We start from the raw sequence: 57,671 nt of genomic DNA on the forward strand, positions 1-57,671 counted from the left end.
GCGCCGTACAGCTGCTGAATCATCCGGACGCGCTCCACCGCCTGTTCCGGATAGTGCCGCTGCCCGCCCGGGCTGCGGTCCGAGGGAAGCAGCCGCTGCTCCTCGTAGTACCGCAGCGCCCGTACGCTCACGCCGGTCCTCTTGGCGAGCTCACCGATCCGCACAGCACCCCCGGGTGATCCGGGCCGCACGGGCCCTTCCGAACTTTCCCCTGACGTCAACGTCAGGTTTCAGCGTAGTCGACGCACGCCCCGGCCGGGACACCGCCGTGGCGCCGCCTGCCGGTCCCGCGCTACAGCAGTTCGCGCAGCCGGGCCGCCAGCAGGTCCCAGCGCCACTTCTCCTCCACCCACGCCCGGCCCCGCTCCCCCATCGTCCGCCGCAGCTCGGGATCCTGGAGCAGGGGGACGAGCCGGTCCGCCGTCTCCCGCACCGCCGCCCCGCGCGGAGCGCCCCGTACCACCCAGCCCGTCTCGCCCGGGAGCACCGCGTCCGGCGCGCCGCCGGAGTCGCCCGCCACCACCGGGAGGCCCGTGGCCGAGGCTTCGAGGTAGACGATCCCGAGGCCCTCCACGTCGAGACCGCCCCGGCGGGTGCGGCAGGGCATGGCGAAGACGTCGCCCGCGCCGTAGTGCGCGGGGAGTTCGGACCAGGGCACGGCGCCGGTGAAGCGGACGGCGTCCGCGACACCCGTCTCGCGGGCCAGCCGGCGCAGGTCCTTCTCGTACGGTCCGCCGCCGACGATCAGCAGCACCGCGTCCGGCACGTGCGCCAGGATCGCGGGCAGCGCCAGGATCAGCGTGTCCTGGCCCTTGCGCGGGACCAGCCGGGAGACGCAGACGACGACCGGGCGTCCCGTCAGGCCCAGGCGCTCCCGGATCTCCGTGCCCCCCGAACCCGGGTGGAAGGTCTTCTCGTCGACGCCCGGCGGCAGTTGCACCATGCGCGCGGCGGCCTCGGGCGTCAGCGCGGGCGCGATGCGCGAGCGGGTGTACTCACCCAGATAGGTGATCGTGTCGGTCCCCTCACCGATGCGCCGCAGCAGTTGCCGGGAGCCGGGCAGCTGGGCCCAGCCGGCCTCGTGGCCATGGGTGGTGGCGACCAGGCGCCGCGCGCCCGCCGCCCGCAGCGCGGGCCCCATCAGGCCGAGCGGCGCCGCCGCGCCGAACCAGACCGACTCGCAGCCGTGCTCCCGCAGCAGTCGGCTCGCCCGCCGGGTGACGCGCGGGGTCGGCAGCAGCATCGTCGTGGGGTCGCGCACGACGGTGAAGGGCTGCTCGGCGTCGAACGCGGCGGTCGCCTCGGCGCCCTCCCGGCCACGCTTCCAGGTGGACGCGTACACGACGAGCCGCTCGGGCTCCAGCCGCAGCGCGATGTTGTGCAGGAACGCCTGGATGCCCCCGGGCCTGGGCGGAAAGTCATTGGTCACGATCAATGTCTTGCGCATCGCCGCCGACAGTAGCCGAACCCGGCCGGAGCAGCCCGGCGGCCCCGCCTCGTGGCTCTCGCACGGGCACACCCGGCATCATGACCCCCGCGATCACGCACGGACAAAAAAGAATGAAAACGACGAACGGGTATGGGCGAGCGCCCGAGGGCGCGGATCGGACGAGGTGGTCATGGCGCGGGCGCACGGCACCGTATTCGCGGTCGCGGCTTGGGGCCTCACGAGGGCGGTGCTGCTGCTCTGCGTGTTCCGGGTCGTCGTCCCGCCGGGCCCCGACGTCACCGCCGACGTGTCGGTGATCTACCACGGCTGGTACGAGGTGCTGAGGTCCGGCAGCTATCCGCTGACCGATGTGACCTGGCAGTACCCGCCCGCGGCCGCGCTCGCGATCGCGTCCCCGGCCGTGCTGCCCTTCCTCGGGTACGCCACCGCGTTCTTCGTGCTGGTGTTCCTGTGCGACGCGGTCGTCCTCACGCTGCTGCTCCACGCGGCCCGGGACCGGAGCGAGGGCCAGGACCAGGACCCGAGCCCGGACCAGGGCCGGAGCCCCGACCCGGGCGGCGGCCGGTCGGTGCGCGGGGCGTGGGCCTGGGTGGCCGGAGTGCCGCTGCTCGGACCGACCGCGTACGCGCGCTACGACCTGATGGTGACGGCGGTGGCCGTCGCCGCGCTGCTCCACGCGGGCAGGCCCCGCCTGATGGGCGCGCTCGCCGCGTTCGGCGCGCTGCTGAAGGTCTGGCCGGCGCTGCTGCTGGTGGGCACCGAGCGCGGTACGCCGACCCGCCGGGCGTGGGGCACGGCGGCCGTCACGGCCGCGGGGATCGTCGTGCTCTGTCTGCTGGCGCTGCCGGGGTCGCTGGCCTTCCTCACCTTCCAGCGGGACCGCGGCACGGAGATCGAGTCGCTGGGCGCCCTGGTCTTCCAGGTGGCGCGGCACACCGGCTGGGACGGCGGGGTGCTGCTCAGCTACGGCTCGGTCGAGTTCGCCGGACCGTACGTCCCGCTGGTCAGCGGTGCCGCGCTGGGACTGACCGTGCTCGCGCTGTGCTGGCTGCTGCTGTGGCGGCTGCGGGCGCGCGCGTTCACCGCGCGCACCCCGGCCGAGGCGGCGTTCGCCGCGGTCCTGCTGTTCACGACGACAAGCCGGGTGATCAGCCCGCAGTACATGCTGTGGCTGGTCGGACTGGCCGCCGTCTGCCTGGTCGCGCGGACGAGCCGGATGGCGCTGCCGGCCTGGCTGGTGCTGGTCGCGACGGCGGTGACGCAGCTGGAGTTCCCGCTGTTCTTCGACCTGGTGGTGACCGGCGATCCGGCCGGTGTCGCGCTGCTGGCGGTACGGAACGGGCTGCTGGTCACCGCGACCGTGCTCGCCTGCCGCCGACTGTGGCGGGCCACGGTACCGGGCCGGGGCGCCGGGCCGGCGGCCCCGGTCAGCCCAGCCGACGGCGCGCAAACGCGCGCCAGCGCGCGGTGAGGTCGTCGGCACTCGTGGCCAGTACGTCGCGCGCGGCGCGCGCCACGGCGCCTTCGCGCCGTTCCTGGCCGCCGACCGCGCGGTAGAAGTCGGTGAGCCGCCGCTCGCCCCAGCGCTCCGCGATCAGCTCGCAGGCCAGCCAGGCGCCCTCGTACGCCCGGGCCAGCCGGTCGGCGTCACCGCCGAAGGCGAAGTCGGCGTCGGACGGCAGCCCGCCGGGCAGCTCGCCCCGGCGCACGGCGCGCTGGAGTTCCGGCGCGATCCGGCTCGCGGCCCGGCCCGTGCGCCGGTAGGCGACCCAGTCCGCGAAGCCCTCGGAGAGCCAGGTGGGCGTGGCGGCGGAGGTGGCGGTACGGGTGGCCACGTGCGTGGTCTCGTGGGTGAGGACGACCTGCCGGCCGAAGCCGGTGAGGGAGCCGTACGCCTCGGGGTTCACCACGATCCGGTCGGCGGGCGCGGCGGGGGCGGCGCCCGCTCGTCCGTTCTGGCCGGCCTGACCGGTGGTGACGGCGGCGATGCCCCGGTAGCCGTCGGCCGGCCCGCCCAGCAGAGCGGCCATGGCCGCCGCCGAGCCGGGCACGAGCAGCACCGTCCTCCGGGCCCAGGAGTCCGGCCAGGCGTCCGTCACGGCGGGTACGGCCCGGTCGGCCGCCGCCGCGAGAGCGCGCAGCGTGGCGTCCTCCTGCCCGACGCCCAGGACGAGGGCGCGGGCGCCGTGTACGGCCCGTACCGTGCCCTGCTGCCACAGCTGCGGCGCGCCGCCCCCGGCCGGCCGGTCGGCGGTGACGTACCACCGCCCGGCCCGCTCGCCGAGTTCCAGGAGGCGGGGCGTGGCGACCGGCGCGCTGTCGTGACCGGTGAGCCGGTAGCGCAGATCGGCGTGCACGGTGGCCCGCGCGCCGGAGCGTGCGACGTCCGTGATCCGGTACTCCCATGCGCCCATCGGCACCTCCGCGAGGTCGCGGAACGCCCGGCGCTCGGCGGTGCGCAGGTCCTGGGCGCCGGGTGCGAGGGCGTCGAGGTACGCCCGCTCGTCGCGGGCGAGGACGGCCGCCGCCCGCCGGGCCAGCGTCCGCCGGATCCCCGCCTCGGCGTCCCGCGACGGATCGGCGGCCCGGGGCGCGGCCGGGCGGCCGCAGCCGGACACGGCGGGCGCGATCAGCGCCGCGGCCAGCCCGGAGACGGCCGTACGCCGGCGCACTCCGCCGGACGTCCCCGCCGTCGTACGCTCCTGACCCGCCACGCGCCGATCGTACGGGGTCGACGGCGGACCGTTCGGTGCCGCGGTGCGACGCGGTCGGGCCGGGGCGGCCGCGACCGCCCTGTCCGGCGGAGTCGGTGCGGCGGAGTCAGACGCGGGTCACCGAGGACACCGGCAGCATGCCGACCGGGTCGTAGCGCACGGCGGCTCCCGGGTACGGCGCGTGGATCACCTGGCCGTTGCCCACGTACAGCCCGATGTGGCTCGCGTCGTCGCGGTAGGCCACGAGGTCCCCCGGCCGCGCCTCCGCGAGCGAGACCTGGCGTCCCGCGTACCGCTGGGCCTGCGAGGTGCGCGGCAGGCCCACACCCGCCTGCGCGTACGACCACTGGGTGAGGCCGGAACAGTCGAAGCCCGTGGGGCCGTTGGCGCCCCACACGTAGGGCAGCCCGACCGCGCGCCGTGCCGCCCGGACGGCCGCCGCCGCGCGTTCCGAGGCGGGCGCGCCACCGGAGAGCGTGGGCAGTCCGTCGCGGTCGGAGCGGGAGGCACGGTCGTAGGCGTCGCGCTCGGCGGTGGGCAGGGAGGCCAGCAGCCGCCGGGCCTGGGCGAGTTTGCGCTCGACGCTCCGCTTGTGGCGGGCGACGGCGGCCCGGCTGCGCTCCAGCTCCTTGAGGTCGTGAGCGGCTTCCATGCGGACCTGTCCCAACCGCCGCCGCGCCTCTTTCAGTTCCCGCAGGACGCCGGACTGCCGGGCGCCCGCCCGTGCCAGGTCGCTCGCCTTCTCCAGATAGCTGTCGGGGTCGGAGGAGAGCAGCAGGGCCAGTTCGGGGTCGAGCCCGCCGGAGCGGTACTGGGCGCCGGCGACCGCGCCGAGCACGCCCCGCATCCGGTTGACGCGTTCCTGTCCCCGGGCGGCGCCGTCCTGCGCCCGGTCCACCGACCTCCGCAACTGGTCCACCTGTTCGTCCGCCTTGTTGTAGCGCTCGGTCGCCTTCTCGGCCTCCTCGTACAGCCGGTCGACCTTCGCCCGCACCGCCTCCGGGGTCCGCCGCGGGTCGGCGTCCGCGTGCGAGGCGCCGAGGGCCGCGGCCGCCGTCGCCGCCGCGGCGGACACGACGGTCACCCGGGCACCGACACCGAGGACGGGTTGTGAGGGCCGGCGATGGGACACCACAGGAAGCCGCGCTCCCTTCCGCTTCCGCTGTACACACAGGCGCGGCTCCTGCCGCCCGACGGGCGGAGCGATGGCCGGGGCCGCACGCAGCAGACAGTAGCGGGGTGATCACGGAGCGACCAACGACCGTAGGGGGCACGCACAGTGACGCCCCGCCGTGGACCACAGGTCACCGGCGGGGCGGGGTCAGCGGACGTCCGCGCAATTCGCTCGATCGGGCGGTGTGGGCGCCGTAGGGTGCGGACAGCGGACCGGGCCCGCGCGTCGCGTACATACGTCCGTGACGACGGGCGAGGGGCCCGGACGGGGCACGGTCAGACGCGGACGCCGAACTGGAACGGCATGTTGTTGATGGACTCGTAGCGCACCTGGGCGCCCGGCTTCGGCGCGTGCAGCACCTGGCCGTTGCCCGCGTACAGGCCGACGTGGTGCAGGTCGCCGTAGAACAGGACCAGGTCGCCCTGCTTGAGCTCGCCCTGCGACAGGCGCGCGCCGGCCCCGGCCTGCGCCTCGGAGGTACGGGGTATGGAGACACCGGCCTGGGCGTAGGCCCAGGAGGTGAGGCCCGAGCAGTCGAACGAGCTGGGGCCGCTGGCGCCGTAGACGTACGGGGTGCCGATCTTGCTCTGCGCGGCGGCGAACGCGGCGGCGGCCCGGTTCGAACCGGGCGGAGCGTCGCCCAGGTCGGTACGGGCGGAGCTGCCGCCGCCACTGCCGCTGCCCCGGCTGGCGCGCTCCTCGTCCTCCTTCTGGAGCGCGGCGCGCTCCTGTTCGGTGAGCGTGTTCAGGAGTTCCTGCGCGGCGGCGTACTTGGCCTGGGCTTCCTTCTTCTTCTTGGCGAACTCCTTGCGGGTCTCCGCGAGGTCCTTGACCTTGTCCTGGGCCTCCTTGCGCTGCTGCGCGAGAGAGCGCTGCTTGGCCTGGATGTCCTGGATCTGGTCCGCCTGCTTGGCACTGACCTGGTCGAGCGCGGACGCCTGTTCCAGGTACGTGTCGGGGTCCGAGGAGAGGAAGAGCTGCACCGAGGGGTCGATGCCGCCGTTGCGGTACTGGGAGCTGGCGATCGCACCGAGCGCGGTGCGCATCTGGTTGAGCTCGCCCTGGCCCCGCGCGACCTTGTCCTGAAGCGCGCCGACCTGCTCCTCGAGCTTGTCCTGCGCCTCCTTGGCCCCGTTGTACTTCTCGGTGGCCGCCTCCGCGTCCTCGTAGAGCTTGTCGACCTTCTCCTTGACCTCCGCCTTGCTCGGCTTCGGGTCGGCCTGGGCGGCCTGGGAGGACATGGCGACAGCGGCGGCCGCGGTCGCGGTGAGCACGGTCACACGGGCGCGGCTCGGCTGCTTGGGACGACGGTGGGACGCCACGGAGGCGAGCTCCTTCTTCCTCAGCCGCCTACCGGGCCAGGAGGACGGACCGGGCCCCGGCTCCTCGCGTCCGACACCCCCGCGAGCAGGGCTGGACTGCGAGAAATCGGCGGTGCCTTCGCTGTCACCCCGGGTGGGTGATCAACCGCGCGAAGGTTCGAGCCATGACCTTAGTGACCGCCCCGTGATCAGTTCAAATCCTTCCCGAAAAAATCTCGGTCAGAGAGCGCATTATTTACCGACACCGAGCATGCAGTAATGGCCATTTGACGCCACGTTCCCCCACCGTACGACCAATTCGGTCATTACCGGAGAGAATTGACGGAAACCGACTGAACGCGACGGAGCGAGCGGAGAGTGCGAGGGCGACGAACGCGAGGAAGCGGCGAGAACAGGCGGAACCGAGCACGGTCAGACGCGGGAGAGCCGCTTCAACAACAAGGCGGACGCCACCGGCCTGGCCCCCGCCTTCGCCACCCCGTCCGCGACCTCTCTGTCGGTGGAGACCACCACCACGGGCCGGCCCGGCGGCTCCGCCCGTACGAGCTGCCGGATCAGCTCGTCCGCCGTCACCCCCGGCTTGGAGAACAGCACCCGTACCCCGCGCGGTGGTGCCAGCAACACCGGCGCGGCCAGCTCCGCGCCGTCGAAGACACAGGTCATCTCGGCGCCCGTCTGCGCCGCCAGCATCGCGAGACCGCCCAGCAGCCGCAACCGCTGCTTCTCCAACGGCATCGTCGGATAACCGGTCTTGGTGACGTTGTAGCCGTCCACCACCAGATGCGCCTGCGGCAGCGCGAGCAACTGGTCGAGCAGCGCGGGGTCGGTCTCGGACAGCGCGCGGGCCGCCACGTCCTTCGGGGACATCCGGCCCGGTTCCACCGCGTCCACCAGATCGGCCGGGCGGACGGCGGCGGGCGGCAGCGCCAGTTCCCGCCGCAGCCCCTGGGCCGAATCCAGCAGGGTGTCCAGCAGCAACCGCAGCCGCATGTCCTCGACGGAACGCCCCTCGCGCGCGGCCCTGCGGCTCGCCTCGACCGCCGACTCCGCCTCCCCGAGCCGCGCCTTGGCCCGGCGGGTCTCGCTCTCCGCGGCCGACACCTGCGCGGCGGCCTCGGCCCTGACCGCCTCGGTCTCCGCGGCGAGGCGGCGCAGCGCGGCCTCGCCGCGCCGCACGTCGCTCTGGGCGCTGCGCAGCTTGCGGTGCAGTGACTCGGCCTCCTTGCGGACGCTCTCCAGCTCCGCCCGGAGCCGGTCCGACTCGCTCTTCGCCCGCTCCCTGGCCCCGGCCAGCTCGGCCCGCAGCCGGTCCAGCTCGCGCCGGGTCTCCTCGTCGGCCCGCTCGGCGTCGGCCCGCTGGGCCTCCTCGCCCGCGGCGGCCACCAACTTCACCCATCCGGGGGGCCTGAGAACGTAGGCGGCCGCGGCCACGTCGACCGGATCGGCGGCGGCCGGCGGCGAACCGGCCTCCAGGGCGGCCGTCAGCTCCGGCTGGGCCACGCCCAGCCGCTCACCGATCCGCTGCCGGAACAGCGGGTCGCTCTCCAGGGCGGCGGCCATCGCGTTCCCCGCGAACTTCGCCCGTCGGCTCGGGGTGAAGCGGGCGTACTGCCGCAACTGCACCGGGAGTTCGGTGACGGTCAGCCCGCCGAAGGCGTCCGAGACCAGCGCCACGACCCGGCGCCGTACCCCGTCCGGGAGCGGGCGGTCGAGCTCCTCCACGGCGTCGCCGCCGGCCGCGTCGGCCGGCTCAGCACCGCTCGAGGACTGCTCCACGATCCGTCACCCCATCTACCCCTTTCGGGCGGCTCCCTCAGGAACCCGATCCCGGCCTGTCCACCAGCTCGATCTGATCCACCGCGTTGCACCAACGGCAGCGCACCGACTCGATGGTCTCACTGACCACCTCGCGCTCCTCGACCTTCGGTTCTCCCGCCAGGTCCAGATGGACGTACTCCACGGCCCTGGAGGACCGGGTCACGTCGAACCTCGTGAGATTGCCGCACAGCGTGCAGCGCCACCGGGTGGTGGCTGTCGGCTGGGGAACCGTCGTCATCGTCTGCCGCCCTCTTTCCCTCGTCCTTGATGCGGTTGCCCCGCGGTGCGCCGTTGAACTGCGGATGAATCTCCTTCCGCAACCCTACGGCCTCACGGGTACCCGACGGGAGCGGCGAGGCACTCTGTGCCACTGACTCCCGATACGCCATGCTCTGTCCCGTGATGACGCGGCGAACGGCATGAGGTGGCGGTCGGACATGGAGCGGCGGGGGCGGGACGGGGCGGCCGGAACGCCGGTGATCACGTACGGGCTGATCGTCCTGTGCTGCCTGGCCTTCCTGTTCAGCCCCGGTTCCGGGCTCGATCCCGGGTACGGGGAGGGTGACGCGCTCCTCGCCGCACAGAGCGCCTATTTCGAACGGTGGGGGGTCGTTCCGAACCAGCTGACGAACCTCTCGTCGCACACGTCGCACGCCCTGCACACCCTGCTGGCGCCGCTGACCGCGCTCTTCGTACACGGCAGCTGGCTGCATCTGCTCGGAAACATGCTGTTCCTGTACGTTTTCGGCGCGATGACGGAGGAACGGCTCGGCCGGACGCGCTTCACGCTCTTCTATCTCGCCACCGGCTATGTCGCGCTGGTCGGCTACGCGGCGGCGAACGCCGCCTCCGACCAGACGCTGGTGGGCGCGTCGGGGTCGATCTCCGGGGTGCTGGGCGCCTTCCTCCACCTCTTCCCCCGGGCCCGGGTGACCAGCGTCTTCCCGTTCCTGCTGTTCCTGCCGCTGCGCTTCCCCGCCTGGCTCGTGCTGATCTTCTGGTTCGTGCTCCAGTGGCTGGCGGCCCGTGGCGCGGGATCCGGCCCCGGGGTGGCCTACCTCGCCCATCTGGTGGGCTTCGTGGTGGGGTTCCTGTACGCGTGGGCACTCCGCCGGCGTACGGATAGAGTGAAAAGCCCTACCGCGGCCACCGAGGGAGAACACCAGCCGTGATCACCGCGATCGTGCTCATCAAGACCAGCGTGGACCGGATCCCCGAGATCGCGGAGTCGATCGCCGCGCTGGACAGCGTCAGCGAGGTCTTCTCGGTGACCGGTACGTACGACCTGATCGCGATGGTCCGGGTCGCACGCCACGACGATCTGGCCGAGGTGATCCCGGGCCGGATCAGCAAGATCCAGGGCGTGGAGGCGACGGACACGCACGTGGCGTTCCGTACGTACTCGCAGCACGACCTGGAGGCGGCGTTCGCGATCGGCCTCGACGCGTAGCGCCTCCCGGCGGGGGCCGCGGAACGTCGGGTTCCGGCGTCCGGCGCGACGGGCCGGCCCCGCGTACGCGAGCCCACCGGCCCCCGCCTCGGGAGCCGGTGCGACAGGGCCGTGCGGGACGGCCCGTACTCCATCGCCCGCGTCACGCGACGGCCGTGGTCTCCCGGTCGGGAACGCAGCGGCCGTCCTCCGTCCGATAGTTCCACCGGGCGCCCTCGCTCACCAGTTCCCGCACCGCCCGCACGAACCTCTCCACGTGCTCGTCCGGGGTGCCGGCACCGAAGCTGACGCGGATCGCGTTGAGCGACCGCTCACCGGGGCCGGCCTCCGGGGCGCCGCACTCCCCCGGCTCCTGGGGGCCGCTGCCGAGCAGGGTCCGCAGCAGCGGATGCGCGCAGAAGAGGCCGTCCCGCACCCCGATGCCGTACTCGGCGGAGAGCGCGGCGGCGAAGTGCGAGCTGTTCCAGCCCTCCACCACGAACGACAGGACGCCCACGCGCGGCGCGTCGTCACCGAACAGCGAGAGCACCCGCACCTCGGGCACCTCGGCCAGCCCCTCCCGCACCCGGCGGATCAGCCGCCGCTCCCGTGCGGCGAGGGCGTCGAAGCCCGCCTCGGTGAGCGCCGTGCAGGCGGAGGCGATCGCGTAGGCCCCGATGACATTGGGCGAACCGGCCTCGTGGCGGGCCGCCGTCGTGTGCCAGTCGACGTCCACCCCACCGTCGGCACGCCGTGCCACCCGACGGCTGGCGCCGCCGCCCGCGAGGTAGGGCTCCCCGGCCCGGAGCCAGTCCGCGCGCCCGGCGAGCACACCGGAACCGAACGGCGCGTACAGCTTGTGCCCGGAGAAGGCCACCCAGTCGACGTCGAGCCCGGTGATGTCCACGGCGTGGTGCGGCGCGAGCTGCGCGGCGTCCAGCACGATACGGGCCCCCCGCGCATGCGCGGCGGCGGCGAGTTCCCGTACGGGCCACAGCTCACCCGTCACGTTGGACGCCCCGGTCACACAGACCAGCGCCGGCCCCCGCCCCGCACGGACGTCGAGCGCGCGCTCCAGCGTGGAGACGGCCTCGGCCGGGGAACGGGGGGCGTTCAGATACGTCACCTGGGCGTCGCGCCACGGCAGCAGCGAGGCGTGGTGCTCGGTCTCGAAGACGAACACCTGGCAGTCGGCGGGCGCCACGGCGGCCAGCAGGTTGAGCGAGTCGGTGGTGGAGCGGGTGAAGACGACCTGGTCGTCGGGGCGGCAGCCGAGGAACTCGGCGACGGTGCGGCGGCTGTTCTCGAACAGGTCGGTGGACAGCTGCGAGAGGTACCCGGCGCCGCGGTGGACACTGCCGTAGTACGGGGCGTAGGCGGCGACGTCGTCCCAGACGCGCTGGAGGGCGGGCGCGCTGGCGGCGTAGTCGAGGGCGGCGTACGTGACCTCGCCACCGGTGACGAGCGGCACGGTGACGTCGCGGCCGAGCACGGGGAGCGGCTCCGCGGTGGCGGCGGCGGTGAGGGTGTCGGCGGTGTTCGGGCATGCGGACATGGCGGTATCTCCCGGTGGCACAAGTCGGAACGGCTTCAAGAGCCCACGCGGACGCGGCGGAGGGACACACGGCGCCGAACGGCGTGGGGGTGGGAAAGGGCGGTGGCGCCCTAGCGCATTCGCTTGCTCACGAGACTGCTCCCTTGAGGACCAGGACCCCATGGGTTGCAGGGGTCCGCGCTTGCCGCGGACCTCGCTGCCCACGGCCTGGTCTTCACCCGGGGCACCCCGCCACGGACGGAGGGTTGCCGGACAGCGGGCCGGGGCCGTAGTCGCTGTCACTCATGACCTGGAGCGAGAGTATGGCACAGGGGGCGGCGGGACTGAACGGGTGTCCGCGATTCGGGACGCGGGGTGGTGCGCGCGGGTGACGCCTGCGGCGGGCTGCTCCCCCACCCGCCCCTTCCCACCACCGGGGCGGGGACCCGGACCACCGTTACGGGGGCTCCGCCCCCGAGCCCCCTGGCGCCGGCTGCGCGGCGCGGGGCGGGCCGAGGCCCCGGCCCCGGGCCCACGACCGGGCACGGCACCGTCCCCGCCGGAGGCGACTACGCGTGGCTCGCCCTCACCCAGGCCTCCAGCACCCGCCCCGCCGCCCCCGAGTCGATCGACTCCGCCGCCCGCGCGATCCCCGCCGACAGCTGGAGCTCCAGCGAGTCGCCCGTCGGGTCCAGCGCGACCAGCGCCGCCGCCGCGTTCAGCAGAACCGCGTCGCGGACCGGGCCCTGTTCGCCGGCCAGGAGGCGGCGGGCCACGTTCGCGTTGTACGCCGCGTCCGCGCCGCGCAGGGCGTCGACCGGGACCAGGTCCAGGCCCACCTGGCGCGGATCGAAGGGCTCCTCGGAGGCCTTGCCGTCCCGTACCACCCACACCCGCGACGTCGCCGTCGTCGTCAGCTCGTCCAGGCCGTCGTCGCCGCGGAAGACCAGCGCGGTCGAGCCCCGCTCCGCGAGCACGCCCGCGACGATCGGGGCCATCCGCGCGTCCGCGACCCCCGTCGCCTGCGCGCGGACCCGCGCCGGGTTGGTCAGCGGGCCCAGGAAGTTGAAGGTCGTCCGGATGCCCAGTTCCTTGCGGGCGGGAGCCACGTGCCGCAGGGCGGGGTGGAACTTGACGGCGAAGCAGAAGGTGATGCCCGCCTCCTGGGCCACCTCCGCGACCCGCCGGGGGGACAGTTCCAGGTTGACGCCGAGCTGTTCGAGGACGTCGGACGCCCCGCTCGCCGAGGACGCGGCGCGGTTGCCGTGCTTGACGACCTTCGCGCCGGTGCCCGCCACCACGATGGAGGACATGGTCGAGATGTTGACCGTCTTGGCGCCGTCCCCGCCCGTGCCGACGATGTCCACGCTGCGGCCCGGTACGTCGATCAGGTTGGCGTGCGCGTACATGGCGCGGACGAGACCGTTGATCTCCGCGACGGTCTCGCCCTTGGCCCGCAGGGCCACCGCGAAGCCGGCGATCTGCGCGTCGGTGGCCTCGCCGCTCATGATGCGGTCCATCGCCCAGGCGGTGGCGTCCGCGCTCAGGTCCGTGCCGGCGAGCAGCGCGTCCAGGATGCCGGGCCAGGAGTACGCCGCCACGGTGTCGCCTCCGGCGGGGGTAACAGCGCTCATGCTCGCTCCTGGGTTACTGGGATGAGGTGACGGGGGTGGATCCGTGATCCGGCCACGGGGCCCCGTACGGCCTGTGACGACCGGCCGGCGGGGACTGCCGTAAGCCTATCGGCGCGTACCCCCGGTACCCGACCCGTTGCCCGTACTGCGGACAGCCCGTGTCTCGGCGGACGGGCGAACCGCGCGGCCGGGGACCGCCCGCCACGGCCGAGGGCCCCGGCCGGTCCCCTCTCGGGAGACCGGGCCGGGGCCCTCGGTGGTGGCGACGTGTGGTGACCGCGCGGCCGGGGCCGACCGCGCGGTCGGGGATCAGTGGTGGCCGTGGCCGCTGGTGATCTCCTTGTACTCCTCGGCGGTCGGCTTCGGGATCTGGTTCCCCTCGCCGTAGTAGCCCTTGCTCAGCTTCGCGCGGAGCTTCTCGGAGCGCTTGACCTTGCGCCGTACGCCGTTCTCGTCGACCTCTGGGCCGATCTCGGCGGGCGTGTACTGCTCGTGCGCGGTCAGCTTGTGCAGGTCCGCCTGGTCGAGCGGGGCGTGCACCTCGACGAACTCACCGTGCGGCAGCCGCTTGATGACGCCGGACTCGCGTCCGTGCAGCACCTTCTCGGCGTCGCGGCGCTGGAGGCCCAGGCAGATCCGCTTGGTGATGATGAAGGCGATGACCGGTCCCACGAAGAAGGCGATCCGGACGAACCAGGTGATCGCGTTGATCGACAGGTGGAAGTGGGTCGCCCAGAGGTCGTTACCGCCACCGACGAGCAGCACGAAGTACCAGGTCAGCCAGGCCACGCCGAACGCGGTACGGGTCGGCGCGTTGCGCGGGCGGTCCAGCAGGTGGTGCTCGCGCTTGTCACCGGTGACCCAGGACTCGATGAACGGGTAGACCGCGATCGCGACCAGGACCAGCGGGAAGATCATCAGCGGCACGAACACGCCGAGCACCAGCGTGTGGCCCGCGAAGTTGATCTCCCAGCCGGGCATCACCCGGATCAGGCCCTCGGAGAAGCCCATGTACCAGTCGGGCTGGGCGCCGGTGGAGACCTGGTCGGGCCGGTACGGGCCGAGCGCCCAGATCGGGTTGATCGAGGCGATGGCCGCGACGATCGTGATCAGACCGAAGACCAGGAAGAAGAAGCCTCCGGCCTTGGCCATGTAGACCGGCAGCAGCGGCATGCCCACGACGTTGCTGTTCGTCCGGCCCGGACCCGCGAACTGGGTGTGCTTGTGGTAGAAGACCAGGATCAGGTGGGCCACGACCAGACCGAGCATGATGCCCGGCAGCAGCAGGATGTGGATCGAGTAGAACCGGGCCACGAAGTCCCCGCCCGGGAACTCGCCGCCGAACAGGAACATCGACAGGTAGGTGCCGACGACCGGCATCGACAGGACCGCGCCCTGCATGAAGCGGACACCGGTGCCGGAGAGCAGGTCGTCCGGGAGCGAGTAACCGGTGAAGCCGGTGAACATGCCGAGGACGAGCAGCAGGAAGCCGAAGACCCAGTTGACCTCACGGGGCTTGCGGAACGCACCCGTGAAGAACACCCGCATCATGTGGACGAGCATGGCCGCGACGAAGATCAGGGCGGCCCAGTGGTGGATCTGCCGGATCAGCAGACCACCGCGGACGTCGAAGCTGATGTCGAGCGTCGAGGCGTACGCCTCGGACATCAGCACGCCCTGGAGCGGCACGTAACTGCCGTGGTACTCCACCTCGTTCATCGACGGGTGGAAGAACAGTGTCAGGTACACACCCGTGAGGATGAGGATGATGAAGCTGTAGAGGCAGATCTCACCGAGCATGAAGGACCAGTGGTCCGGGAAGATCTTGCGCATGTTGGCCTTGGCCAGGGAGTAGATCCCCAGCCGGCCGTCCGCCCAGTCGGCGACCCGCTCGCCGGCGGGTGCCTGGCGCTTCGTTTTCTCGGTGGCAGTCGTGGTACTCATCCGCGCTCCCAGAAGGCAGGACCGACGGGCTCGTCGAAGTCGCCGAGCGCTTCGAGGTTGCCCTCGGCGTTCACGCCGATCCGCAGCTGCGGGAGGGCGTGACCGGCCGGGCCGAAGATGACGCGGGCGCCGTCGGAGAGGTCGAAGGTGGACTGGTGGCACGGGCACAGCACGTGGTGCGTCTGCTGCTCGTAGAGGCTGATCGGGCAGCCGACGTGGGTGCAGATCTTGGAGAACGCCACGATGCCCTGGTGCGACCAGTCGAGCTCGCGCGGGTCCTTGATCTCGTTCGGCTGGATCCGGACGATCATCAGGGCCGCCTTGGCGATCTCCTTCTGGAAGTCCTCGTCGTGCTCGCTGAGCCCCTCGGGCATGGCGAAGGTCAGCGAGCCCACGGCGACGTCCTCGGGACGCAGCGGCTGGTGGGTGTTCATGTTGATGAGCTGCTTGCCCTTGGCCCACAGCGTGGTGCGGAGCTTCTTCTCGGGCAGCGGGCCCAGGTCACGCAGCAGCACCACGCCGGAGAGCGGTACGAGCGCCAGCGCGCCGAACATCGTGTTGCGGATGAGCTTGCGCCGGCCGAAGCCGGACTCCGCCGCACCCTGCGCGAAGTCCTCCAGGACCTTGGCCTTGACCTCGGGCGCGGCCTCGATCGGGTGCCGGTCGTCGGCGGTCTCCACGTCCGACATCAGCGTGCGGGCCCAGTGGACCGCGCCGGCGCCGATGCAGAACAGGGCCAGGCCCAGCGTCACACCCAGCGAGAAGTGCAGGATGCTGATGTGGCCGATGGGCCAGATGAAGACGCTCTTGTCGACGGGGAACGCCACGAACGAGGCGATGAACGCCACGGTCGCCAGCATCGACAGCACGAACAGGAACGCGACCACGCGCTCGGACCGCTTGGCCGCGCGCTCGTCGATGTCCTGGATGCGCGGCTTGTGGGCCGGCAGTCCCGGGTCCGCGAACGGGTCGTCCGCCTGCGCCACCGTGCCGCGCGCGGCTGCCTGCTCGGACGGCAGGGTCTCTTCAGGATTGTGTTGGCTACTCATGACTTCTTGGCCTTAGCGGTGTGGGCCGCGACCCAGACGGCAACTGCGATCAATGCGCCCAGACCGAAGATCCAGGCGAACAGCCCTTCGCTGACGGGGCCGAGGCCGCCCAGCTTGAGACCGCCGGGGCTCTCGGTTTCGTCCCCGTTCACCGCCTTGACGTAGGCGATGATGTCCTTCTTCTGCTGCTCCGGCATCGTGGTGTCGGGGAAGGACGGCATGTTCTGCGGGCCCGTCTGCATGGCCTCGTAGATGTGCTTGGGGTCCACGCCCTCGAGACCCGGCGCGCTCTTCCCGTGCGTCAGCGCACCGCCCTCGCCGGTGAAGTTGTGGCACTGGGCACAGTTGGTACGGAACAGCTCGCCGCCCTTGGCCGCGTCGGCGCCCGCGGGGTCGTACTGCTGCTTGGTCGGCGTGATCGGTCCGGCGCCGAGCGAGGCGACGTACGCGGCGAGCTGGTCGATCTCCTTCTGCGAGTAGATGACCTTCTTCTTCGGCACCTGCGCGCCGGGCTGCTGGGCCGGCATCCGGCCGGTGCCGACCTGGAAGTCCACGGCGGCGGAGCCGACGCCCACCAGGCTCGGACCGTCGGAGGAGCCCTGACCGCCGGTCCCGTGGCAGCTGGCACAGCCGACGGTGTAGAGCTTCTTGCCCTCCTCGATGGCGAGGGACTGGGAGGTTTCGTCAGCCTGTGCCTGTTTCGCGGGCGCGAACGCGGCGTACAGCCCCCCGGTGGCCGCCAGCGCGAGGAGTAGGACGACGACCGCCGCCAGCGGATGGCGTCGTCGTGCGGAGAGCTTTTTCACGGATTACCCCGGTGTCAGGATCTTCTGCGTCGGTGCTTCTGGACTGTGTGCGGCTCGGGCGCCTGGCCCGGCTACTTGATCAGGTAGATCGTGGCGAAGAGGCCGATCCAGACGACATCGACGAAGTGCCAGTAGTAGGACACGACGATGGCCGCGGTCGCCTGCTCGTGGGTGAATCTCCTGGCCGCGTACGTCCTGCCCAGGACGAACAGGAACGCGATCAGGCCTCCCGTCACGTGCAGCCCGTGGAAGCCGGTGGTCAGGTAGAACACGGAGCCGTACGGGTCGGAGGACAGGGAGATCCCGTCCAGCTTGACCAGCTCGGTGTACTCGTAGATCTGACCGCCGATGAAGATCGCGCCCATCACGAACGTGACCACGAACCAGGTCCGCAGCTTCTTCACGTCGCCTCGCTCGGCGGCGAAGACACCGAGCTGGCAGGTGAGGGAGGAGAGCACGAGGATGGTCGTGTTCGTCGCCGAGAACGGCACGTTCAGGGCGTGGGCCATTTCCTTCCAGTACGCCTCGCCCATCACCGATCGGAGGGTGAAGTACATCGCGAAGAGGGCCGCGAAGAACATCAGCTCGGAACTCAGCCAAATGATGGTTCCGACGCTGGTGAGGTTCGGCCGATTGACCGTCGGGTGCGCGTGCCCGGTTTCTACTGTCGTTGCTGTCGCCACGACCGACATTATGTCGGTCGCTTATCTCGCGCTGACTCCGGGGGGTGCCGTTCGGTGTGTCCATGGGGTGTGCGCGGCACGGACGGCTCCGCCGGGGCCCTCCTCACCCGTGCTGACATGGTGTCCGGCGGGGCGGGACGGAGTAGCATCCGCCGCAGCGGCCCGGGGCGAGCGAGCCCCGGCGCCTTCGCGGACACCGATGTCACGGAGGAAGTATGCAGCCGACCGCCACGGTGCTGGTCTACAGCGACGACGCGAACACCCGCGAACAGGTCCGGCTGGCAGCGGGACGCCGCCCGGCCGCCGATGTGCCACGGGTGGAGTTCCTGGAGTGCGCGACGCTGCCCGCGGTGCTCAAGGCGCTGGACGCGGGCGGGGTGGACGTCTGCGTCCTGGACGGCGAGACCGTCCCCGCGGGCGGGATGGGCGTCTGCCGCCAGATCAAGGACGAGATCTTCGACTGCCCGCCCGTGCTGCTGCTGATCGGCCGCCCGCAGGACGCGTGGCTGGCCACCTGGAGCCGCGCGGACGCCGCCGTGACGCTGCCGGTCGAGCCGGTGGGCTTCGCGGACGCCCTGGCGGGCCTGTTGCGCGACAGGCGGGCGGTGAGCACGGGCGCCTGACGCCCCGCCCACCGCCCGCCCGGCGAGCCGTTACCGGAACCGGGCGCGGGCGGGCGCGGGCGGTGCGCCGCCACCACCGTACGGGCGGCCGGACGGCCTCGCGGTCCGCGCCGGCCGCCCGGCTCCGCTCCGTACCGTACGAACCCGTGCCGGGCGCCCGTACGGCGTCCCGTCAGATCTGCGGGCGGAGCCGCGCCGCGTCGGCCGGGCTGCTGCCGTCCCGCGTGCCGGCCTGGAGCACGCTGCCCTTGCGCCAGTCCTCCCACTCCATGTTCCAGTCGCCGAAGCCGTTGCCGAAGTCCTCCATGTAGCCGCCGGCGCTGTTGACGACCTGCACGATGTCGCCCGGGGTGACGGTCTCGAAGAACCAGGAGGCGTTGGCGGTGGACATGCCCACACAGCCGTGGCTGACGTTCGCCACGCCGTGCGAGCCGACGGACCACGGGGCGGCGTGCACGTACTCACCGCTCCAGGTGACCCGGGTCGCCCAGTACACGGGCAGGTTGTAGCCCTCGCTGCCGCCGATGCCGACGGTCGAGCCGCGCATCTGGACATAGGACTGCTTGCCCAATACGACCTTGATGCCGTTTCGGGTGGAGAAGCCCGGTTTGCCGGTCGTCACAGGGATGTTGTTGATCTCCTCGCCGTCCCGGAAGACCGTCATGTAATGCGCGCTGGCGTCGACGATGGCCTCGAAGCGACTGCCGGTGGTCAGCTTCAGCGGCTTCGTGGCGGCGCCGTACAGCTTGTCGTCGACCTTCACGCCCTCCAGGTTGCTGGTGGCGGTGATCTTGCCGTACGCGGGCCAGTACTCCTTCGGGCGGTAGTGCAGTTCGGTGTCGTCCACCCAGTGCCAGGCGCCGCCGTTCGCGCCGGGCGTGGACCGTACCTTCAGAGCGCGCTCCACGACGTCGCGGGCCTTCTTGGACTTGATCGGCTCGCTCAGTGTCGCCGTGATGGGCTGCCCCACGCCGTACTCGCCCTCCTCCGGGCCGAACTCGACCTCCAGCTTCTTCTTGGCGGGGGTGGTCGCGAACGTCAGCGTGCGGGCGCCGGGGACGCCCTTGCCGTTCTCCGTGGCGACGCGGACGGTGTAGCGGGCACCGGCCGCCAGGGGCGCCGTGGAGTGCCAGCGCAGGCCGTCGGCCGTCAGTTCGCCGGCCAGGTAGTGGCCGAACGCGTCCGTGGCCGTGACGTCGGTGATGCGGTCGCCCGCGCCCTTGGCGGTGATCTCCAGGGGCTTGTTGGGGTCGGCATTGGTCGCGCCGGAGGGCGTACTGAAAACGACCTTGCTGCCGGCGTCGGCCGGTTTGCCGGAGAGCGGGTGCCGCTCCTCCTCACCGCACGCGGTCGCGACCGCCGCGAGGGACACGACCAGCAGGGTGCAGCTGAGGACGGTACGCATACGTGGGGTGTGGTTCATGAAGCACACCGTAAGAACGGATTCCGCCCCCCGCGCGACGAGTGGCGCAAACGGGGGGCCGCCCGCACGCGCGGGGGACAGCGCGGGGCGGGGCGGCGGTACGGGCGGCCGTACGACGAGGGGCCCGGACAGCTCCTGCGCGGAGTGTCCGGGCCCCTGCCGGCCGGTGCCGGCGGTGACGCCGTGCGCGGCTACTGCTTACTACTGGTTCTGGTTCTCGCCGCGGTAGAACTCGAAGACCCAGCCCCACAGGCCGATGAGGATCAGCGGCGCCGAGAAGTACAGCAGCCACCAGCCGATCGCGACGGCGAGGAAGGCGAGCGCGCCACCGATGGCGAGCGACAGCGGCTGCCAGCTGTGCGGGGCGAAGAAGCCCACCTCACCCGACTCGTCGGCGACGTCGGCTTCCTTGTTGTCCTGGGCCATGGCGTCGACCCGGCGGGCGGTGAAGGCCAGGTAGAAGCCGATCATCACGCTCAGGCCGAAGGCCAGGAAGAGCGCCGTCGTGCCGACCGGCTCCTTCGACCACACGCCGTACACCACGGCCGAGGCCAGGATGAAGACGCTCAGCCACAGGAACATCTTGCCTTGGATCTTCACTTCCCGGCCTCCTTGCCGGCCCCGACGGCCACCGGCTCGGCGCCGCCGTGCTGCTCCAGCTGGTCAAGGGCGGCGATCTCCGGGTGGTGCAGATCGAACGCCGGGGATTCGGAACGGATCCGCGGCAACGTGAGGAAGTTGTGCCGCGGCGGCGGGCAGGAGGTCGCCCATTCGAGCGAACGTCCGTAGCCCCACGGGTCGTCCACCTCGACCTTCTTCCCGTACTTCGCGGTCTTCCAGACGTTGTAGAAGAACGGCAGGATCGACAGTCCGAGAACGAACGAGCTGATCGTGGAGATGGTGTTGAGCGCGGTGAATCCCTCACTGGCCAGGTAGTCCGCGTAACGCCGCGGCATGCCTTCGGCACCCAGCCAGTGCTGGACGAGGAATGTTCCGTGGAATCCGATGAACAGCGTCCAGAAAGTGATCTTTCCAAGGCGCTCGTCGAGCATCTTCCCGGTGAACTTGGGCCACCAGAAGTGGAATCCGGCGAACATCGCGAACACCACGGTGCCGAAGACCACGTAGTGGAAGTGCGCGACCACGAAATAGGTGTCGGAGACGTGGAAGTCCATCGGCGGCGACGCCAGGATGACACCCGTCAGACCACCGAAGACGAAGGTGATCAGGAAGCCGATCGTCCAGAGCATCGGCGTCTCGAAGGACAGCGAGCCCTTCCACATCGTGCCGATCCAGTTGAAGAACTTCACCCCGGTCGGCACGGCGATCAGGAACGTCATGAACGAGAAGAACGGCAGCAGTACTCCGCCGGTCACGTACATGTGGTGCGCCCACACCGTCACGGAGAGGCCCGCGATCGCGATCGTCGCGCCCACCAGGCCGATGTAGCCGAACATCGGCTTGCGGGAGAAGACCGGGATGATCTCGGACACGATGCCGAAGAACGGCAGCGCGATGATGTACACCTCGGGATGGCCGAAGAACCAGAAGAGGTGCTGCCACAACAGGGCGCCGCCGTTGGCCGAATTGAAGATCTGCGCACCGAACTTGCGGTCCGCCTCCAGGGCGAACAGCGCGGCGGCCAGCACCGGGAAGGCCAGCAGCACCAGCACACCGGTCAGCAGCACGTTCCAGGTGAAGATCGGCATCCGGAACATCGTCATGCCGGGGGCGCGCATGCAGATGATCGTGGTGATGAAGTTGACCGCGCCGAGGATCGTGCCGAAGCCGGAGAAGGCCAGGCCCATGATCCACAGGTCGGCGCCGATGCCCGGCGAGCGGACCGCGTCCGACAGCGGGGAGTAGGCGAACCAGCCGAAGTCGGCCGCGCCCTGCGGGGTGAGGAAGCCGCTCACCGCGATCAGCGAGCCGAAGGTGTACAGCCAGTACGCGAACATGTTCAGCCGCGGGAACGCCACGTCGGGCGCGCCGATCTGAAGCGGCATGATCCAGTTGGCGAATCCGGCGAACAGCGGCGTCGCGAACATCAGCAGCATGATCGTGCCGTGCATCGTGAACGCCTGGTTGAACTGCTCGTTCGACATGATCTGCGTACCGGGACGGGCCAGTTCGGCGCGCATGAAGAGCGCCATCAGACCGCCGATGCAGAAGAACGCGAACGACGTGACCAGGTACATCGTGCCGATCGTCTTGTGGTCGGTGGTGGTCAGCCACTTCACGACGACATTGCCCGGCTGCTTGCGCCGTACCGGCAGCTCGTTCTCGTTCGAGTCCTCAGCTGCGGCGGCACCCTGGGGTTCGTTGAGGATGCTCACAGTTTGTTCGTCTCCGCATTCCTGGCCGGATCCGTCTGCTCGATGCCCGACGGGATGTAGCCGCTCTGGCCCTTCTTGGCCAGCTCTTCCAGGTGCTTCTGGTAGCGCTCCGGGGAGACCACCTTGACGTTGAAGAGCATCCGCGAGTGGTCGACGCCGCAGAGTTCGGCGCACTTGCCCAGGAAGGTGCCCTCCTGGGTCGGAACGACCTCGAAGGCGTTGGTGTGGCCGGGGATGACGTCCTGCTTCATCAGGAACGGCACCACCCAGAAGGAGTGGATGACATCACGCGAGGTCAGGATGAACCGGACCCGCTCCCCCTTGGGAAGCCACAGCGTGGGCCCCGGGTTACCGGTCTGCGGGTTCCGCGTGCCGGGCACACCGGCGTCGTAGACGCCCTCGGCACCCTCGGGGAACTGCTTGGTGTACCGGTCGGGGATGGCGTCCAGCTCCGACGGGATCTTGCTGCCCGTCGAGGGGTTGCCGTCCACGTTCTCGATGTAGTTGAAGCCCCAGCTCCACTGGTAGCCGACCACGTTGACGGTGTGGGTCGGCTTCTCGGAGAGCGAGAGGAGCTTCGACTCGTCCCGGGCGGTGAAGTAGAACAGCACCGAGACGATGATGAGCGGAACGACGGTGTACAGCGCCTCGATGGGCATGTTGTACCGGGTCTGCTGAGGGACCTCGATCTTGGTGCGGGAGCGCCGGTGGAAGATGACGCTCCACAGGATCAGACCCCACACCAGTACGCCCGTGACGAGCGCTGCCGCCCACGAGCCCTGCCAGAGGGAGAGGATCCGGGGGGCCTCCTCCGTCACTGGGGTGGGCATTCCGAGGCGGGGGAAGTCCTTGTATGTGCAACCGGTGGCGGTCGCGAGGATCAGGCCCGCAGTCAGCACCTGCGGCAGCTTCCGCCGCATCGGGCGCCGCGACGAGCGGTCGGAGCCGTTGGGACTCACGTAGCGCCTTCCCGAGAGTCTCGCCCGCGTGGCCGGCTGCGGCCGTCTCGCTGGTCGGTCGCCGGCCCTGGCGCAGGCAGGGGATTGGATGTTTATGCGGACCAAACCCTACTGGACGCCATTTGGGGTCGCGCGGGGAGGGTACCCAACGCGCCGCGCGAGTCCCTGAAGGAGTGGAGAGGGAGCGGAGAGGCGCTCGGGGGCGGCCCGGCCCGGGCGGATCCGGTGGCCCTCCGGTGGCCCGGCCCGCTGGACCGGGCCACCGGAGGGCCACCGGATCGAACGGTCGGAGGGGGCTGCCGGACCGGACTGCCGGCCCGCGTGGCCGGAGGGCCGCCGGATCGGGCGACGGGACCGGGCGACGGAGAGTTAGCGTGGCGACGTGCCTTACTTCGACGCCGCCTCGTCCGCTCCCCTGCACCCCGTCGCCCGCCAGGCCCTCCAGGCGGCCCTGGCCGACGGCTGGGCCGACCCCGCGCGGCTGTACCGGGAGGGCCGGGCCGCCCGGCTGCTGCTGGACTCCGCGCGCGAGGCCGCCGCGGACGCGGTCGGCTGCCGCCCCGACGAACTCGTTTTCACCCCTTCGGGGACCCACGCGGTGCACGCCGGGGTGGCCGGGGCCCTCGCGGGCCGGCGCCGCGTCGGCTCGCGGCTGGCCGTGTCGGCCGTGGAGCACTCCTCCGTACTGCACGCGGCGGCGGCCCACGAGGCGGCGACCGGGGGCGCGGTGACGGAGGTGCCCGTCGACCGGTTCGGGCGCGTCTCCTCCGACCGGTACGACGAGGCCCTGCGCCCGGACACGGCGCTGGCGTGCCTCCAGTCCGCCAACCACGAGGTGGGGACGGAGCAGCCGGTGGCGCTGGTCGCCGAGGTCTGCCGGAGCCGGGGCGTGCCGCTGCTGGTGGACGCGGCGCAGTCGCTGGGCTGGGGTCCGGTGGAGGGCGCGTGGTCGCTGCTGACGGCGAGCGCCCACAAGTGGGGCGGTCCGGCGGGCGTCGGGCTGCTCGCGGTGCGCAAGGGTGTCCGGTTCGCCCCGCAAGGTCCGGCCGACGAGCGGGAGTCGGGGCGCGCGCCCGGCTTCCAGAACCTCCCGGCCGTCGTCGCGGCGGCGGCCTCGCTGCGCGCGGTACGGGCGGAGGCGGCGGCCGAGTCGGTACGGCTGCGGGCGCTGGTGGACCGGATCAGGGCCCGGGTGCCGGAGCTGGTGCCGGACGTCGAGGTCGTGGGCGATCCGGAACGGCGCCTGCCGCACCTGGTCACCTTCTCCTGTCTCTACGTCGACGGGGAGGCGCTGCTGCACGAGCTGGACCGGGCGGACTTCTCGGTGTCCTCCGGTTCGTCGTGCACGAGCAGCACGCTGACCCCGAGCCATGTGCTGCGCGCCATGGGCGTGCTGTCGGAGGGGAACGTCCGTGTCTCGCTGCCGCTCGGGACGCCGGAGGCGGAGGTGGACCGGTTCCTGGAGCTGCTGCCGGGGGTGGTGTCGGGGGTACGGGAGCGGTTCGGCGTTCCGGTCGCCGCCGCCGGGAGGGAACGGGCCGCGTCCGGGTCCGTTCCGGCGGGGGCGGTCTCGGCGGAGCCGGTTCCGTCCGGGCCGGTTCCGTCCGGGCCCGACGGGGGCGAGAGCGAGGGCGAGCGTCGGGGGAAGCTCGTGGTGGACGCGCTGGGCCGGCGGTGCCCGATCCCGGTGATCGAACTGGCGAAGGTGTTCGGCGACGTCCCCGTGGGCGGGACGGTGACCGTCCTCGCGGACGACGAGGCGGCGCGGCTGGACATTCCGGCATGGTGCGGGATGCGCGGTCAGGAGTACGTGGGCGAGCGGCCGGCGGACCACGGTGTCGCGTACGTGGTCCGCCGGGTGTCCTGACCGGGCCGCGCCCGCTCCCCCGCGCGCCCGACCGGGGCGGTCGGGGTGGCCGGGGCGGTCGGGTGGCCGGGTTTCGGCGTGATCGGGGTGGTCGGGGTGGTCAGCTCAGGTGGGCCTGGACCTCGGCCGCCGCGTCATGGCCGTACGCCTTGGTGAAGCGCTCCATGAAGTGGGTGCGGCGCAGCTCGTACTCCTGCGTGCCGACCGTCTCGATGACCAGCGTGGCGAGCATGCAGCCGACCTGGGCGGCGCGCTCCAGGCCGACGCCCCACGACAGCCCGGACAGGAACCCGGCGCGGAACGCGTCGCCGACACCGGTGGGGTCGGCCTTGGTCTCCTCGTCCGGGCAGCCGACCACGATCGGTTCCTCGCCGGCCCGGTCGATCCGGACACCGTTCTTGCCGAGGGTCGTGACGCGGTGGCCGACCTTGCCGAGGATCTCCTCGTCGCTCCAGCCGGTCTTGGACTCGATGAGCCCCTTCTCGTATTCGTTGTTGAAGAGGTAGGTGGCGCCTTCGAGCAGGGTGCCGACCTCCTCGCCGTCCATGCGCGCGATCTGCTGCGAGAAGTCGGCGGCGAAGGGGATGGAGCGGGTGCGGCACTCCTCGGTGTGGCGGAGCATCGCCTCGGGGTCGTCCGCGCCGATCAGTACGAGGTCGAGTCCGCCGACGCGGTCCGCGACCTTCTTCAGCTCGATCAGCCGGGCCTCGCTCATGGCACCGGCGTAGAACGAGCCGATCTGGTTGTGGTCGGCGTCCGTCGTACAGACGAACCGGGCCGTGTGCAGGACCTCGGAGATCCGGACCGAGGAGGTGTCGACGCCGTGGCGGTCGAGCCAGGCGCGGTACTCGTCGAAGTCCGCGCCGGCGGCCCCGACGAGGATGGGCCGGGTGCCCAGCTGGCCCATGCCGAAACAGATGTTCGCCGCGACGCCGCCCCGGCGTACGTCGAGGTTGTCGACCAGGAAGGAGAGGGAGACCGTGTGGAGCTGATCGGCGACCAACTGGTCGGCGAAGCGGCCGGGGAAGGTCATCAGATGGTCGGTGGCGATGGAGCCGGTGACTGCGATTCGCACGGCGTGAACGCTCCTGATGAAGGAGAACGGTGGACAGTTCACGCTACCGGTTCGCGCTCGAGGTTTCCTAAGACCGTCACACCACCGGCCCCGGCCATGGCCCCGGCCGGGAACCGCCGGCCGGTTCGTTCCGTCCCACCGGTGTTCGTGACGACACGGCGGTATGCGGCCGAAGGAGCGGGACGGTGACCAGCGTGGAGCGGCGGCGACAGCGGCCCGAGGGCGGGACGGACGAGGTCGAGGACGCTGCGGGACCCCGGTGGCGGGGGCGGTCCCGGCTCGCCATGGCGGCGGTGACCGCGGCGGTCCTGCTCACCGGGGGCGGCAGCACGTACGTGGCGACGGGCGCGACGGATGCCATCGGCGCCACGGGTGCCACGGGCGGGGACGGTCGGGCGGACGGGGACCCGCCGCAGCTCGCGTTCGACACCCCGCTCGTACGGAGCGGGCCGGCGGGACCGGCGGAGGGGACGGGGCCCGCGGAGGGAACTCCCGCGCCGCCTCCCGGCATCGCGCCCGGCGAACCGGATCCCCATGGGGTGACCTACCGCGCCGGGGCCGAGCTGCCCGAAGGGCCCGGGGCGGCGCCGGTGTACCGGGCGGAAGGCGCCGTCACGGCGGCCGAGGTGACCCTGCTGGCGAAGTCGCTCGGAGTCGCGGGCGCGCCCCGGTCGGACGCGACGTCCTGGACCGTGGGGGCGGAGAAGGACGGAGCGGGACCGCTGCTGCGTGTGGCCAAGCAGGCGCCGGGCGTGTGGACCTTCGACCGGTACGGACCGGGGCAGCGCGGTGACAACTGCCTCAAGGGCAAGAGCTGCCCGGCGGTCCCCGAAAGCACCGGAGGCGTCGGAGGCGTCGGAGGCGGAAGCACCGGGACGGGCTCCGCGGACCCGGGGGACGCGGCCGGCTCGGCGGACGCGGTGAGCGAGGCCGCCGCGAAGAGGGCGGCGGCTCCGGTCCTGAAGGCGGTGGGGCAGGACGGCGCCGCGCTCGACGCGCGGCAGTCGCTGGGCGCGGTCCGGGTGGTGAACGCGGATCCGGTGGTCGGCGGGCTCCCGACGTACGGCTGGTCGACGGGGATCCAGGTGGACGCGAACGGGCAGGTGACGGGCGGCACGGGCCGGCTGAAGGCGCCGCGGCGCGGAGACACGTACCCGGTGACCGGCGCGGACGAGGCGTTGAAGGAGCTGAACGGCGGCGGGGACGCGGGGGCAGACGAGCCGGAGACCGGTGGGGCGGCCGGCCGGCCGACGGTCGTGAAGGCGGTGTTCGCCCTGGCCGCGCGGTCGGTGGACGGCCGGGAAGCGCTCGTACCGTCGTGGCTGTTCGAGGTGGCGCCGGGCGGGGGCGTCCCGCCGTACCCGGTTCCGCACCCCGCGGTGGACCCGCGGTTCGTGACGTCACCGCGGCCGTCGGAGCCGCCGAGCGGGGGCACGAAGACCTCGGACCCGGGGATCACCTCGTACTCGGCGGACGGCCGGAGCCTGACGCTGAGCTACTGGGGTGGTGTGTGCGCCACGTACACGGCCCGGGCCGAGGAGAGCGGTACGGCGGTGAGGGTGAGGCTGACCGCCGACGGGCCCGAGCCGGGGACGATGTGCGTGGCGGTGGCGAAGAAGCAGGAGGTGTCGGTGGAGCTGGCCGGGCCGCTGGGCGGCCGGCAGGTGGTGAACGCGTCGTCCGGCGAGAGGATCCCGGCGAAGCGGTAGCCCTCTCCGGGAGGACCGTCAAGGCGGCGCACGGCGAAGGCGGCGGTCGAGGGACCGCCGCCTTTCGCGTCGTACGAACGCGTCGCGCCGCGTCTGTGGCGCGACGGACGCGTCCCGCGCTCAGCTGAAGGAGTCACCGCAGGCGCAGGAACCCGTGGCGTTCGGGTTGTCGATCGTGAAGCCCTGCTTCTCGATCGTGTCGACGAAGTCGATGGAGGCGCCACCCAGGTACGGGGCGCTCATCCGGTCGGTGACGACCTTCACGCCACCGAAGTCCTTGACGACATCGCCGTCCAGCGAACGCTCGTCGAAGAACAGCTGATAGCGCAGGCCGGAGCACCCACCGGGCTGAACGGCCACGCGCAGCGCGAGGTCGTCCCGGCCTTCCTGGTCCAGCAGGGCCTTGACCTTGGCCGCAGCGGCGTCGGACAGGAGGATGCCGTCGCTCACGGTGGTGGTCTCGTCCGATACGGACATCTGCTTCTCTCCCGGGTTGTACGGACTGCTTGCCGACAGTGCAACCGGCGCGGCAGCGGATTCATTCCTCGGCCGGCGGGCCTGGCGCTTCTCTTTCCCTTTCTCATGCTCGCACACGCATGGCGGCTCCGGTCGGGCCCGTGCCGTCGGGACCTCGGCCGGACTCCCTGATGCGTCACATCGACGCTATGGGCATCGTCAAAGTGACGTGAAGCGGTTATGATAGATAACGTCATTTAGACGAAAAGGGCTTCACCTGAGCAGAAAGGGTGCGTGACGTGACCACGGCCCAGCCCCGTCAGGATCTCCGCCAGGACCACCAGGACAGCCGGGACCGCCAGGTTCAGGATCTCGCCGTCGAGCCGACACCGCTCGCCCTGCTGCTGCTCGGCCGCGACGCCGACCCGCGCAGCGAGCGGGGGGTGGAGTGCCCCGGCGACCTGCCGGCCCCGTCCGACCCGGACCTGGTGGCCCGCGCCCGGGCGGCGAAGGAGCGGCTCGGGGACAAGGTGTTCGTCCTCGGCCACCACTACCAGCGCGACGAGGTCATCCAGTTCGCGGACGTCACCGGTGACTCCTTCAAGCTGGCCAGGGACGCGGCGGCACGCCCCGGCGCGGAGTACATCGTCTTCTGCGGTGTGCACTTCATGGCCGAGTCCGCGGACATCCTGACCTCGGACGAGCAGAAGGTCATCCTGCCGGACCTGGCCGCGGGCTGCTCGATGGCCGACATGGCGACGGCGGAGCAGGTGGCGGAGTGCTGGGACGTCCTGACGGACGCCGGCATAGCCGACCGGGTGGTGCCCGTCTCGTACATGAACTCCTCCGCCGACATCAAGTCCTTCACCGGCGAGCACGGCGGCACGATCTGCACGTCCTCGAACGCGCGGCGCGCGCTGACCTGGGCCTTCGAGCAGGGCGAGAAGGTGCTCTTCCTCCCGGACCAGCACCTGGGACGGAACACGGCGGTCCGGGACCTGGGGATGTCCCTGGACGACTGTGTCGTCTACAACCCGCACAAGCCGAACGGCGGCCTGAGCGAGCGGCAGCTGCGCGACGCGAAGATGATCCTGTGGCGCGGCCACTGCTCCGTGCACGGCCGCTTCTCGCTGGACTCGGTGCGCGACGTACGGGCCCGGATCCCGGGCGTGAACGTCCTGGTGCACCCGGAGTGCAAGCACGAGGTGGTGGCGGCGGCGGACTACGTCGGTTCGACGGAGTACATCATCAAGGCACTGGAGGAGGCCCCGGCGGGCTCGAAGTGGGCGATAGGGACGGAGCTGAACCTGGTCCAGCGTCTGGCGAATCGTTTCGCTCCGGAGGGCAAGGAGATCGTCTTCCTCGACCGGACGGTCTGCTTCTGCTCGACGATGAACCGGATCGACCTTCCGCACCTGGTCTGGACGCTGGAGTCGCTGGCGGACGGCAAGGAGGTCAACCGCATCCAGGTCGACCGGAAGACGTCGGACTTCGCACAGCTCGCGCTGGAGCGGATGCTGGCGCTGCCGTAGCACCGTCGCAGCGCCGTCGTAGTCGCGGGGCCGTGAGGCCGCGACGGCGGGGTGCACGCCCCTGCCCGCCGGGGCCCGGAGGCGTCCGAAGGCGCCTGGGCCCCGGCGGACCGCATGGCCACCGGCCTCAGACGACGGCGCAGTCCGCGCCGTTGAGCGCGAAGGCCGTCGGGGCCGCGCTGCTGCCCGTATGGCCGGCCTGGTAGCCGATGGTGACACCGGCGCCCGGTTCGATCGTGCCGTTGTACGTGAGGCTGGTGGCGGTCACGGCGGATCCGGACGGCGTGTAGGTGGCGCCCCAGCCCGAGGTGATGGTCTGGCCCGGGGGCAGGGTGAAGCTGAGCTTCCAGCCGTTCACGGCGGACGTGCCGGTGTTGGTGAGGGTCACCGAGGCGGTGAGGCCGGTGTTCCACGCGTTGGTGGTGACGGACACCCGGCAGGTGCCGGGCTGGGGTTCTGGACCGGGGCCGGGTCCGGGTCCGGGGCCCGGTTCGCCGCCGCCGTCCAGGCCGAAGAACGTGATGACGCGGGCGGCCATGCCCCCGGTGGGCACGTTGTGGCCGACGCCCTGGAGGCTGATGGCCTCGACGGCCGCCTGGTCACCGGTGGAGCCGTAACGGGTACGCGTCCAGCCGCTCTGCGGCGAGTCGGTCCGCGCGGGCGTCTGGGAGAGACCGTGCGCGTTCGTCCACTGTTTGACCTCCTCACCGAAGTTGGGGTAGCGCAGGACGGCGTCCTCGGTGCCGTGCCACAACTGCATGCGCGGCCGGGCCCCGGTGTAGCCGGGGTAGGCGGCCCGGACCAGGTCGCCCCACTGCTGCGGGGTACGGCTGACGGTGCCGTTCGCGCACGCGCTGTTCCACTCGGAGCCGTCGGTGGTGGCGAAGCACCCGAACGGCACCCCCGCGAACGCGGCGCCCGCGGCGAAGACGTCCGGGTAGTCGCCGAGCAGGACGTTGGTCATCATCGCGCCGGAGGAGGCGCCGGTGACATAGGTCCGGCCGGTGTCCGCGCCGTAGGTGCGGGTCACCCAGTCGACCATGGACTTGATGCCCACGGGGTCGCTGCCCCCGCCCCGGCGCAGCGCCTGGGGCGAGGAGACGTCGAAGCACTTGCTGCTGCGGGTGACGGACGGGTAGACGACGATGAACCCGTAGCGGTCGGCCAGCGAGGCGAACTCGGTACCGGAGTGGAACACCGGCCCGGAGCCCCCGCAGTAGTGCACGGCCACCAGAACCGCGGGGCGCGCGGTGACGCTGTCCGGGACGTACACGTACATGCGCAGATTGCTGGGGTTGCTGCCGAAGTTCGTCACTTCGGTGAGGGCGGCGGCGGGGGCGGATACGCCGGCGGACGTGGTGGTCGCGGTGGTCGCGGTGGCGGCCGTACGGGCCGGGGGCGGGGCGGAAGCGGGCGGTACGGCGGCGGCCGCCGGGCGCGCGGGAAGCAACGGCACGGCGAGCACCAGCGCGAGCGCGGCGAGGAACGCGCCGAGCAGCACGGGCCGCGGCGTTCTCCTCGTCATGTCGTCGGCGGTCGTGGATACATACACGTCTTCGGTCCTTCCTGGTCACGGCTCGTGGGGGGTGTCGCCCGGCGAACGGACGGCGGCGGAACAGGAGAAGAACGTCGAGCGAGCGGGGTGGCGGGGTGCTGGAACAGCGGCCCGCCGGTGGTCCTGGCAAGGCTTCGCGGCGCATCGTGTCACGCGCGGATCCCCCGTGGAAGCGCTCCCACGCGGATGGCGAAGAATCGATGAACCGCCGGAGATCTTCGGCTTCCGGCGGTTCGTCCTGCCGCTCGTGAGCCCCGGACCGCAGGAGCGGGGTGGACGTTCACGCCTTGGAGTGGTGCGCAGATGAATCCCTCGGCGCGGCAGTGGGCCGTCGATAGCGTGGATCGCGTCGCAGGACACGAAAGCCCCGCGGCCCGAACCCAAGCACAAGAAGCGATAGGCGGAACGGTGTTGCGTGTCGGTGACGCCGAGCGCATCGCCATGCGCGGTCTGCTCAACACCGTGAACCACGAACTGGGCACTCCCCTGAGCCGTGAGTGGGAGCAGGCGTTCTGGGCCGTGCCCCGGCACCGGTTCCTTCCCCGACGTATGTGGGTCGGTGCCGAATTGGAGCCGTGCGACCGGAGCGCGGCCCCCGAGGCCTGGCTCCGACATGCCTACGCGGACGAATCGGCGGTCACACAGATCAATGACGGCCGCGTGCCGCACGACGACGAGCAACGATGGGCGTCGTGCTCGGCGTCCGCCCCGTCCGTCGTGTTCCGCATGCTCGACATGCTGGACGTCGAGGACGGCCACAAGGTGCTCGAAATCGGGGCGGGCACCGGCTGGAACGCCGGTCTGCTGGCCCACCGGGCGGGTGCCGAGAACGTGACCACCGTCGAAGTGGACCCGGCACTGTCCGCCCGAGCCGCGTCCCACCTGAGGAACGTCGGCCTGGAACCCACGGTGCTCAGCGGCGACGGAGCCGCCGGAGTCCCCGGTGCCGCTCCGTACGACCGGGTCATCGCCACCTGCTCCGTGCGGAGGATCCCGGATTCCTGGGTACGACAGACGGCACCGGGCGGGTTGATCCTCACACCTTGGGAGACTCCCTGGTTCTGTTACGGGCTTCTCCGCCTGACGGCGGGTGAGGACGGAGCGGCATCCGGCTGGTTCGCTCCGCACGGAGCGTTCATGCTGATGCGCAACCAGCGCACCGACCTCCGGATCTACCGGGACGTCGTGCGGGAGGAACACGTACCAACCGAATCGTCCACCACCGTGTCCCCATGGTCCGTCACCGGTGACGCCTGGGCAGCCCGGTTCTCCATCGGCCTCCAACTGCCCGATGTCTGGCACGCCTGGCACGACAATCCCGATGTGCCCGGGGTGACTTCCCGGTTGTGGCTGGCCACCACGGACACCGGATCGTGGGCGGCCGTGGACTGGGACGGCCGTACGGACGAACGGTTCACCGTCTGGCAGCACGGCCCTCGCCGTCTGTGGAACGAGGTGGAAACGGCCCGCGACCGGTGGCGAAGCGCGGGCGAGCCCGGACCCGGGCGATACGGCATGACCGTGGACACCGACGGCAATCACGTCGCGTGGCTCGACGACCCGGACCACCCGGTGGCGGCCACGGTCTGACATCCGGCGGCGGACGGGGCAGGTGTACCGGGCCCGCCGTACGGGAGCGTCCACGCGGGTCCGGGGCCCGTCCGGTGCCTCGCCGGCCCTACTTCGCGTAAAGTCGGCAGCGCCGCCCGGGCGTTCGTGAGCCTCGCTCCGCCTCGGCCCGCGGTTCTTGGAGCTGGTGTCCGCTCCGGCAATCCCCCTCTCCCCCTCCCGGTTCCTTTCCCTTCCGGAAGCCAGAGGTTGCCTCGCCGTGTGCCCTCCGCCCCGCCGTCGGCTCGTCGCCGCGCTCGTCCTGCTCTGTTTCGTCGGACCCCTGTCCACCGACATGTACCTGCCCGCCTTCCCGCGCATGGCCGTCGACCTGCGGACCGACGCGCCCGGCGTCCAGGTCACGCTGGCCGCGTTCCTGGTCGGGATGACACTCGGGCATCTGGTCTTCGGGCCCGTCTCGGACCGGTACGGGCGGCGGCTGCCGTTGTTGGTGGGGGCGGGTGGGTGTGCCGTGGCGACGGGAGTGTGTGCCGTGGCGCCCGGGCTCGACGGGGTGGTCGCGGGGCGGTTCCTCGCCGGGTTCGGTGGGGCCGCCGGGGTGGTGATCGGACGGGCCGTGGTGACGGACATCGCCGAAGGCGCTGTCGCGGCACGGTTGTTGGGCGTGCTGATGGCGCTCGCCGGGCTCGCGCCGGTGCTCGCGCCGCTCGCCGGTGGACTGGTGATCGAGGCCGTCGGCTGGCGCGGGGTGTTCACGGTGCTGGCCGGCGTCGCGCTGCTGGTGGCCGGTGCCGTCCTCGTCGCCGTACCCGAGAGCCTCCCCCCAGGCCGGCGGCGCGGGGGCGGTGGCCGGGAACTCCTGCGTACCGTAAGGGAGATGACGAGGGACCGCGCGTACGCCGGGTACTCCCTCGCCTTCACCTTCGCCTTCGGCGCCCTCTTCTCCTACATCGCCGGAGCGCCCTTCGTGCTCCAGCGGGTGCTCGGGCTGAGCGTCGGCGCGTCGTCGGCGGTCTTCGCCTGCGGCGCCGTGTGCACCGCCCTGACCGGCGCCGTCGGGGCCCGGCTCGCCGCGCGGACCGAACCGGAACGGCTGCTGCGCACCGGCGCGTACGCGATGTGCGTGGGCGCCGCGTCGCTTCTCGCGGCCGCCCTGGCCGGGGCGCTGACCCCGCTCGTCTGCCTGTCCCTCACCGCCCTCACGTGCGGCGGCCTCGGCCTGGTGACCGGCAACGCCACCGCCCTGGCCCTCGCCCGCGTGCCTCACGCCGCCGGCACCGGCTCCGCCCTGCTCGGCACGGCCCAGAGCGCACTGGGCGCGGCGGTCGCCCCGCTCGTGGGGCTGGCCGGCGCGGAGACGGCGGTGCCGGTGTTCGGCGCGATGACGGCATGCGGGGCGGTGACGTTGCTCGCGGCGCGGTGGGCCGGGCGGGCGGACGCCGTCGGCCGTTGAGGACCTGGGGCCCCGGCCCGGCCGGCCTTCCGCCACCCGGTGAGCGCCTGACGAGGAGCGAACCCCCGGAAGACGCCCGCCGCGCGTGGGCTCACAGATAGATCTGCTGCCCGCAGGCGTCACAGCAGACCTTGCCCGCGCGCACTTCCGTCCTCCGGTGCTCACACGGCTCGGCCGTCTCGGACGGCGGCAGCCTGGCGCCCCGGCTGACGGCGATCCGTAACGTGGTACGCAGCGCGTCGACCAGACACGCGACCATGCGGCGCAGCTCGGACGGGTCGGCGTCGTCGGGCACGGACGTGGGCGCGGGCGGGGACTTGATGTCGGCCAGCAAGTGCTCCGCCGAGGCCAGCAGGTCCTCCTCCACCTCGTCGGCCAGCCGCGACATACGGCTGTCGGGGCCGGCGGCGCTCAGGTAACACGGTCTGCCGTCCGGTGTGGTCCAGGGCAGCAGCCGCAGCGAGGCGTCTTTTGTGTCGTACGTTGCGCTCCGCGCGTCTGCCCGCGCATGTCGTGGGTCCATACCGCTCTCCGCTCCCTCTTCGCCTCGTCCACACCGCCGCCATGGGGCTTGTGCGGCTTCCCGGCAAGCGGTGGCGCGGCCCATGACGAGTGGTTACCTTGTGCACATCCATCGTCACCGTGTGACATGGGTCCACAACAGAGGCGTCTCGTCCCAGCGTTGGATACGGGATGACGGCCGGCCGAGAGGTGACCGAAGCATGAGGTTCACGCCCCAGGAACTGACTCCCTACCTGTCCGCGCGCCACTACTTCGGCTCCGAACAGCGCCGCCACCGGGAGCGCGCGAAGCTGTCGCTCGTGCAGCTCGCGGACGTCCTGAACTCCAGCAAGAGCACGCTGGCCCGGGTCGAGACGGCGGAGCTGATGCCGCCGCCCGACCTGCCGGCGCGACTGGACGCGGCGTTCGGTACGGACCAGCACTTCCACGGGCTGTACGAGTTGGCGAAACGGGAGGCGCATCCGGACCAGTACCGGCGGTACATGGACTTCGAGGCTCAGGCCGTTGTCATCGAGCAGCACAGTTCCCAGGTGCTGCCTGGCCTTCTGCAAACGGAGGCGTCCGCCCGAGCGCTGCTCAGGTGCCAGGACGACGCGTCCAAGGACGAGATCGAAGCCCGCGTCGCCGCCCGGATGTCCCGTCAGGAGCGCCAGCGCTCCGATTCGCCTCCATATCGCTGGGCCATCATCGACGAAGAGGCACTCCGGCGACAGGTCGGCGACGAAGCGTGCATGCGCCGACAACTGGCCTCACTGCTCGCGCAGGTGGATACTCCCCACAGTAAGGTTCAAGTGATGCCGTTCCGGGCGGGTCCACACGCGCTGATGGGCGGCGCACTGACCCTGCTGACACTCCCCAACGGCTCCACAGTGGCCTACGAAGAGAGCATTGAGGCCGGTTACCTGTACGAAGACAGGGAGACCGTGAGGAAATGGCGACGGCAGTACGAGGTGGTGCGCGCCAACGCTCTGCCGTTGACGGAGTCAGCGGCATTGATCCAGAAGGTGATGGAGGAGTACCGGACATGCGACAACCCCCCCAGCTGAGCGGTGCCCGCTGGCGCAAGAGCAGCTACAGCAATACCAACGGGGGCGAGTGCGTCGAGATCACCGAGGACTACCCCGGCGTCGTCCCCGTACGCGACAGCAAGACCCCCCACGCCCCCGCCCTCATCGTCCCCACCCCCGCCTGGAATGCCTTCGTCGCGACCCTCAAGGCTCGGGCCTAGCACAGCGCAAACCGCCCGTCCCGGCCGACCGCCAGTACGGCCGTCGCACATGACACCCCCTCCCTCACGCCGACGGCGCGATCGCGGCCGGCGCGATCGCGGCCGGCGCCGGTAGCGCGGGAAGCAGCGGGCTCCCCGACAGCGAGTCGGGGTCGACGGCGCGTTGGTAGGCGTGCCAGACCAGGGGCGGGAGCACGCTGCCCCGTTCGGAGTCCTGCCCGCCGACCCCGTTCATACCCAGCAGGTGTCCCTTCTCGGGGTCGGTACGGAACATGGTGACGGCGGTGCTCAGGCCCCGGGTGGCGCCGATGTACCAGGCGGACCTCAGACGGTCGTTGCGTCCCGTCTTGGCTCCCAGGACGTTCGGGCCGAGCCGGAAGTCGCTCGTCGAGGGGATCGCGCCGGCCGCCACCTCCGAGAGCGAAGCGCTCACCACGGCGGCCACCTCCGGGTCCATCGCCGCCACGGGGCGGGGCGGGTCGAGGCCGTCGATCACGGTACCGTCCCGCTCCACCTCGGTCACCGCGTACGGCTCGCTCCGGGTGCCCTTGTTGACGAAGGTCGCGTACGCGCCCGCCATCCGTACGACGCTGGGGGTCGAGGTGCCGATGGAGAACGTCGGTTCCAGTTCGGCCAGGCTCTCCTCGAGCAGCCCGGACCTGACCGCCGTGTCCCGGACCTCGCGCAGTCCGACTTTCTCGCCCGCCCGGACGTAGGGCGCGTTCTCCTCCGCCACCAGGGCCCCGGACAGGCCGCCGTCGGCCCGACCGGCCGTGGCGGGGCCGCTCGCGGGGGCGATGTCCGGTTCCGCGGCCACCGCCTCGGGCACTGCGCCGTGTTCGAGCACCGCCGCGTACACGAACGGCTTGAACGCCGAGCCCACCGGGACGCCCGAGGTGTCCGCGTTGTTGGTGAAGTGCTCCACGGCGTCGGAACCGCCGTACGCGGCGACGATCGCGCCGTCCCGGGGGCGTATCGAGGCCGCTCCCACCTGTACGTCACGGTCGGCCGCGCGCTTCTTCGGGTCGAGCTTCTCCTCGCGCACCCGGTCCACCGCCTTCGCCAGGGCCCGCACCTTGCTCTTCTCGAAGGTGGTGCGGATGCGGTAGCCGCCGAGGGCGAGGTCCTTGCCGCTGAGGCCGGTGCGGCGCTTGATGTACTTGTTGGCGATGTCGACCAGGTAGCCGATCTGCCCGGCCTGGCTCGTCGGCTTGGCCGGCTTCTTCGGCTCGGGGAAGGTGGTGTACTCCGCGCGCTCCTCGGCGGTCAGCGCGCCGGTCTCCACCTGCCGGTCGAGCACCCAGGACCAACGGTCCACGGCGCGCCGGTGGTTGGCGGCGCTGAGGGAGGGGTCGTAGCTGTCCGCGCCCTTGAGGACGGTGGCGAGCAGCGCGGACTGGCTGGGGTTCAGCTCGCTCGCGGGGACGCCGTAGTACGCGTGCGCCGCGGCCTGGATCCCGTACGAGTCGCGGCCGAACCAGCTGGTGTTGAGGTATCCCTCCAGGATCTCCGGCTTGGTCATGCGGTTGCTGACCTTCAGGGCGAGGACGAACTCCTTGATCTTGCGGGTCGCGGTCTGTTCCTGGGTCAGGTACCTGTTCTTCACGTACTGCTGCGTGATGGTGGAGCCGCCCTGGGTCTCGCCGCCGCCGAGGACGGAGAGGGCCGCGCGGGCGATGCCCATGACCGAGACGCCGAAATCGTCGTAGAAGTCCTCGTTCTCGGCCGCGACGACGGCGTTCCGTACGGAGGCGGGGATGTGGTCGAGCGTGACGTCCTGCCGGTTCACGTCACCCACGCTCACCATGCGGCTGCCGTCGGCCCAGTAGTAGACGGTGGCCTGCTGGGAGGCCTCGCGGTGGGCGGCAGGCAGGTCGAGCTGGAGGTAGAGGACGGCGAACAGGCCGCCCAGGACGGCGGCGCCCAGCGCCGACAGGCCCGAGAGCAGCCGCCAGGACGGTATCCAGCGGCGTAGGCCGGTCCGTCCGGCCCGGGGGAAGTCGACGCGGCGCCCGCTCTTCCGCCCGCCGGATCGCCGGGCGCCGGAGCAGCGCCCTGCGGCCTTCCGCCGTCCGGTCTTTCCCTGCCGGGTCTCCCCCTGCCGGATCTTTCCCTGCCGGATCTTTCCCTGCCGGGTCTTCCCCTCCTCTGTCTCCTCCTGCCCTGTCTCCTCCTGCCCGGCCTTCCCTTGCCCGGCTTCTCCGGCGCCCTGCTCCGCCCGGACCGCGCTTCCCGGGTGGCGGCGCGTACGGGGCGGCTTCATCGACTTCATCGATTTCATCGACGGGGGACCTCGCTCCTCGGGGCATCCGGCGCCACTGGTGTGGCGCCGGAATCACGAAGAGAGATCTCGGGAAGGTAACACCGGTTGGTTTCTTCACCAGGTCTCCACACCCCTGCGGGTTTGGCGGCGGACGCATCCCGAGGACATACCCCGCCGAGGCGGTTGGCGCCGGGGGGACGGGTCAGCCGAGCTTGAGCAGGAGTTCGGCCAGCTCGACCGGCATGGTGATCATGCAGTCGTGACCGGTCGGCAACTCCCACACCTGCGCCGGAGTACCGTCGGGCTCCATCGCGGGGACGGGGCGCCGGGGAATGCCCTCCGGCTTGACCGTGCAGTGGATGTGCGTCCGTGGGACCGCCCGCACGGCGGGGTTGTCCAGCCGGACCGGCTGCTGGAGGCAGCGCACCGGCTGGTCCGAGAGCATGGTGCGCAGCCAGGCGACGTCCGCCGGGTCGGTGACCCCGAACAGACCGAAGGGCGGCTCCATCTCGGGGAGCGGCGGAACCCGCCAGCCGCTGTCGGACTTCGCGGCGAGGTCGATCAGGGCCCGGGTCGCGGGCTGGACATCGGCCGCGCTCTCGCCGTCCTCCGGGACCATCGCGTCGAGGTAGACCAGACGCGCGATCCGGTCCGGGAGCTGATTGGCCACGGACGAGATGACCAGCCCGGCGTAGCTGTGCCCCACGAGCACCACCTCGGTGAGATCTTCCTCGGCGATCAGCCTGACGACGTCATCGACGTGCGTGTCAAGCCCCGTCTCCGGGCCGAGCAGATGCCGCTTGTCGCCGTAGCCGGTCAGTGACGGCGCCAGCACCCGATGCCCGGCCGACGCCAGCAGCGGGGTCACCCGCTCCCAGCACTGCCCGCTGTGCCAGGCACCGTGCACCAGCAGATATGTCGACATGACTCTCGCTCCGTTCAGGCGTGACCGCCGGGCCTCGATCTGCCGCCCAAACAAACGGGACGCCGTCCCGTTTGAAGATACGGGACACCGTCCCGTTTAGGGAAGCCGGAGTCGTGCCGGTACATCAGGTGCAGCGTGAGCCAGGCGACCGTCGGATACACCACCGGCATGGTCAGCAGCGGGGTGAGCAGCAGCGCCAGGCCCACGGGTACGAGTTCGGCGACGAGGTCCGCCTCGAACTGGTTGCCGTCGAGCGTGGCCGGGAAGAGCGCGCCGAGCGGGTCGGTCAGGTACTGGAGCAGGACGTATCCCGCCACCGTCACGGCGACGACCAGCAACGCCGTCCCCGCGGTCCGGAACCATGCGCCCCGGACCAACGACCAGGAACGACGCAGCGCGGTGACCGCGGACAGGTCCTCCAGCGCGGCCACCGTCGCGGCCACGAAGAAGCGGACACCCAGGAACACCGCGACACCGGTCAGCACCACCGGCAGCACGACACCCAGGGGTACGGTCAGCAGTTCGGGAGGGAAGGTGAAGTCCCGGCTGTCCTCGCCCAGGAACGCGTTGTCGTGGATCCCGAAGGTCAGGATGAAGGCGATCAGGAGCAGGCCGAGGACGAACAGCCCCGCCAGGAACTGTGCGGCGACGGCCCGCGGCAGCCGGGACCGGGTAGCCCGCCACAGTCCACCGGGGCCGGTCCGGCGGCCCCCGGCCGCGCGGGCGGCCGTGAGTACGTGCCCGGTGAGCAGCGCGGAGGTCACGAACCCGGCCAAGGTCACCAGCAGGGATATGAGCACCAGGCTGAGCACGAGCATCTGCTCGAAGGTCTCCAGCGAGTAGCCCACGGGCGGGTCCTCCATGGCGCGGATCCGGTTCAGGTACCCCTGGGCCTCGACGGTGGTGGGCCAGGCGGCGGCGAACCAGCCGCCCAGGATCAGCGCTCCGACGACGGCCGTCAGCGCGGTCACCCGCAGGCTCAGGCCGTACAGTTCCCGCCGGTGGCGGGCGAGAACGGTGAAGGGCGGCACCGGCGGCGGGACGTCCCCGGGACGCGTGGACGACGCTCCCTCAAGGCCGGTGGACGACGCTTCCCCGGAGCCGACAGGAGACACCTCCCTGGACCCGGCGGGCGACGCTCCTCCGGGGCCGGTGAGTGGTCGCCCGGTCCCCCGCGGACCGGAGCCGGCCGGCCGGGGCCCGGCTCCGGCCTCGTGCGGCCCGGCTCCGGCCGCGCTCCGTTTGCCCTGTTCCCGCTCCGTCACGTCGTTGCCCCGCTCTCCGTACCTCAACGGCCTTGCCGTCGTTCCGTATCGTTCCGTCCCCGCGCCCGGCCTTGAGCGACCGTCGCGCGGCAGGGGCGGAGTATCGTCGTGGCACGGGTCGGCGGGCACGTACGACAGCAAAGACGCAAAGCACCGGGCAAATGGTTACGGTTCGGCCGCGCCGGCGTGCCACGCGCCGGAGCCTGCCTGCAGGCCCCGGCCAGGCACGCGCGGTCGTCGGCGCCTCGGCTCACACGGACACGGGCGGCCCGCCGCGGCCGACCGCGTCGAGCAGCAGCCTCGCGGCGGCCGCCGCACCGTCGGTGCGGACCGTGCCGGCCACCTCGGCCGCCCGCGCGCGGGTCCCGGGGGCCAGGGCCACTCCGAGCGCGGCGGACAAGGACCCGACGGTCGGAGTCGGACCGTCGTGTGCCGCGCCGATGCCCAGCCCGGCCACCCGGCCCGCCCAGTACGGCTGGTCCACCATCTGGGCCACCACCACCTGGGGCGCGCCGGCCCTGGCCGCGGTCGTCGTCGTACCCGCGCCGCCGTGGTGCACGACGGCGGCCACCCGGCCGAACAACGCCTGATGGTTGACCTCACCGACGGCGAAACAGTCGTCACCCTCGTCGGTCAGGGTCAGGCCCGCCCAGCCACGGGAGACGAGTGCGCGGCGCCCCCGCGCGCGGACCGCCTCGACGGCCACCCGGGCAATGTCCTCCGGGGCGCGCATGCTGCCGAATCCCACGTACACCGGTGGGTCGCCGGCGTCCAGGAACGCCTCCAGTTCGTCCGGCAGCGGGCGGGTGTCCTGGCGGACCCACGCGCCGGTCTGTACGACGTCGAGGCCCGCCGTCTCCTGCCACGGGCCCAGGACCGGGTCGGCCGCCAGCCACGGGTGACCGGTGAAGACATGGCCGCGGACGTCATCCACCGCGGGCAGACCGATCGACGCCCGGTGGGTGTTGAGCGCCGGGGCGAACAACTCGTTGACACCCAGGGCGTCCTGGTCCCACAGCACCTGGTTGTCGGCTCCCTCCGGGGGCGGCGACCAGCCCGGCCGCGGCGGCGGCGGATGGTGCGGTGACGGCAGGCTGACCGGATGGTAGCTCGCGTACACGTAGCGGATGCGTCGTTTCTCGGCCACCGACCGCGCGGCGACCTGCATCAGGCCGGCCGCCACCAGCGCGTCGCACCCCTCGGCCGCCGCGGCGACCGTGTCGAACTGTTCGGCGACCATCTCGACACGGCGCCGGGCCAGGTCCGCGGCCGACGGAGGCGTCTCCCCGTGCATGAGCGAGCGCGCCGACTCGCCGACCGGCACCAGCGGCACGCCGACGCCGGCCAGCGACTCCGCGCACTCGTCGTCCGGTGGCGCGCACACCCGCACTTCCGCGCCGAGTCGCCGTAACCGCGCCGCGAGCGCGACCAGCGGTTCGACGTCCCCGCGCGAGCCGTACGTCGACAACAACACCCGCATGCGGATTCCCGTTTCCCTAGGTTCCGGCACCGGCCAGTGATTCTGCGGTACGACCCGGGTCCTCGCGCAAGCCCCCCGCCGCGCCGGGTCACCTGCGGGGGTGCCCGCCGAAGAGGGCCGGCGGATGCCTCGCCCGGGACCGGAAATCCCTGATACGTCCTGCGGTACGACACTTCGGCGCGAGTGCTCGACTGGTTCGGACGGGGCTCTTCGCACACCCGGCCGGGCGCCCATTGACAGGCCCTCGTTCGTCGATCAATCATCGCTGTGGCGTTCTGGTGGCCGGTTCCGGCACCGGTGTTCAGGTGGGGCGTCCGCACCGTGCGGGCGCCGATGTCTAGGAGGCTGGTGCGCAGCATGCCGACGCGGGGCGCCGAAGTCGAAGCAGTGATCCATGACTTGATGGCAACGTTGTCCACCGCGCTTCCGCGAGCGGTCCCGGCACTCGGTGCCCTTCCGCACATCGCCGACGAACGCGACTGCCCTGGAGGCTCACGCACCTCACCTCCCCCACGGATCGGACGAATCGTGGAGTAGCGGGCCCCGAGTGCCGGCTGAACAGCATCCGTGACGTGCGTCATCAGAACTCTGCAGACGGGATGAACCAGCTTTGTCGGTGCAACACACCCCCCGCGCTCCGCAGCACGCCCCCCAGGTTCTCGCCTCCCATGACGCCGCGGCAGCGCACGGCGGCGGGCCCACGGATTCCGTACGACCCGCGCCGGACACCGGACTCCCCGCCCCTTCCGGACCGGTTCCCGCCTCCTTCGCCCAGCAGCGGCTGTGGTTCCTCTCTCAGCTCCCCGGTGCCAACGAGGCCTACAACGAGCCCATGGCGTTCGCCCTGCGCGGACCGGTGGACCCGGCTCTCCTCGCCCTCGCCCTCGACGCGCTGGTCGCGCGCCACGAGACACTGCGCACGCGTCTCGTCGCCGTGGACGGGGAGGTTCACCAGCGGATCGACCCGCCGGACACCGGCTTCGCGCTCACCGTCCACGACCTCACCGGACTGCCCGACGCCGGCGCCCGGCTCGACACCATGCGGCGGGAGGAAGCGACCACGCCGTTCGACCTCGCCCGGGGGCCGCTGGCCCGTGGGCGCGTGGTCACCCTCGAACGCGGCCGGCACGGCCACCACGTACTCCTGCTGACCCTGCACCACTCCGTCTTCGACGGCCAGTCGATGAGCGTGATGATGCGGGAACTCGGCTCCCTGTACACGGCGTTGCTCCGTCAGGAGCCCGACCCGCTGCCGCCACTGCCGCTCCAGTACGCCGAGCACGCCCGCACCCAGCGGGCATGCGTCCTCGGTGAGGACTCGCGGCCCGGTGAGGCCTCGCGGTACGGCGACCTCGCCGCACAAGCCGCCTACTGGCAGCAGCACCTCCGTGACGCACCACCGTTGTCCGATCTGCCCACCGACCGGTCGCGGCCCGCCGAGCAGGATCACCGGGGCGGCCGCGTGGAGTTCACCCTGGACGCCGGCCTCACCGCCGCGCTGCGCGGCCTGGCGCGCCGCCACAGCGGGACCTTGTTCGTGGCCGTGCTGACCGGGTGGTTCATCGTGATGTCCCGGCTGAGCGGAAGGACCGACCTCGTCGTGGGCACCCCGACGGCCAACCGCCGCCGCGGCGGTGTCGCGGGGCTCATCGGCTTCTTCGTCAACTCGCTTCCCCTGCGGGTCGATCTGTCCGGTGACCCCACGGCCGAAACCGCGCTGAAGCGGGTGCGGGGCGTCCTTCGCGCGGCGCTGGCCCATCAGGAGCTGCCCTTCGAGCGGATCGTGGAACTCGTCAATCCGCCCCGCAGCGTCGCGCACACCCCTCTCTTCCAGACCATGTGCGCCTGGGTGCCCGAGCGTCGGGGCATGCTGAACCTTCCTGACATCGATGTCGAACCGCTCGACATCCCGCACGCGCCCGCGAAGTTCGATCTCGCCCTGTCGTTCACCGAGTCGGAGGGCCGTACCGTCGGCCATCTCGACTACGCCCGGGCCCTGTTCGACCACGAGACCGCGCAGCGGTACGTACGGTTTCTGCGTCATGTGCTGACGGACATGGTGGCCCGGCCGGAAGCGCACATCGGCGATCTGGAGCTGATGGACGCCGAGGAGCGGCGGCGGCTGCTCGCCGACTGGGACGCCACCGGTGCCACCGATGCCGCCGATCTCACCGACGCCGCCGATCCCGGGGACACCGCCGATGCCGCCGATCTTGGCGACACCGCCGACGCGGCCACGGGCGATGTCCTGCCCTCCCCCGCCCACGGGCACGGCCTCGTCGAGCGGTTCGAGGCGCAGGTACGCGCCCGGCCCGCGCAGACGGCGCTCGTGTGCGGGGACGAGCGGCTGGACTACGCCACGTTGGGCCGCCGCGCCGGCCGTCTCGCCCAGGCCCTGATCGCCCGAGGTGTCGGCCCCGGTCAGGTGGTCGCTCTGCACACCGGGCGCTCGACGGAACTGGTGGTGGGGGTGCTCGGCGTCCTCAAGGCGGGTGCGGCGTACCTCCCGCTCGACCCCGGGCAGCCGGCAGGCCGGCTCGCGGCCATGATCGAGGAGGCGGCCCCCGCGCTGATCCTCAGCGACCGCGCCCGCGACGCCGATGACACGACCGGCGCCGACCGGCGTCCGGGCGTGTGGCTGGACGTGAAAGCCGTCGAAGCCGAAGCCGGGGCCGAAGCCGAAGCCGAAGCGTGCGGCGCGGTGCCGACGGGCCCGGCCCCGGACCCGTCCGCGTTGGCCTACGTGATCTACACCTCCGGCTCCACCGGCCGCCCCAAGGGCGTCGCCGTGACCCACGGCAGCGTCCTCAATCTCCTCGACAACTGGCGGGCGCGCATGGGGGACGCGCCGGGCGAGCCCGCCTCCGCGTGGTCGAGCATCGGGTTCGACGGTTCGGTGCACGAGCTGCTGGTGCCGCTGACGACCGGTGGCGAACTGCATGTCGTCCCCGACGGGCTGCGCGGCGACCCCGAGGCGCTGATGGAATGGCTGCGCGAGCACCGTATCGTGCAGGCCTTCCTGCCCCCGGCGTACATCCGGTGGATCGACGAGGACCCGGAGCGGCGGCTGGCGGGGCTGCGGCTGCGGCAGTTGCTCACCGGTGTGGAGTCCCTGCCCGAGGCGGCCCTGCACCGCCTGCGGCAGCATCTTCCCGGCCTGCGTGTCTGCTTCGGCTACGGGCCGACGGAGGCGACCGTCTACAGCACCGCCTACTACGATCCCCAACCCCTGGAACGTCCGTGCCCGATCGGACGCCCGCTCGCCGGCACTCGCATGTACCTCCTCGACGAGCGGATGCGGCCGGTACCGGTCGGGGTCGTCGGCGAGATCTACCTCGGGGGCGCTTCTCTCGCCGCGGGCTACCTGCACCGCCCCGATCTCACGGACGATCGATTCCTGCCCGATCCCTTCGTCCCGGGCGAGCGTGTCTACCGCACCGGGGACCTGGCGCGACGCCTGCCCGACGGCAACGCCGTCCACCTGGGCCGCGCGGACGACCAGGTGAAACTACGGGGCTTCAGGATCGAACCGGCCGAGGTCGAGGCCGCGTTGCTGGCGGTCCCGGGAGTGCGCGAGGCGGCCGTGCTGGCCGACCGGGACGCCGCGGGCGAGGTCCGCCTGGTGGCCGGTGTCGGCCGGGGGGACACCCCCGCGCGGCAGCCGCACGAGTGGCGTGCCGCCCTCGCCGACCGGCTTCCGGAGCACATGATTCCCGCGTCGTTCGTCGACCTGACCGCCCTGCCGCTCAGCCGCAACGGCAAGCTCGACCGCGAGGCGCTGCTCCGGCTGGCCGGTGAAGCCGCCCCGGGACAGGTCAACCTGGCCAACCCCCGCGACCACATAGAGCTGACTCTCTATCAGATATGGCGGTCCGTACTGCTCCACGCCGACTTCGGCATCCGCGACAGTTTCTTCGACATCGGCGGCACCAGCCTGTCGGCCATCAAGATGGCCCACGCGGTGCGCGAGCGGCTCGGCGCGTCGATCCCGATCCGCGACATCATGCTCCATCCCACCGTCGAAGCCCTCGGCGGACTCGTCAGGCGGGGCGCGTCCGGCCCGCCGCCGAGCAGCCTGGTCGAATTCCGCAAGGGTGACGGCCACGGGCGGGTCGTCTGTGTCCATCCGGCCGGCGGCACCGCGTTCTGCTATCTGGCCCTCGCCAGGACACTGCCGCAGAGCGTCGGGCTGTACGGCATCCAGTCCCCCGGCGTGAACCCGGGGGAGGACTTCCTGCCCAGCGTCGAGGCCATGGCGGAGGCCTACCTCCGGCTCGTCGAACCGGCCGGCGACGGCCCGCTCGTACTCACCGGCCTCTCGTACGGGGGCCTGGTCGCCCACGAGATGGGCCGACGGCTGGCGCGAGCCGGCCGGCGCGACGTCGGCGTCGTGCTGCTCGACACGCAGGCCACCGACGATCCCGCGGCACGGGCCGCACTCGCCCCGGTGGACATGGCCGAGTTCCGCGACAAGCTGGTGAGGTTCAACGGCATGTACCCGGGCATCGACGACGAGCAGATCGACCAGTACTTCCGCGTCTACAACCACAACCGGCTGACCGCGCGCGACCACACGCCGGCTCCGTCGCCGGCCCGGCTGACCTTGGTCCAGGCCGTCGGGGACGGCCCCGACACCCCGTTCCTCGCCGGTGTGCGCGACTTCTGGCGGGGCCGCGCCGAAGGCGGCTTCCGCGTCGAGCCGCTGAACTGCGACCACTGGGAGATGCTGGAGAGCGCCGAGTCCCGGCGCGTGGCCGAAGTGATCGAGAACGAGCTCGACGCGCTCACCACGCCGCGCACGGCGGCCACGGCCTCGGTGGAGGCGGTGTGATGGACCGCTCCGACGAGGCCCGCCCCCAGCCGTCACCACTCGCCGCCGCCGTGCTCGGCCGGGCACGCCGCACCCCGTCCGCCCCCGCTGTCGTGGACGGCGAACGCGTCCTGGACTACGCCGCGCTGGACCGGCTGAGCGGCGCCGTGGCCCGAGGGCTGCGCGCCCGCGGTGTCCGCGAGGGACAGGCCGTCGCGGTCTGCCTGCCGCGGTCGTGGCAACTGGTCTGCGTCATGCTGGGCATACGCCGGGCCGGCGCCACGGTGGTGCCGCTGGACGCCCAGAGCCCGGGCGACCGCCGCCGCCGCATACTCGACGACTCCGCCGCGGTGGCGCTGGTGCACGAGGGCGGGAACGGCTCCGGCGACGCGCACCTCCCGCACACCGCCGAAGGCCCCCACACCACCGAAGACCCGCACGCCGCGATGTCCGGCGTCTCCGCGTCGGTCGTCCCCCTGCGCGCCGCCGACCTGCTCACCACACCCGACGCCGAGCCCGCACCCGACGCCGAGCCCACGGACGAACGTGAGGTCCGCGGGGAGGTCGAGGAGGCGGCACCCACCGCTGACAGCGCCGCCTCCTTCCTCTTCTACACCTCCGGCACCACGGGCCGTCCCAAGGGCGTCGAGGTCAGGGACGCCGGCATCCTGCGGCTCGCCCGCCCCGGGTACATCCGCCTGGCCGAGGGCGCGCGCTACGCGGGTATGTCCAACCCCGCCTTCGACGCGGTCAGCTTCGAGGTGTGGGTACCGCTGCTCACCGGCGGCACCCACGTCGTCCTGAGCGAGGAGCAGACCCAGGACCCCGCCCTGCTGGCGGACGCCCTGCGGCGGGCCCGCATCGACGTCGTCTTCATCACCACAGCGCTGTTCAACGCCACCGTCGACCAGGTCCCGGACTGCTTCTCCACCGTCGGACAGGTCCTCATCGGCGGCGAACAGCTCAACGCCACCCGTATACGCCGCTGGTACGCGGACAACCCGAGCCACACATTCACCGCAGACACCGCAGACACCGCAGACACCGCAGACACCGCAGACAACACATACGACGCAGCCGGCGCAGACGGTGCGACCCGGCTCCACAACGTCTACGGCCCCACCGAGTGCGCCACCTTCGCCCTGTGGCACCCGATCCCCCGGGACTTCGACGGCGACGTCGTCCCCGTCGGTCGTCCCCTCCCCGCCACCGGCGCCCTGCTGGTCGTCGACGGCCGGCGCGCCGCCGAACCGGGCGAGGTCGCGGAACTCCACCTGGCCGGCGAGGGCCTGGCCGTCGGCTACCGCAACCTGCCCGAGGAGACCGCCCGCCGCTTCGTCCGCCTGACCTGGCACGACGGCGGCCGTCGGCGCTGGTACCGCACCGGCGACCTGGTGCGGTGCGACGCCACGGGCTCGATCACGTACGTCGGCCGGACGGACCGGCAGGTCAAGGTACGCGGCTTCCGCATCGAACCGGGCGAGGTGGAAGGGCGGCTCACCGCGCATCCCGCGATACGGCAGGCCCGCGTCTGCGTCCGCCGGGACGCCGACGGCGCCCACCAACTGCTGGCCTACCTGGTGCTGCGCGACGAGCTGACCTTCGAGGAGTACGACCGCCATGTGACGGCGACGCTGCCGCCGTACATGCGCCCGCACCGCTCCCACCTCGTCGACGCGTTGCCGCTCAACGCCAACGGCAAGACCGACGAGTCGGCCCTGCTGGAATCCCAGGTCGAGCCGTGGCGGCGCGCCCGCACCGCGGACGGCGAGGTGACCGACGCCCAGCGGCGGTTCCTGGACCTGGCGGAGCGGATCCTCGACGTGCCCGGCCTGCGCCCCGACGACCGGTGGATCCCGAACGGCGGCGACTCGCTCAAGGCCCTGCGGCTGCGCTTCGAGGTCCGCCGCCGCTGGAACGTCGAACTGCCCCAGTCGCTCGTCCTGCGGGCCGATTTCGCCGCGCTGGCCGACGCTCTCTCGGCGGGGGCGGACGAGGCGGCCCTCCGTCATCCCCCCGTTCCCGCCCCCACCGGACGGCGCGTCGCGCCGGCCACCGCCGAACAGCAGCGCCTGTGGCTGCTCGACCGGCGCGATCCCGGCAACCGGGCCTACGACGTCCCGCTCGCCTTCCGCCTGGAGGGAACGCCCGACATCACCGCCCTGCGGGAGGCGCTGCGCCGTCTGGTGGCCCGGCACCCGGCCTTGCGCACCTCCTACCACGCCGCCCCCGACGGGCTGAGCCAGCGGATCGGTGAGCCGTACGACCCCTGGCGCGCGGCCGATGTCCGCGAGGACGAGGACTGGCGCGGCGCCGCCCGCCGGTTCTTCGCCCCGGCCTTCGACCTCGCCGAGCCGCGGATGCTGCAAGCGGGCCTGCTCCGGCTCGCCGACGGCTCCGGTGTTCTGCTGTTGCACCTGCACCACATCGCCGTCGACGGCTGGTCCCTGAACGTCCTGTTCCGCGAACTCACCACCGACCTCACCAACGCCTGCGCCCCCGGCCTCGCTCCCGAGCCGATCGCCGGTCCGAACGGCGGACTGGACGGCGTACCGGACGGCGTACCGGACGCCGGACCGCAGCCGAGCCCCGTCGAATACGCGCTGTGGCAGAGCGCATGGCACCGGACCCCGGCCTACCGCGCGCAACGCGCCGCACTTCAGCACCACTACGGGCAGCTGGAGCCGACGGCGCCACCGCTCGCACCGGCGACCGCCGCCGGCGTGGGCGCGGGCGCGGGCCGGCTGCTGCGCACGTCGCTCGATCTCCTCCAGCGCTCCCGGCTCGACCGTCTGTGCGCGGACCTCGGCCTGACCCGCTTCCAACTGCTGCTGAGCGTGTACGCCTTCAGCCTGTACGCGGTGACCGGCCAGACCCGCCCGCTCGTCGCCGCCCCCGTCGCGGGGCGGCCGGTGGCGGAGTTCGCGTCCACCGTGGGCATGTTCGCCAACACGGTGCTGCTGCCCCTGGCCCTCGCGCCGCGTGAGGGGCTGACCGAGCAACTGCGCCGGCAGGCGTCGGCGGTGCGGGAGGTCCTCGACCGGCAGGACGTGGCACTCTCCGACGCGCTGACCGACCACCGGTTCCGCGACGACGGCCCGCCCTTCGACTTCATGTTCGTCCTGGAGAACACGGAATTCGACGCGCTCGCACTGCCCGGCTGCCGCGTGAGCCCCCTCTGGCCCGAGCCCGCCGGGGCCAAGTGCGCTCTCACCCTTTCCGTCGTCGAGGGCGAGTCCGGCTTCGACTGCCTGTGGGAGTACGCCGAAGGGCAGTTCGACAGCGAACGCGTCCGGGCGGCGGCCCAGATCTTCCGCCAGGCTGTGGACCTGCTCACCACGAACACCACCGGCAACACTGGCACAGCAGGAACCACCGGCACGACAGGAACGACGGGCACCACAGCCACGCTCACCGACCTCGTCGCCCCCTACCGCCGGTCCCTCCCCGACCACGGGCGCGGGCCCGCCCTCGACGCCGGCGGCCCGGCGCCCGCCTTCGCGACGGTGGCCGAGGGCTTCGCGCGCCAGGTCCGTCGTACCCCGGACGCACCCGCGCTGGCCGTCGGCGACCGCACCCTGTCCTACGCCGAACTCGACGCCCACGCCGCGGCGTTCGCCGCCGAACTGCGCCGCCACCACCCCGCCCCGTCCGATCCCGCGGCACCGGCCCGCATCGCGCTGCACCTGCCGCCGTCGGCGGAACACGTCGTCGCGCTGCTCGCCGCCGCACGCCTCAATCTCACCGTCGTACCCCTCGATCCCGCCTACCCTCCGGCCCTGCTGCGGCAGATCCTGCGCCAGGCCGAACCCCTGGCGATCCTGGTGGCCCCGGGCGGAGAGGCGGACGTGGACGCGATCGCCCCGGCCGGACTGCCACGGCGCGCCGTCACTCTGGCCGACGTCTCCCCGGCCCTTCCGACCCCGACCCCGTCGCCGACGCAGGCGCGGGCACAGGCACCCGCGCACCAGGGGCTCCGGCCCCTCTACACGCTCTTCACCTCCGGCTCCACCGGCACGCCCAAGGGCGTGGACGTCCCGGACCGTACCCTGTGCGACCTGCTGCACTGGCAGACCCGCGAGGGCGGTCTCGGCGTGCCCGCGGTCACCCAGCAGTTCTCGATGCTGTCGTTCGACGTGTCCTTCCAGGAGATCTTCACCACGCTCTGCGCGGGCGGACTGCTGCACCGGGTGGACCCCGCGTGGCGCCACGACATGCCCGCCCTGCTGGAGCAGTTGGAGTCCGCGGGCGTCGAGCGTCTCTTCCTGCCGTACGTCGCTCTGCAACTGCTGGCCGAGCACGCCGTCCGCCAGGGACGTTTCCCCTCCCGGCTGCGTGAGGTGATCACCGCGGGCGAGCAGCTGGTGTGCACCGACGCCATCCGCCGCTGGTTCGCCGGCATGCCCGGTGCCCGCCTGTTCAACCACTACGGTCCGACCGAGACGCATGTCGTCAGCGGCCTGTGCCTGGAGGGCGACCCCGCCCGGTGGCCGCTGCGGCCGGCCATCGGGCGCCCGGTGGCGGGGGCTCACCTGCGAGTGGTCGACGACACCGGCGAGCCCGTCCCTCCGGGCGCGACCGGCCACCTCCTGATCGGTGGAGCGATGGCCGCGCCCTGCTACCTCGGCGACCCGGAGCTCAACAGGACACGCTTCGTCGAGGTGCCCGGCGTCGGCGTCTGCTACCGGACCGGCGACCTGGCGCACGTCGACGGCGATGGCCTGTTCCACTACGACGGCCGTGACGACGACCAGATCAAACTCAGCGGTCACCGGCTGGAGTTGGGGCAGGTCGAGGCGGCGCTGCTGGCGCACCCGGACATCGTGGGAGCCGTCGTGGCCCAGGCCGACGAGGGGCTCGTGGCCGTACTGCGGTGCCGGGGCGACGGGCCCGGCACCGAGGAACTGACCGGCCATCTCGCCGGACTGCTGCCCGCTCACGTACGGATCCGCGCGTTCCGCAGGGTGCCGGCGCTGCCGCGCACGCCCAGCGGCAAACTCGACCGTCGCGCGGCGCTCACCGCGCCCGGGCACGAACTGCGGACGGCGGCCGCTCCCCCGGCGCGGCTCCCGGCGGCCGAAGCCCGGCTGTGCGCCCTGTTCCACGAGGTGACCGGCAGACCCGTCGGCCCCGACGAGAGATTCTTCGACGCCGGCGCCACGAGTCTGGACCTGATGCGCTTCCACCTGCGCTGCGGCACGGACCTCGGCCTCACGTTCACGGTGGCCGACCTTTTCGAGCACGTCACCGTCCGCCGCCTCAACCGCTTCCTCCAGGCGGCCCCCCGGTCATCCGGCGGGACCGCACACCACCACCGGCCCGAGACGGCGGCGGACGAGCCCGTGGCCGTCATCGGCATGTCCGTCCGGCTGCCGGGCGCTCCTGACCTGGCGGCCTTCTGGCAGATGGTCACCACGGGCGGAAGCGGCATCGCGTACTTCCCCGCGGCCGACGGACTCGTCGGGGCGCGCAGCCAGCTGGACGGGCTGCTGTCCTTCGACCCGGAGAAGTTCGGTATCAGCCGCCAGGACGCGCGGCTGATGGACCCCCAGCAGCGACACATGCTCATGAGTTGTGTCGAGGCCCTCGCCCACGCGGGCATCGCCGCGCCCGGCCGGCGACGCGTCGGCCTCGTGGCGGCCTGCGGGGAGAACACGTACTTCCAGGCGATGCTGCGCGAGGCCGATCCGGCCGCCCTGCCCGACGGCTTCCGGCTGGCCCTGCACCACGACAAGGACTACCTCGCCACCAAGGCGGCCTACCACCTGGGCCTGACCGGGCCCGCGTTCACCGTGCAGGCGGCCTGCGCCAGTTCGCTGGTGGGCGTCCACGTCGCGGCCGGGCTGCTGCGGCAGGGGGACGCCGACGTCATGCTCGCGGGCGGGGTACTCGTCGACACCCAGCTGACGGACGGCTACCGCTACCGGCCCCAGCACATCTTCTCCCCGGACGGCCACTGCCGGCCCTTCAGCGACGACGCCGCCGGTACGGTCGGCGCGAGCGGAGTCGCCGTCGTCGTCCTCAAGCCCCTGCGCGACGCCCTGCGCGACGGCGACACCGTCTACGCGGCCATCACCGGCTCGGCCCTGAACAACGACGGCTCCGAGAAGCTCGGTTACAGCGCCCCGTCGCTCGCGGGCCAGCGCGAGGTGATCCGCACCGCCCTGCGGCGCAGCGGCCGGCGCGGCTCCGACATCGGCTACGTCGAGGCCCACGGCACCGCCACCCGCCTCGGTGACCCGGTCGAGATCGGCGCGCTGCGGCAGGCCTTCGACCTCCCCGAGTCCTCGGTCTGCGCCGTGTCCTCGGTCAAGAGCCAGATCGGGCACACGGGCGCCGCCGCGGGCGTGGTGGGCCTGGTGCGTGCCGTGCTCGCCGTCCACCACGGCGTCGTCCCGCCCACGATCGACTTCCGCCGGATGAATCCCGAGATCGGCGACGATCCGGCCCCCTTCCACGTCCCGGCCGCCGCGGGGCCCTGGCCGGCCGGGCGCCCCCGCGTCGCCGCGGTGAGCAGCTTCGGTATCGGGGGCACCAACGCCCACCTGGTCCTGGAGCACCCGGGCGAAGTGACCGCCGGGGCGACCGCCGAAGCGACCGCCGGGACGGCCACGGCGACAGTTCCGGCGGCCGTCACTGCGGCGGTCACGGTGCCCCCGCCCGTTCCGTGCCTCGTCCTGTCCGCCGACAGCGACCGTGCCCTGCGCGCGGACGCCCGGCGCGTCGCCGACTATCTGACCGCCCGGCCGGAGACCTACGCACAGGTGCTGCGCCATCTTCAGGCCGGCCGGCCAGCCCTGGCGCACCGTGCGGCGGCGGTCTGCCCGGACGCCGCGACCGCCGTGGCCTGGCTGCGCACGGCGACCGGGACAGCGGCCGGGACGACGACCGGCGCCGGGTACGGCCGCGCCGCCGCCGCACCGCCGCCCCCGATACCGGCCGACGCCCCGGCCGGGGAACTGGCCGAGGCATGGGCGGCGGGAGCGGCCGTCGACTGGCCCGCGGGTCCCGCGCCCGCCCCCTGGGACTTCCCGCCGCCCTCCTTCGACCTGACCGACCACGACTTCCCCAGGGCCACGGCCCCCCGGCCCGCGCCCCACGAGCCCCGGCCCGCGCCCGACGACCGCCGGCCCGGCGCCCACGCACCGGACGTGGACGCACACGCACCGGTCCCGGCCAGGGCGCCGGAGGACCAGTGGCTGTACCAGACCGAGTGGGTACGGATACGGCGCGCCACCCCCGTCACCGCCTCCCCCGTCACCGCCGGCTCTGCGGGCGCCGGCTCTGCGGGCGCCACGTCTGCGGGCGCCGGCTCACGGTCCGTGCGCCACGTGGTCGTCGTCGCCGACGCCGGCTCCCCACCGGAGCACTGGAAGGGCCTCGACGACGACCACACCCGGCTCGTGCACGTCACGGCGGGGCAGGCGTACGCCCGTCTCGCGCCCAGCCGCTACGAGGTGGACCCGGCCGACCCCGACTCCCTCATCGAGCTGGTGGAGGCGGTGACCCGGGAGGCCGCGGCCACGGGCGGCGCCGTGGAGTGGCTGCACGCCCTGCCGCTCGGCGTCGGCGGAACGGTCGGCGAGCAGTCACTGGAGCGCGCCCGGCACGCCTGCCTCGACACCCCGGCCGCCCTGTGCCGGGCCCTGGCCCGGACGGAGCGGGCCCGTCGCCCTCGCGTCTGGTGGCTCTCCCACGGAGCCCAGCCGGTCGGCGATCACGTCCGGCGTCCCGAACTGGGGCTGCTGGCCGGCGCGCTGGAGACACCCCGCCAGGAACTGGAGCTGGACACCCGGTGGCTGGACCTGCCCGGCGCCCTCCCGTCCGACTGGGCGGACCTGCTGCCCCTCCTGCTCACCGAGACGGTCACGGAGACGGACGCCCTGGCCGGGACGGCACCCAGGCGGCTCGCACTGCGCCGGGGCTACTGGTGGCGTGCCGTCCAGCAGCCGGTCGGCCCGCCCGCCCGGCGGACCCCGGCCGTGCTCACGGAAGGGTCCGGCACCCATCTCGTCCTCGGCGGCACCGGAGGCATCGGCAGCGCCGTCGCCGCCCAGTTGCTCCAGCGGTCCGACGCCCACGTCGTCCTGCTCGCGCGCCGGCCGGTCCTGCCGCCCGCCCTCGCCCGGTGGGCCGGTCGGGTCACGCTCGTCGAGGCGGATCTGGCCCTGGAGCCGCTGGACACCGTACTGGAGCGGCTCGCACCGTACGCCGGCCGGCTGGACGGCATCGTGCACGCGGTCGGCACGGCGGCGGGCGGTCTCCTCGTGCGCCGCGACGGCGACGCCATGCGGCACGCGACCGGGGCCAAGCTGCGGGGCGCGCTCCTGATGGAACGCCTGATCGCCACCCACCGTCCCGGCTACGCCGTCTACTGCTCGTCCATGGCCGCCACGCTCGGCGGGGTCGGCCAGTTCGACTACGCCGCGGCGAACGCGGCGCTAGACGCCTTCGCCCACCTCGCCCCCGACGACCCGGGCGGCACCGTGCGGATAGGCATCGGCTGGGACGTGTGGCGGGACGCCGGCATGGCGCGCTCCGCCCTCGCCACCGACGCCCGCCACCAGGCGCACCTGGCGGCGGGCCTGTCGTCCGACGAGGCCCTGCGGGTCTTCTCCGACGCCCTCCGGCTCCAACTGCCCCACCTGCTGGTCTCCACCACGCCGCTGGAGGAGTCCCGGTACTTCTACGAAGCCACGAGAACGGCCATGAACACGGCCACGGGCACGGCCACTGCCACGGGCACGGGCACGGGCAGGGGCACGGGCACGGCTACGAGCGCACCGGCTGTCCCCCACGAGGCGTCGGCCTCGCCTCCCGGACCGGCCGACCCGTCCGCGGCCGTCGAGCTCACCGGCGTCCTGTGCCACCTGCTCGGGGTCGACACCCTGGACCCGGACGCCCGCCTCTACGACCTCGGGGCCGACTCCCTGACCCTCCTCGACCTGCTGTCGGAGGTGAAACGGCGGTACGGAGTCGACATCGAACTGTCCCGGCTCAGCCACCAGGTGACCCTGAACGAGGTGCTGGCCCGTCTCGACGGCCGGACGGACGCCGGAAACCGGAAGGTGAGCGCGGCGAACACGGCAGAGGTGGCAGAAGCCGAGGCGCCGGTCCCGGCCCAGACGCCGGTCCCGGCCCAGGTATCGGCCCCGGCACCCGCGTCGGCCCCGGCACCGGCTTCGGACCCGGCACCGGCTTCGGACCCGGTGACCGTCGAGGTGTGGCAGCACGGCGACGGGCCCCACGTGCTGTGTCTCGTCCATCCCATCGGCGGCGACATCCAGGCGTACCGCCCCCTGGTCTCGGCGCTCTCCTCCCGGCTGACGGTCTGTCTGATCCCGGATCCCGCGTTGCGCGACCCCGACTTGCCGCCCTGGTCTGTCACCCGGAGAGCGGCCCTCTACGACGCCGCGCTGCGCGCCCGGTTCCCCGAACCCGGCACCCGCTTCCTACTCGGCGGCTGGTCGTTCGGCGCCTGGGTCGCCCTGTCGATGGCCCGCGAGGCGGAGAGCGCCGGCCGCCCCGTCGAACAGCTCTACCTCCTGGACCCGCCGCCGCCGGACGCCGGCCCTCTCCTGAGCGGCTACGCCGAGCAGGACATCCGGACGGTCTTCGAGCACGAACTGCGCGGCAACGGCGGGCGGTCCCCGCTCTCCGGACCGGGACAGGCCTACGCCGAGCGGCTCGCCCACTGCTGCCGTGCCAACCTCGCGGGCCTGGCCGCCCACCGGCCGCCCGAGCTGACACGTACTCCCAGCACCCTGTGGCTGGCGACCAGGGCGGTCACCGGTCTGCCGTCGCCGTCGGCGGGGCGGACCGGGGCGGGCGACTGGGCGCGCGTCCTGCCGGGTGGCTCACGCACGCACCACGTGGACGCCACCCACTACGAGCTCGTCGCCTGGCCCCACACCGGCCACATCGCCCGGTCGATCAACAGCGATACCGGCTGATCCCCGGAGAGCGTGTCCGGAAAGAGACCCCTGCCCCCCTGCCCCCTCCCGGGAGAACCCGCATGGAACAGTTCGCACTGGACGCCGTCGAAAGCGTCACCACCCGCCCGCGGGAGACGTACGACAGCTTCGCCGTCGACCCGCTGACCCCGCTGCTCGGCGCCGAGGTGACGGGGCTCGACCTCTCCAAGGAGCTGACACCGGAACAGGAGAAGGAGGTCAAACAGGCCTTCCTCACCCACCACGTGCTCGCCTTCCGCGACCAGCGCCTCACCCCGGAGGACCACAAGCGGTTCGCCGCTCTCTTCGGCCCGCTGCACCCCGTGGCCCTCCCGGCGGAGGGCTCGGACCCGTACATCCTGGAGATCAGCGCGAACAAGGACTCCCGGATGATCGCCGGCAACGGCTGGCACGCCGACGGCACCGCGGACGCCGAGCCGTCGCTCGGTTCGATGCTCCACATCACCCGCGTCCCGGAGGTCGGCAGCGGCGGCGACACCCTGTTCGCCAACATGCATCTGGCCTACGAGATGCTGTCGCCCGCGATGAAGACGTTCCTGGACGGGCTGACCGCCGTGCACGACGGTGCGCTTCCCTGGCTGACACAGGGCCAGACCCCGCCGCCCGAGTACGACGTGCCGCGCAACGAACACCCGGTCGTGGCCCGCCACCCCGACACCGGCCGCAAGATCCTCTTCGTCAACGCCCCCTACACCTCGCACATCACCCAGCTCTCCCGCTCCGAGAGCACGGCCGTCCTCGAGATGCTCTACACCCACATCGCGCGGACACCCCTACTGCACTGCCGGGTCCGCTGGCAGCCGAACACGCTGGTGTTCTGGGACAACCGCTGTGTCCAGCACCACGCTGTCTGGGACTACTTCCCGCACTCGCGCTACGGCCGACGCGTCGCCATCGACGGTACGCGCCCCCGGGCGTGACGGGCCCCGGGCCCGACCGCGACAGACCCCGGCCGTGACAGACCCGGCCGTGAGACACCGGCCGTGACGGGCCCCGGCCATGCGCGTGCGGCAGCGGCGGCAGCGGCGGCAGCGGCGGCGACAGCACTACGGTTCCTCCCGGTGCCGGTCGTCGCCCTGTCCCGCGTCCG

40 protein-coding genes and 1 riboswitch (2 of these 41 only partly in view) are annotated in these 57,671 nt (G+C 72.3%); of the genes, 14 read left to right on the forward strand and 26 right to left on the reverse strand.

Going from position 1 to position 57,671, the window contains the following annotated elements; all coding sequences use genetic code 11:
* Together ACU6P3_RS08155 and ACU6P3_RS08160 are read right to left on the reverse strand one after the other, a co-directional pair.
* Positions 1-164: the start of a MerR family transcriptional regulator gene (locus ACU6P3_RS08155; RefSeq protein WP_447196536.1), read on the reverse strand. The gene continues 208 nt to the left of window position 1, outside the view; the window shows 164 of its 372 coding nt (coding positions 1-164); its start codon is at positions 162-164; its stop codon lies off the left edge, out of view.
* 128 nt (positions 165-292) lie between these two features.
* Positions 293-1,447: a glycosyltransferase family 4 protein gene (locus ACU6P3_RS08160; RefSeq protein WP_447196537.1), complete on the reverse strand. Its 1,155-nt coding sequence runs from the start codon at positions 1,445-1,447 to the stop codon at positions 293-295.
* A gap of 172 nt (positions 1,448-1,619) precedes the next feature.
* Between ACU6P3_RS08160 and ACU6P3_RS08165 the strand changes: the two genes are divergently transcribed.
* Complete coding sequence (locus tag ACU6P3_RS08165; protein WP_447196538.1) at positions 1,620-2,921, forward strand: glycosyltransferase 87 family protein; 1,302 nt, start codon at positions 1,620-1,622, stop codon at positions 2,919-2,921.
* Here ACU6P3_RS08165 and ACU6P3_RS08170 read toward each other — a convergent pair.
* The 5 genes from ACU6P3_RS08170 to ACU6P3_RS08190 form a co-directional block, all read right to left on the reverse strand.
* Complete coding sequence (locus ACU6P3_RS08170; protein ID WP_447196539.1) at positions 2,878-4,164, reverse strand: hypothetical protein; 1,287 nt, start codon at positions 4,162-4,164, stop codon at positions 2,878-2,880. The genes ACU6P3_RS08165 and ACU6P3_RS08170 overlap by 44 nt on opposite strands.
* A gap of 106 nt (positions 4,165-4,270) precedes the next feature.
* Positions 4,271-5,299: a C40 family peptidase gene (locus ACU6P3_RS08175; RefSeq protein WP_447196540.1), complete on the reverse strand. Its 1,029-nt coding sequence runs from the start codon at positions 5,297-5,299 to the stop codon at positions 4,271-4,273.
* Between the two features lie 314 nt (positions 5,300-5,613).
* Positions 5,614-6,660: a C40 family peptidase gene (locus tag ACU6P3_RS08180; RefSeq protein ID WP_344277710.1), complete on the reverse strand. Its 1,047-nt coding sequence runs from the start codon at positions 6,658-6,660 to the stop codon at positions 5,614-5,616.
* Positions 6,661-7,071: 411 nt separating this feature from the next.
* A complete protein-coding gene (locus ACU6P3_RS08185; RefSeq protein ID WP_447196541.1) occupies positions 7,072-8,436 on the reverse strand; it encodes an NYN domain-containing protein in 1,365 nt (454 codons plus the stop codon).
* Between the two features lie 37 nt (positions 8,437-8,473).
* Entirely contained in the window at positions 8,474-8,716 is a 243-nt protein-coding gene (locus tag ACU6P3_RS08190; RefSeq protein WP_030745957.1) for a hypothetical protein, read from the reverse strand.
* A 199-nt stretch (positions 8,717-8,915) separates the two neighbouring features.
* Here ACU6P3_RS08190 and ACU6P3_RS08195 point away from each other — a divergent pair, with 199 nt between their 5' ends.
* Together ACU6P3_RS08195 and ACU6P3_RS08200 are read left to right on the forward strand one after the other, a co-directional pair.
* A complete protein-coding gene (locus tag ACU6P3_RS08195; protein WP_447196542.1) occupies positions 8,916-9,650 on the forward strand; it encodes a rhomboid family intramembrane serine protease in 735 nt (244 codons plus the stop codon).
* A complete protein-coding gene (locus tag ACU6P3_RS08200) occupies positions 9,647-9,928 on the forward strand; it encodes an Lrp/AsnC family transcriptional regulator (RefSeq protein WP_030745960.1) in 282 nt (93 codons plus the stop codon). The genes ACU6P3_RS08195 and ACU6P3_RS08200 overlap by 4 nt, the downstream gene beginning before the upstream one ends.
* Positions 9,929-10,070: 142 nt before the next feature.
* Here the strand turns inward: ACU6P3_RS08200 and ACU6P3_RS08205 are convergent, their stop codons facing one another.
* The 6 genes from ACU6P3_RS08205 to ctaE all read right to left on the reverse strand — a co-directional run bounded on the left by ACU6P3_RS08205 (position 10,071) and on the right by ctaE (position 17,566).
* Positions 10,071-11,462: an aminotransferase class V-fold PLP-dependent enzyme gene (locus ACU6P3_RS08205; RefSeq protein ID WP_447196543.1), complete on the reverse strand. Its 1,392-nt coding sequence runs from the start codon at positions 11,460-11,462 to the stop codon at positions 10,071-10,073.
* A 172-nt stretch (positions 11,463-11,634) separates the two neighbouring features.
* A riboswitch (SAM riboswitch) is annotated at positions 11,635-11,752 on the reverse strand.
* 258 nt (positions 11,753-12,010) lie between these two features.
* Positions 12,011-13,075 carry an anthranilate phosphoribosyltransferase gene (trpD, locus tag ACU6P3_RS08210; protein ID WP_447196544.1) on the reverse strand — a complete coding sequence of 355 codons (1,065 nt, stop codon included), beginning with the start codon at positions 13,073-13,075 and terminating at the stop codon, positions 12,011-12,013.
* A 309-nt stretch (positions 13,076-13,384) separates the two neighbouring features.
* Positions 13,385-15,019: a cytochrome bc1 complex cytochrome b subunit gene (gene qcrB, locus ACU6P3_RS08215; protein WP_447196545.1), complete on the reverse strand. Its 1,635-nt coding sequence runs from the start codon at positions 15,017-15,019 to the stop codon at positions 13,385-13,387.
* Positions 15,016-16,068: a cytochrome bc1 complex Rieske iron-sulfur subunit gene (qcrA, locus tag ACU6P3_RS08220; protein ID WP_447196546.1), complete on the reverse strand. Its 1,053-nt coding sequence runs from the start codon at positions 16,066-16,068 to the stop codon at positions 15,016-15,018. The genes qcrB and qcrA overlap by 4 nt, the downstream gene beginning before the upstream one ends.
* Positions 16,065-16,874, reverse strand: coding sequence for a cytochrome bc1 complex diheme cytochrome c subunit (gene qcrC, locus ACU6P3_RS08225; RefSeq protein ID WP_352085277.1), 810 nt, complete (start codon positions 16,872-16,874; stop codon positions 16,065-16,067). Before qcrC ends, qcrA begins: the two co-directional genes overlap by 4 nt.
* A 71-nt stretch (positions 16,875-16,945) precedes the next feature.
* Positions 16,946-17,566, reverse strand: coding sequence for an aa3-type cytochrome oxidase subunit III (gene ctaE / locus ACU6P3_RS08230; protein WP_030745973.1), 621 nt, complete (start codon positions 17,564-17,566; stop codon positions 16,946-16,948).
* A 206-nt stretch (positions 17,567-17,772) separates the two neighbouring features.
* Between ctaE and ACU6P3_RS08235 the strand changes: the two genes are divergently transcribed.
* Positions 17,773-18,180, forward strand: coding sequence for a hypothetical protein (locus tag ACU6P3_RS08235; RefSeq protein ID WP_344277680.1), 408 nt, complete (start codon positions 17,773-17,775; stop codon positions 18,178-18,180).
* Between the two features lie 172 nt (positions 18,181-18,352).
* Here the strand turns inward: ACU6P3_RS08235 and ACU6P3_RS08240 are convergent, their stop codons facing one another.
* The 4 genes from ACU6P3_RS08240 to ctaC all read right to left on the reverse strand — a co-directional run bounded on the left by ACU6P3_RS08240 (position 18,353) and on the right by ctaC (position 22,898).
* Positions 18,353-19,603: a L,D-transpeptidase gene (locus ACU6P3_RS08240; protein ID WP_447196547.1), complete on the reverse strand. Its 1,251-nt coding sequence runs from the start codon at positions 19,601-19,603 to the stop codon at positions 18,353-18,355.
* 201 nt (positions 19,604-19,804) lie between these two features.
* Complete coding sequence (locus tag ACU6P3_RS08245) at positions 19,805-20,203, reverse strand: cytochrome c oxidase subunit 4 (protein ID WP_030745983.1); 399 nt, start codon at positions 20,201-20,203, stop codon at positions 19,805-19,807.
* Positions 20,200-21,939, reverse strand: coding sequence for an aa3-type cytochrome oxidase subunit I (gene ctaD, locus ACU6P3_RS08250; RefSeq protein WP_447196548.1), 1,740 nt, complete (start codon positions 21,937-21,939; stop codon positions 20,200-20,202). Before ctaD ends, ACU6P3_RS08245 begins: the two co-directional genes overlap by 4 nt.
* Positions 21,936-22,898, reverse strand: a complete 963-nt coding sequence (ctaC, locus tag ACU6P3_RS08255; RefSeq protein ID WP_447196549.1) for an aa3-type cytochrome oxidase subunit II — start codon at positions 22,896-22,898, stop codon at positions 21,936-21,938. Before ctaC ends, ctaD begins: the two co-directional genes overlap by 4 nt.
* 382 nt (positions 22,899-23,280) lie before the next feature.
* On the opposite strand from ctaC, the gene ACU6P3_RS08260 reads away from it, so the two are divergent.
* Positions 23,281-24,765 carry a cysteine desulfurase/sulfurtransferase TusA family protein gene (locus tag ACU6P3_RS08260; protein WP_447196550.1) on the forward strand — a complete coding sequence of 495 codons (1,485 nt, stop codon included), beginning with the start codon at positions 23,281-23,283 and terminating at the stop codon, positions 24,763-24,765.
* Positions 24,766-24,865: 100 nt separating this feature from the next.
* Here ACU6P3_RS08260 and ACU6P3_RS08265 read toward each other — a convergent pair whose 3' ends face one another.
* The gene (locus ACU6P3_RS08265) at positions 24,866-25,840 is read right to left on the reverse strand and encodes a carbohydrate kinase family protein (RefSeq protein WP_344277667.1); all 975 of its coding nucleotides are present in this window, start codon (positions 25,838-25,840) and stop codon (positions 24,866-24,868) included.
* Between the two features lie 185 nt (positions 25,841-26,025).
* On the opposite strand from ACU6P3_RS08265, the gene ACU6P3_RS08270 reads away from it, so the two are divergent.
* Positions 26,026-27,549 (forward strand): hypothetical protein, encoded by a 1,524-nt coding sequence (locus ACU6P3_RS08270; protein WP_447196551.1) that lies wholly within the window; start codon positions 26,026-26,028, stop codon positions 27,547-27,549.
* 120 nt (positions 27,550-27,669) lie between these two features.
* On the opposite strand, the gene ACU6P3_RS08275 is transcribed toward ACU6P3_RS08270, so the two are convergent.
* Positions 27,670-28,026, reverse strand: a complete 357-nt coding sequence (locus ACU6P3_RS08275; protein WP_030745999.1) for an iron-sulfur cluster assembly accessory protein — start codon at positions 28,024-28,026, stop codon at positions 27,670-27,672.
* Between the two features lie 278 nt (positions 28,027-28,304).
* Between ACU6P3_RS08275 and nadA the strand changes: the two genes are divergently transcribed.
* Entirely contained in the window at positions 28,305-29,537 is a 1,233-nt protein-coding gene (nadA, locus tag ACU6P3_RS08280; protein WP_447196552.1) for a quinolinate synthase NadA, read from the forward strand.
* A gap of 127 nt (positions 29,538-29,664) precedes the next feature.
* On the opposite strand, the gene ACU6P3_RS08285 is transcribed toward nadA, so the two are convergent.
* Positions 29,665-31,062, reverse strand: coding sequence for an extracellular catalytic domain type 1 short-chain-length polyhydroxyalkanoate depolymerase (locus ACU6P3_RS08285; RefSeq protein ID WP_447197808.1), 1,398 nt, complete (start codon positions 31,060-31,062; stop codon positions 29,665-29,667).
* Positions 31,063-31,500: 438 nt separating this feature from the next.
* Here ACU6P3_RS08285 and ACU6P3_RS08290 point away from each other — a divergent pair, with 438 nt between their 5' ends.
* Complete coding sequence (locus ACU6P3_RS08290; RefSeq protein WP_447196553.1) at positions 31,501-32,682, forward strand: methyltransferase domain-containing protein; 1,182 nt, start codon at positions 31,501-31,503, stop codon at positions 32,680-32,682.
* A gap of 238 nt (positions 32,683-32,920) precedes the next feature.
* Positions 32,921-34,114, forward strand: coding sequence for a multidrug effflux MFS transporter (locus ACU6P3_RS08295; protein WP_447196554.1), 1,194 nt, complete (start codon positions 32,921-32,923; stop codon positions 34,112-34,114).
* A gap of 91 nt (positions 34,115-34,205) precedes the next feature.
* On the opposite strand, the gene ACU6P3_RS08300 is transcribed toward ACU6P3_RS08295, so the two are convergent.
* The gene (locus tag ACU6P3_RS08300) at positions 34,206-34,637 is read right to left on the reverse strand and encodes a hypothetical protein (protein WP_447196555.1); all 432 of its coding nucleotides are present in this window, start codon (positions 34,635-34,637) and stop codon (positions 34,206-34,208) included.
* 199 nt (positions 34,638-34,836) lie between these two features.
* On the opposite strand from ACU6P3_RS08300, the gene ACU6P3_RS08305 reads away from it, so the two are divergent.
* On the forward strand, positions 34,837-35,682 hold the full coding sequence (locus ACU6P3_RS08305) for a helix-turn-helix domain-containing protein (protein ID WP_344277652.1): 846 nt from the start codon (positions 34,837-34,839) through the stop codon (positions 35,680-35,682).
* Positions 35,661-35,864 carry a DUF397 domain-containing protein gene (locus ACU6P3_RS08310; RefSeq protein WP_447196556.1) on the forward strand — a complete coding sequence of 68 codons (204 nt, stop codon included), beginning with the start codon at positions 35,661-35,663 and terminating at the stop codon, positions 35,862-35,864. The genes ACU6P3_RS08305 and ACU6P3_RS08310 overlap by 22 nt, the downstream gene beginning before the upstream one ends.
* Before the next feature lie 64 nt (positions 35,865-35,928).
* Here the strand turns inward: ACU6P3_RS08310 and ACU6P3_RS08315 are convergent, their stop codons facing one another.
* The 4 genes from ACU6P3_RS08315 to ACU6P3_RS08330 all read right to left on the reverse strand — a co-directional run bounded on the left by ACU6P3_RS08315 (position 35,929) and on the right by ACU6P3_RS08330 (position 41,797).
* The gene (locus tag ACU6P3_RS08315) at positions 35,929-38,145 is read right to left on the reverse strand and encodes a transglycosylase domain-containing protein (protein WP_447196557.1); all 2,217 of its coding nucleotides are present in this window, start codon (positions 38,143-38,145) and stop codon (positions 35,929-35,931) included.
* 184 nt (positions 38,146-38,329) lie between these two features.
* Positions 38,330-39,052, reverse strand: coding sequence for an alpha/beta fold hydrolase (locus tag ACU6P3_RS08320; RefSeq protein ID WP_447196558.1), 723 nt, complete (start codon positions 39,050-39,052; stop codon positions 38,330-38,332).
* Between the two features lie 14 nt (positions 39,053-39,066).
* The gene (locus ACU6P3_RS08325) at positions 39,067-40,083 is read right to left on the reverse strand and encodes a DUF7847 domain-containing protein (protein WP_447196559.1); all 1,017 of its coding nucleotides are present in this window, start codon (positions 40,081-40,083) and stop codon (positions 39,067-39,069) included.
* Positions 40,084-40,567: 484 nt separating this feature from the next.
* The gene (locus ACU6P3_RS08330) at positions 40,568-41,797 is read right to left on the reverse strand and encodes a glycosyltransferase (protein ID WP_447196560.1); all 1,230 of its coding nucleotides are present in this window, start codon (positions 41,795-41,797) and stop codon (positions 40,568-40,570) included.
* Positions 41,798-42,413: 616 nt separating this feature from the next.
* On the opposite strand from ACU6P3_RS08330, the gene ACU6P3_RS08335 reads away from it, so the two are divergent.
* The 3 genes from ACU6P3_RS08335 to ACU6P3_RS08345 all read left to right on the forward strand — a co-directional run bounded on the left by ACU6P3_RS08335 (position 42,414) and on the right by ACU6P3_RS08345 (position 57,501).
* Positions 42,414-46,628 (forward strand): non-ribosomal peptide synthetase, encoded by a 4,215-nt coding sequence (locus ACU6P3_RS08335; RefSeq protein WP_447196561.1) that lies wholly within the window; start codon positions 42,414-42,416, stop codon positions 46,626-46,628.
* Complete coding sequence (locus ACU6P3_RS08340) at positions 46,628-56,560, forward strand: SDR family NAD(P)-dependent oxidoreductase (protein ID WP_447196562.1); 9,933 nt, start codon at positions 46,628-46,630, stop codon at positions 56,558-56,560. The genes ACU6P3_RS08335 and ACU6P3_RS08340 overlap by 1 nt, the downstream gene beginning before the upstream one ends.
* 62 nt (positions 56,561-56,622) lie before the next feature.
* Positions 56,623-57,501, forward strand: coding sequence for a TauD/TfdA dioxygenase family protein (locus ACU6P3_RS08345; RefSeq protein ID WP_447196563.1), 879 nt, complete (start codon positions 56,623-56,625; stop codon positions 57,499-57,501).
* Between the two features lie 126 nt (positions 57,502-57,627).
* On the opposite strand, the gene ACU6P3_RS08350 is transcribed toward ACU6P3_RS08345, so the two are convergent.
* Positions 57,628-57,671: the final stretch of a hypothetical protein gene (locus tag ACU6P3_RS08350; RefSeq protein WP_447196564.1), read on the reverse strand. It continues 370 nt past the right edge of the window; the window shows 44 of its 414 coding nt (coding positions 371-414); its start codon lies off the right edge, out of view; the stop codon is at positions 57,628-57,630.

The sequence above is a fragment of the Streptomyces hebeiensis genome (assembly GCF_052983195.1).

Coding starts and splice junctions, on each gene's coding strand:
- ACU6P3_RS08160 (WP_447196537.1), bottom strand. CDS start 1,447: ATGCGCAAGACATTGATCGTGACCAATGACTTTCCGCCCAGGCCCGGG.
- ACU6P3_RS08165 (WP_447196538.1), top strand. CDS start 1,620: ATGGCGCGGGCGCACGGCACCGTATTCGCGGTCGCGGCTTGGGGCCTC.
- ACU6P3_RS08190 (WP_030745957.1), bottom strand. CDS start 8,716: ATGACGACGGTTCCCCAGCCGACAGCCACCACCCGGTGGCGCTGCACG.
- ACU6P3_RS08195 (WP_447196542.1), top strand. CDS start 8,916: ATGGAGCGGCGGGGGCGGGACGGGGCGGCCGGAACGCCGGTGATCACG.
- ACU6P3_RS08205 (WP_447196543.1), bottom strand. CDS start 11,462: ATGTCCGCATGCCCGAACACCGCCGACACCCTCACCGCCGCCGCCACC.
- trpD (WP_447196544.1), bottom strand. CDS start 13,075: ATGAGCGCTGTTACCCCCGCCGGAGGCGACACCGTGGCGGCGTACTCC.
- qcrB (WP_447196545.1), bottom strand. CDS start 15,019: ATGAGTACCACGACTGCCACCGAGAAAACGAAGCGCCAGGCACCCGCC.
- qcrA (WP_447196546.1), bottom strand. CDS start 16,068: ATGAGTAGCCAACACAATCCTGAAGAGACCCTGCCGTCCGAGCAGGCA.
- ctaE (WP_030745973.1), bottom strand. CDS start 17,566: ATGTCGGTCGTGGCGACAGCAACGACAGTAGAAACCGGGCACGCGCAC.
- ACU6P3_RS08235 (WP_344277680.1), top strand. CDS start 17,773: ATGCAGCCGACCGCCACGGTGCTGGTCTACAGCGACGACGCGAACACC.
- ACU6P3_RS08240 (WP_447196547.1), bottom strand. CDS start 19,603: ATGAACCACACCCCACGTATGCGTACCGTCCTCAGCTGCACCCTGCTG.
- ACU6P3_RS08275 (WP_030745999.1), bottom strand. CDS start 28,026: ATGTCCGTATCGGACGAGACCACCACCGTGAGCGACGGCATCCTCCTG.
- ACU6P3_RS08285 (WP_447197808.1), bottom strand. CDS start 31,062: ATGACGAGGAGAACGCCGCGGCCCGTGCTGCTCGGCGCGTTCCTCGCC.
- ACU6P3_RS08300 (WP_447196555.1), bottom strand. CDS start 34,637: ATGGACCCACGACATGCGCGGGCAGACGCGCGGAGCGCAACGTACGAC.
- ACU6P3_RS08305 (WP_344277652.1), top strand. CDS start 34,837: ATGAGGTTCACGCCCCAGGAACTGACTCCCTACCTGTCCGCGCGCCAC.
- ACU6P3_RS08310 (WP_447196556.1), top strand. CDS start 35,661: ATGCGACAACCCCCCCAGCTGAGCGGTGCCCGCTGGCGCAAGAGCAGC.
- ACU6P3_RS08315 (WP_447196557.1), bottom strand. CDS start 38,145: ATGAAATCGATGAAGTCGATGAAGCCGCCCCGTACGCGCCGCCACCCG.
- ACU6P3_RS08320 (WP_447196558.1), bottom strand. CDS start 39,052: ATGTCGACATATCTGCTGGTGCACGGTGCCTGGCACAGCGGGCAGTGC.
- ACU6P3_RS08330 (WP_447196560.1), bottom strand. CDS start 41,797: ATGCGGGTGTTGTTGTCGACGTACGGCTCGCGCGGGGACGTCGAACCG.
- ACU6P3_RS08340 (WP_447196562.1), top strand. CDS start 46,628: ATGGACCGCTCCGACGAGGCCCGCCCCCAGCCGTCACCACTCGCCGCC.
- ACU6P3_RS08345 (WP_447196563.1), top strand. CDS start 56,623: ATGGAACAGTTCGCACTGGACGCCGTCGAAAGCGTCACCACCCGCCCG.